The following is a 57,671-nucleotide window of genomic DNA, read 5'->3' as shown; positions in this document are numbered from 1 at the left end:
TACAAAGAAAATAAAAATTCTGAACAGTTTTATATATGGGCGAATGAAACATATAATAAACTTAAGGAAAGTAAACTTACTTTTTGGGATTTAGTTTTTTATTTCTTTGGTAATAATAGTAATGATTTGCAATGGCAACATGTAGAACAAAGAATGTTAGAATTTTTAAATACTCCAAAAGAGCTAGTAGAAATTCCAAGTCTAAATTTGATTCTATCAGCACTAAAGCATAATTCTCGTCGTAAAGCAAATATAAAAACATTATTTTGTTTGCATTTAGCTTTTTATTTATCTGGTGGCGAAAAAATTTACGATCAAGCAGAATTAATGGATTATCTGCATAAAGAATTACGTTCATTTGAAAAAGGTTTTTCAGAATATATAAAATCTGTTGAAAGTGATGAATATAGAAGAAAGGCTTGTTCTCTTTTGTTAAAAATGTCTAACGCTACTTCAGTACCTAAAATCGAAGATGTTGTAGTATTTAGTTTTAATTATACAAACCCTTTCAAGGTTTATAATCAAAAGCTCTCTGTAGTAAATGTTCATGGTACGGTAGAAGATGATAATATAATTTTTGGCATTGATCAGGAAAGAATTGATCCTAATTTAGATATATTTAGATTTACTAAAACATTTAGACAAATGACGGAAACAAAATTGGCTACTAAATATGAACAAGAAATCTTACCTTCCAGAGATGAAGTAACTGAGATTGCTTTTTATGGACATTCTTTAAGTAGTTTAGATTATTCGTACTTTCAAACGATTTTTGATTATTATGATTTATATGGTAGTAAGGTCTTATTAGTTTTTTATTACAAAGTATATAAAGGAACAACTAAAGAAGCTATGGAATTAGATTTAGCAGATAAGATAAGTAATTTGTTATACAGTTATTCTGAAAGTATTGATAATATAAAAAGAGGAAAAAATTTAATGCATAAATTATTACTAGAAAAAAGATTATTTATTAAAGAAATAACTTCTGAAAGGTGATGTTGTATTTATGGAGGTAACATTTATTTATCTAGATACACCTTGTAGAGATTTAAACGAAAGCAATATAACTGATTTATACACGGTAAAAAAAGAGTTAGCTGATGATGACTCTGTTACGGATATGGCCAAGGAGGTAGCCAAGGGTTATATTAACTGTAACCTAGGTCATGTTAGGGAGACAGAAAGAGATATTTCTGTTATTCTTTTTTTTAAGCCAGTAGATGGACAAGATATTTACAGTACTACCCCTGATTATTATTTTAATGAAAGAGATGAAGTAATATTTTTCGATTTTAATGAAAAAATAAAACACAATTGGACACTAAAAGAACTTAAAAAACTGAAATATAAGGAACATATAAAAAATGATATTTCTGTAGTATATGTAGCTATTCCCCAAGGAATTGGGGCAGGTTTTCTTGAAGAACAAATAATATTATCTATAAAATCTTTTATTTTTGAAAGGTTTATGGGGATGCTTGTTTCAGGAGCAAAAAGTACGCTAAAATCACGTATTTCTAAAATAAAAAACAAAGATATTCAAAAAATAGCAGAACAATGGGTAAAAAAACAGGGCTTGCGATCTGCAAGACAATTACGACTGTTTATTGTAAACAAAGGAAATTGGGAACTTAGCGAGTTAGCAATTAATTTGAACATTACTCAGGAACAGGCAATGCTCCTTTTGGAATCTTTAGGATTTGAATTACAAGGTAATCAATATATACCTAGTTATTCTGAAAAAGCGATTCAAAGAAGACTAGAGTGGGAAAAAAGAGAAAATCTACAATTGACAGAATAATTATTGATATTAGAGTTTTAATATTTTTATTGTTACTTATTTCTAATTAAAAAAAGCGGGTCAGAAACTTTTAAGTTTTTGACCTCTTTATTTTTTCGTGCTATACTTGGAATTATCAAGTGTCAAAAACTTATGTTCAGAAAAGGTGAGGAAAAATTGGCCATTTATGGTTATTCAAGGGTAAGTACTAGTAATCAAGATTACAAAACCCAGATTCAAAAACTAGAACAAGCTGGAGCAGAAAAAATCTTCAGTGAAAAATATACGGGAACAAAAAAAGAAGGAAGAAAAGAATTAGAAGAACTACTATCTATTGTAAAACCTGACGATAAAGTTTTAGTGACGAAAATTGATCGGCTGGCTAGAAGTATCGTTGATTTAAATTCGATTATTTCTTCTTTAAACAACTTAGGAGTGACTATCACCTTCTTAGATAATGCTTTAACCTTTGAGCCAAATAAAAGTGATTCTATGCAAACGTTAATGATGAACATGTTAGGTAGTTTTGCACAATTTGAACGAGACTTAATCGTAACGAGAACCCAAGAGGGAAAACAGTGGCACAGAGCAAATAATAAAAACTACCGAGAAGGACGTCCGAAAAGAGTTCTGAATGATAAATATAAACATGCATTAGAGTTAATGGAAACAAATAGCATGAGAGCAGTAGAAAAGAAAACAGGCATTTCTTTGTCTACTCTTAAACGAATTAAAAAACAAGCTAAAGAAGAACAATTACTTAGTGAAAAATAGATAAGGAGTTATTATGGAAAATAGAGAGAAGATTATTCAGTTGTTGGAAAATCCTTTGGTTTCAGGGTATGGAATAGAAAAAATGTCAAATGGTCGACTCTATTCAGCAAATTTTCAAAGATATAAAAAGCGTATAGAAAAAGAAAAAAAGCCAATGGTTATTTTTGATACAATGTCAGTAAAAGTGGAAAAACTATTATTAGAGTTGGCCGAAGAAGTATTGCGAGTTCAGCCTAAAACAAAACAAGAATATAGAGAAATGGTTGCAAGATATAGTTTTAGAAACGGAGAGATTTAAGATGGTTGTTCGAAAAAAATATGATCATTGGGGAATAGAAATTACTACGTGGAATAAGACAAACGTAGTAGCTTATGTTGATTGTGATTGTGGCCAATTGGCTAGAAGAGAGTTGGGAAAATATAATCATTTTAAGTGTAGTAGCTGTAAAAAAGAATATAAATTAAGCAATGGTTCTTATATAGAAATACGTGCAGAAAAGAATTGAAAAAAGTCGTAAAATTGACAAGATAATAGTGTGCAACAACTATATCCTTAATATAATAGTGTCTGTATGTATGCGTAAAGTAATACCTCGAGTTTTTATGGTTGTTGCTTTTTTATTTTAGAGATGTATAAAACACCATAAATTAAGCTAAATAGCGAATTTTATGGTGTTTTAAGTGAAGTAAAATTAACCAAGTGCAAAAAATAGAAATGTAAAATATAAAACTGGATAAATGTTGATAATACCACCTAAGATAAAAGCAATTTTTTGGTAAGTTTTATATCCTTTTTTATAATTGAAAATAGCTAAAATAAAACCAGTAATTCCTAGGATTAGCCCTACTACTGTTTGTTGAGAATGAATATATAGTTGTGGTGTCAGTACTAAAAGGTTTGCGACTACTCCGAAAAAGAGAATGAATATAGATAGATATTTCTTCATATAGTTTCCTCCTTAAGATTAGTTAATATTATAAAGATTTATACCTATAAGATATGATAAAAAAGCATTAGTAAATATTACTTATTTTCAAAACTTGTTAATCTTTTGTTAGCTTATTATATAAGACCATAAGCTATAGCAATTGCAGGGAATAAGTTGTTTAAAAAGTGTATGGATATGCTTACTCTTAAGTCTTTTGTTTTGTAGTAAGAAACTGAAAGGATAATCCCCATGAAGAAATACATTCCAAAGCTGATAAAATTTGTAGGGCCATGAATAATCCCAAATAAAAAAGAACTGATTAATATTGCTAATAGGGCATTATTTTCTACAAGATATCCTATGATACCTCCTCTAAATACAATTTCTTCCATAATTGGTGCAGCAATTCCTAACAATAAAACCACTAAAACAGGAGATACTCCACTAAATAATTTAATAAGAGTCGAATCATTTGCTGTAGTTGTGTGTCCTTGCATATTTAATAACAATGTTCCACCAATAGCTATGCCTCGATCTATTAATGTTGCTACTAAAATAATCAAAATATTTTTTTTAGTAAGAAATGGATGATTTGTTTTTATAATGTTCATTCTTTTAGCTAAGTAGATTAAAAAAAGAATATTAATAACAACAAGTATGACTGTAACAAGTGTCGAGGAAATATTTAAGTTTTTTTCTCCTGCATCTAAAGATAATTGTTTTATTACTCCAAAAGCAGTGATTCCAATTTGACTAATTATAAATAATATGAAAATTGAAAATATTCTTTTTACATAGTTCATATAATCACTCCTATTAAAACCAATGTTCGTTTTTTCTATTGATTCTTAAATTTAACAGCTGTACCATATGCTACAACTGACTGCATGTCATTACTAATAGATCCAGAGTCGAAACGCATAGCAATAATAGCGTCGGCCCCAATATTTTTTACAATATTTTTAGAATGTGTTGTTACACCAAATACTACATCAAGTGTTTCGTATTCTACACCATATAATTTTTCTGAAGTTATTATGAGCATATTAAAAAACCCCTTTCAAAATTTTATATTATAAATATAGCATATGAAAGAGAGGAAAAAAACTTACAATATTGTTATTTTATAACTTAAAGTAACTGACTAAAATTGATTAGATATAATAAATATTGATCTTATCAATAAATATAACTGTTGTTTTTTTATAGAAGAGAATTAATATAGGCATTCTAAGGATATGAAAAGTATTTAAATTTATTGAATTTCTGATAAAATAAATTTTGGTAATAACCACTTTGCCAATAGTAGTAGTGTCATGAATTTAACCCTCGATTTTAAGTGGTTATTGCCTTTATTCTTATAGGGTGAAATTTTTTATAACTTCTTTATTTCTTTTTTAGGCATTGATAAATTCCTACCAAGATAGAGGCTACATAAAAAAGGCAGATACTTAAGAAGAGTATATTCATGATTTCCTCTTAGTTAAATAAAAGTCATGAATGAGTGTACCAAGATTTTTTAGAGAAGTTAAGATTGAAATGGGAAAGTAAATACGATAAAATTTTTATAGACTGTTACGTTGAAATTGTTCTTCAGAAACTATTTCTTCCATACCACCTACTAGCTAGGTGGTTTTAATCATTATTTTCGGAGGTTATGTTTTGGCCAAAAAAAGTAAAGATTTAATAGATATCGGATCCTTTGTGCATTGTCAATCTGTCATGGGACAAACGCTCAAAGGAAAAATTGAAGTGATAAATCAATATACAGTGATTGTTTTTGATGGAGAATTTCGTCATGTGGTCACGAAAAAACAGTTGAAAGAATTAGGCTATTCTTTGCCAAATAAAAGAAAAAAAATAAGCAGAAAGGAATCCCTCTCTGCTTATTTTTTCGTTCGTATAGATTGTTGATCAAAGTCGAAAAACGCTCCTTCACAGTCGAGAGTTACCTTCTTTTTATCTGAAGATATTTCAGAAATTACTCCATGTAACCCTTCAATAGTCACAACAGCGTCTCCTGGTTGTAAATTGTTTAAAAAATCTTGTCGTTCTTTTTGTTGCTTTTTTTGTGTACGAAACAGATAAAAATACATAGCAACAATAACTAGCAGCATGATAAGCATCGGTTTCATTTCTCCTTGTTAATTTGAAAATTTATATATAGACATCAAGGTTATTTTATAAAAAGAAAGTATTGATGGCAATATTTGTTTCGAATGAAATGGTACAATAATCAGGTAAAAAACAATTGAAATTGATAAATACCAACTTACAAAAATGTTAGGGAAATTCCTTTGTTTTAACATTTACAAAACTATACCAATAGTTCTATAATTTCTATATAGAAGACGTTTTCTAATTTTTATTTTTCGAGGTGAACATTCATGAAAAAGAAATTAGTTAAAGGCTTAGTTATTTGTGGGATGATTGGGATTGGTTTTACAGCATTAGGAACAAATGTAGAAGCCGCCACGTATTACGGAAATGGTGTCTATTGTAATAAGCAAAAATGTTGGGTAGATTGGAGTAGAGCACGTTCTGAAATTATAGACAGAGGCGTAAAAGCATACGTCAATGGATTTACGAAAGTGTTAGGTGGTATAGGTGGAAGATAATAAAAATCAAAAGCTATTTACACTGTTATCAAGGGTATATAATACGTACACATTTGATAATAAGGAAGTAAAAGATGGGCTTTTAGAAGCAGCAAAAGTATTGCAACAAGAAGACTATACTAAATCTATTATTATCATTTACAAAAACCTTGCGAAGTTAAAAGCAGAGCAAAGAATAAAAATACCCGAAATTCGTGAGTTAATGGATTTTATAAAAAAGGATTATCAAAATTTAAGTAGAAAAGAATTGAGAGATAATGATATTGGATATGGATTTGAAGCAATACCGTATATTTTTTAATTAAATGTCTACAAAGTTTTATGTAAATAATTTAATTTTAGTGTATACAAAATTTAGACAAACAACGTTATAAATTCTTATTTTCGAGGTGAACACTAATGAAAAAGAAGTTAGTAAAAGCTTTAGTTATTTGTGGGATGATTGGGATTGGTTTTACAGCATTAGGAACAAATGCAGAAGCTGCCACGTATTACGGAAATGGTTTATATTGTAATAAGCAAAAATGTTGGGTAGACTGGAGTAAAGCAATTACTATTATTGGAAATAATGCAGTTGCAAATTTGGCTACCCGTGGACATGCTGGTTGGAATTATTAAGGAGGTAGTAAAATGAAATGGTTTGCTGGAGGTCAGGATAGAGGAAAGCAAGTTTCCGTCTTAATCAATGAACTACTCAACGAGTTAAATGATTCTCGAAATATTCAGTTAAAACATATTTTGATTGACTATAAAGATAAATTAAATAAGCAACAAGCTTCTGTTCCATTTCTATTAAGTCAACTGAATATAGAAATGGCAAAAGCTATTCAGCATGATTCATCTGAATTATCACTTAAACAAAAAGATATAATAAAAAAAATAACAAGTTTATCCAATATTCGATATGGATATTAGAACATATTAATATGTTATTTTTTATATTTAAGTCCCCACCCCACTGTCGACCAAGTCAGTGGGGTTCTTTTTTATGCTACTTTGAGAAATATAATAAAAAATATTACTATTAAAAATGAACATTGTTCGCTTGATTATACGAACTTTAGTTCGTATAATGTTGAGTGGAAAGGTGGTTTTTTTGTATGAAATTTGATTATTCCAAAGAACCTAGACGCGACATTCTGTGTATCGATGTAAAATCATTTTATGCGAGCGTAGAATGTGTAGAACGCGGCTTAGATCCCCTCAAAACAATGCTTATAGTAATGAGTGGGGCTGATAATGCAGGTGGATTAGTACTTGCTGCTTCTCCAATGGCAAAAAAAGTTCTAGGAATTTCTAATGTGACTCGTAAAGACGAAGTCCCTGATCACCCTGATTTATTAGTTGTACCACCAAGAATGAATGTGTATATGAAAAAGAATCAAGAAATCAATAATTTATATAAAAGATTCGTTGCCGACGAAGATCATTCTGTCTTTAGTGTAGATGAAAGTTTTTTAGATATTACTGCTTCTCTCTCCTACTTTAATTGTGATTCAGCATTTAAGTTGGCCAAAATTATACAGCGTGTGATTTATAATCACATGGGATTGTACGTAACTATTGGAATTGGTGATAATCCTTTGCTAGCTAAATTAGCATTAGACAATGAAGCAAAAAATACACCTGGTTTTGTAGCGGAGTGGAGATATGAAGATGTTCAAGAAAAAGTTTGGTCTATCTCCCCTATTACGGAATTTTGTGGGATTGGTAAACGCATGGCTGCTCGATTAAAGATGTCTGGAATTCAATCGATTTACGATTTAGCTCATGCAGATCCTTACATTTTAAAGCAACGTTTTGGTGTCATGGGATTACAGCTGTACGCTCATTCTTGGGGGATTGATCGAAGTTTTTTAGGGGAAAAGAAACAAACTCCCAAAGAAAAATCATTTGGGAATAGTCAAGTATTGCCTAAAGACTATGCACGAAGGGATCAAGTTGAATTAGTACTGAAGGAACTTGCTGACCAGGTAGCAACCAGATTGAGGAATGCAAACTGTCAAACTGAGTGTGTTTCAATTTTTGTAGGCTATTCTAAAGGACAAGTTGACCGACTGGGCAGGATTGGTTGGCGAAAACAGCTTAAAATCGCTCGTAGCAACAACACAAAAGTGTTAACCGAGCATGTTTTAAAGCTTTTTCGAGAAAACTATGTTCCTGGAATAGACATTCGTAATTTAGGCGTTTCCTTTGGAAAGTTGGTTTGGGATACTACCCTTCAGCTAGATCTCTTTTCTGTTCCTGAAGAACAAATTGTAGATACTCAGCTGGATTTTTTGATTGACAAAATACGTCAAAAATTTGGCTTTAAAGCGTTGATACATGCTTCTTCTCTTTTAGATGGAGCAACAGCTGTGAATCGGGCAGGATTGGTTGGCGGTCATGCCGGAGGCAATGTTGGTTTGGGAAGATAAAAAGAGAAAAGCAGAAATAGAGTTTATCGGATTAACAGAAGAAAACAGCGCCATCGATGTTTTTATCGATGAATATTACAGTGACGGAGATTTTTATGAAGACATATGATTACCAAGGCAAACTAATCAAAGAAGATAATAATACAACTAGTATTGCCTATGTGCAGTGTTCGTGTGGCTGCCTTGCAAGTAGAGTTACGAGTGATTCAAACAAGTATAAATGCTCGTTATGTAAACGAGTATACATACTAAAAAAAGAAATCTAAAATTTTTTGTTTTTATATAGATTTTAAGATTATGTTATAATTAGTAAGGCAACTTGCCGCTAAAGGTGGTGTTGTTCGTGTATGAGTTTTTATCATTGGTTATCGCACCTCTTTTTGTTGGCCTAGTTTTAGAACTAGTTTCTCACTGGTTAGAAGAGAAAGACGATAACTAAGCAAGTTGTCTCTAACCCACACGTTCGGAGTCGCAACGAACGAAAAAAAAGCCAATCCCTTTCGTCGCAGGTAGGGATTGGCTTTTGTGCTGTTCGCACGAGTTTTTATCATTTCGCACCTTCAGTATAACATATTATTAAAGTAGGTCAACCAATTTGTACTTTGAAGACTATCAATATTCATAATATTTTTTATTAGAAAAAGTTAGACATAAAAGATTCAAAACATATTTATGTGCATGCTTGCGCGCATGAATATGTGCATACCCAATATAAGCATGACCACAAACACACGCACGCGCATACGCATGTTTATATTTATGCGTATGTTAATCTTTATATGCGGTATATACTTGATCAATGAAATCTCCAACAAGATCTGATTGGGAACGATTAAACATTGCTGAAAGTTCTTCTAAACGTTCTATTTGTGAAGGATACAATGTTAAATTTTTAGGTTTTTTATTCATTCCAACACTACCAGAGACTATATTGAAGGTAGAAACTTTGTTGGTATTTGATTCTACCTCGTTGTTAACAGTTTCAATATTTTCTGAATTTGTATTATCTTTGTCAAAATCTAAACCTTGAAATTTTTTAAAACGATTTGTGTTTGTCATTATTAATACTCTCCTTTTTAGTGATTATCCATAATCATACGCATTTTTTCGTACAATTCAAATGTACGATCAAAAAAAGTCTTATGTTTAGCATAAGTATTTTTGTTTTTAGCAAATTCATTTATTGGTGTCATTTCAATATTGGCTGTGTTTATAAGTTCTTTTTTTTGAAAATATCCAATAAATTTATCATGCTGATTGGCTAATTCTAAGAATTCTTTTGAAGAATTTGTGTTGTGTTCAATTTTATTTCCGACAAATTTAAATTCTGCTTGTAAGTACGATTCTTTCGTCCTAAATTCAACTAATTCTTCTCTTAAAACTTCAATATCGTGTTCTAATTTTTGAACAGCTATAAATGCATCCATAGAGGGATCAGAAACTGCAAATACAACGTCTGAAGCAACCCATGCGTTTTGTGTAATTATACTAGTATCATTATGTGTATCAATTAAGATGTAGTCGTATTTTTCTGCTAGTTTTTCATAATTATCAGCAATCCAAGCTACAATAATTAGTCTATTATTTGGTTTTGTTTGTATTTTTTTTTCTATTTCTGGAAGGTTATTACTACTAACAATTAAGTCTAAATTTGTATGAATATTAATTGGTTCAACATTTCCATGTGTAAATAGATTCCCAATTTTATTTTCAGGTTTAATTAATCCTAAGTCATATTTTTCATTCATTAAATATCTAGAAGATAAATTACCCGATTCGTCTAAATCAATAAGTAGCACACTTTTTTCCTCAGATATTTTTTCTCCTAAATTGAAGATAGTTGAAGATTTACCGGTTCCACCTTTTTGTATATTAATTGAACCGACTGCTAATTCTTTATTGCTCATTGTGTCTCCCCCATTTCTAAAAGATATGTTTCTTAATAATTTTAATTTACCACGTATGCGCATAAATGTCAACATGAATATGCGCATAAATATACGTATAAATGTGTTGGTGTTTATGCGCAATAAAAAAAGCTGTTATTACAGCTTTTTGGTTATCCTTCAAGTAAATCTCCTTGTTTTTTATTGACATAAAATCTAACAGATACAGTTTTTCGCCCTTTTCTCACTGTTTCATAATCAATAGTCATAAAAGTATTTTCGTTTATATTCTTTTTAGCTTTTCTTAAATACGCTTGAACTCTGGACCATTCTAAATTTTCTTTATTAAACAATTCTTTGATTCTTTCAACTGAAAGCTCAATGACTTTATCATCATTGTAAGAGCGTAGTTCTTCATATAATCTTTTGGCAAATAAGCTTTTAAGGTTAACTACGTCAGCAAAATAAAACTGTGTGTAATTTCCAGAGCGTACTAATCCTAGTAAATGAGGAGATAAATCTTTATCTAATTGAAGTCTAGCAAGACCATTTTTTACATAGGCTTTGTCAAGCCAGCGACCGATAGTTTTGGTTCCGTTTGGCATTTCAAACCAAAATCCTTTGTTTGCTAAAGTTAAAAGGGCTTCCATTGTAGAAGAGTATGCAGCACCACCAGCTCCAAATTTACATATTTCATTTAGTTCCTTAATAGACACCTCAATTTCATACAGTTCACTATCATGTTGCTTTACTTGAGAAATGAGATAATCTATTAAAGTTAACTCTTTTGCTGATAAAGAATGTTTAGCCTCTCTGATTAAGCCTGTAGATTTTCTAACAATGTAAGGATCGATATCCTTTTCAGGAAATAATTCTAATTGATTCATATAAGCAACTCCATTCAATTATATTATAGCATACTTTTTTTAAAAAAATAGGATTTTGTATGCTACAAAAAAAGCATGAGCATACGCATTTTTATATTTACGCGCACAAATATAAGTATAAATATACGCATAATTGTGCGTGTTAAATAACATATAAAACTAAGTTGATGGAAAAAAATGTGCTATATGGATATTTTTTTCCATAGAATTAATCAATATGGAAAAAAGTATGCCATATTAAATAAGCTGAAAACACTAGTAAATTAAGGTTTTATGATATGGCACACTTTTTTCCATACAAATTTTTATTTACAAAAATGAAAAGATGGTTTATTCTTCAAATAACAAAACGAAATGTAAAAAAAAGAGACGGTAACAAGTAGACCAGCCAGTCTGACTTGTTACAGAATCCCAAATGAACCACCCATTTCAGATTCTTCTTCGTCCCCGAGAGATAAAACTACTTGAACCTAGCTTTATCCAATATTTAGATCAATTAGAGAGAAGCAACTCTCTATTTCTCTAAAATTATACCATGGGACGACGAATATATCAATGTTTTTAACTGAAAAAATCAACGGATTTTGCTTTTAAAACAATGTTTTGAGAACTGGATGGTGTGCCCGGCAGTTCTCTTTTTTTTGTTTGAAAGTAAGGTGGCAATAAAATGAATGTAGCAGCTATAGTTAAAGACATTTTAAAAGACAGTATTCGAGAGTACAAATTTTTAAATAGCAAAATTAAACCAATCCATTATCAAGCGCATGGAAAAAAAGGTGCCATGTTTGCTTTTCGTTCAAAAAAACAAATGATGCAAGCACGAGGGGTAGTTCTTACTTCTTTAGAAGCATTGAATGAAAATGAAAACAAGTTCACACATTGGACCCCCAACGTTTATAGTTATGGTGCATATGCAGATGAAGCAAGAACAGTGGTGAAAGGGCACAATGAACAGAACTTGCAACAAATTAACACGTTTGTGATTGATTTTGATAAAGTACCTGGAGAAACGTTGGATGCACAACGAATTCTTGATGTGGCGATTGATCTTGAATTGATGCCTACGTTAATCTTAGAAACACCAGGTGGGTTTCAAGCATATTTTATTCTAGAAAATGCCTGGTACATTTCGTCAAAAAATAATTATCAGTCTATTGAAGTAGCTAAACGAGTGTCAGAAAATTTACGCAAAGCTTTTGCAGAAGAACTTTCTTCTGTTGATTTAGGCTGTAACCATTTTGGGATTGCTCGTATTCCACGTAAAGACAATGTAGTCTATTACTATCCTGCATTAAAACATGATATGCAACAGTTGATTCAATGGTCTATGAAATATGAACCAGCGAAAACAGTGAAAAAACCGAATTTATCACTGGTGCAACCAGAATATAAGCAAGTAAAAGAAAAATGGTATCAATTGTTGATTAGTAATCCTAAAATCGTTGGGACTAAAGGAAAATTAGGACGAAATAACGTGATTTTCACGTTGTCTTTGGCAAATTATGCTTCAGGAGTTGAGCTAGAAAATTGCTTAAACGAAATGGATTTGTTTAATAGTGCGCTAGCTGCACCTTTAAAAGACAGTGAACGAGTAAGAATAGTGAAAAGTGCGTACTCAGGGAAATATCATGGAGCAAACAAAGAATATGTTCGTGCTTTAGTTACTGAGTGGGGATTAGAAAGTTGTTCTGAAGCAGGCTTGTTTACGCAACAAAGAACTACCTGGTATAAATTCAAAAAAGAACGACATGAAAGAAAGCAATCCCACCTTTCTGAGTGGAAAGCAGACCTTTTGGCGTATCTTGAAACACAGTGCCATGAAAAACAACCGGAATTACAAGTAACAAAAGCAGAATTACAAACAAATATTGTGTATCAAGGAAAAGAAATTCCAAAAAGATCGTTAGATCGTGCGTTAAAAGAATTACAAGCAGAAGGCAAGATTTATTTGAAAACAAAGTTTGGTCGTGGAGGTGGACTGGTTGTAGCTACGCGTAAAGCGCTTATTCGAACAATCATTATGGTTAATCAACAAACAAAAAGAGCCTATAGAGATTGGCTAAAAGCGTTTGTTGAAGAAGCAGCTATGCTGCAAGCAAAAGTCTTACAGCCGTTTTATGTACCAACTATTACCAGTCCAGAAAGGCAATTAGCATTGTGGGATACTGGTTGAAAATAAAACATGCCAACTGCCAATACATTATTTCTTGAATACTTTCGCCTACTGTCTTTTGAAGATATGTTGTTCTTGGTATTAGAGTATTAGACATATTTTTTGAAAGGATTTGAGGTTTTTTGAAAAATTCAACTATAGTGTTTTTGCTTTTGATTTGTGTGTTTTTTATTAGTGGTTGTAGTGTAAGTACGGAGAAAAATACTGAGCCTGCTAAGCAAGTATTTTCAAGAGTTGAACCTGTTGAGTTAGCAAGTATTGATGTTTCTTTAGCTACAGACGGATATAGTCAAACGGTGTTGTCTAATGTCAATGAAGGGCTGTATCGTGCAGGAAAAGACGAAAAGTTAGAAGATGCTGGTGCTAAAAGTGTGGCTATTTCTGAAGATGGCCTAACGTATACATTTCAGTTAAATAAGCAAGCTCGATGGTCTGATGGAAAGCCTGTTACTGCAAAGGATTATGTGTATTCTTGGCGTCGAACAGTGTCTCCAGATACTGGATCAGAAATTTCTATGTTATTTTCACCTGTTAAAAATGCAACTAAAATTGTTGAAGGGAAGCTTAGTCAAGAAAAATTAGGTGTAAAAGCTGTCAATGATTATGAGTTGGTGGTGAGTTTAGAGAGTCCGACGCCTTATTTTTTGAGTTTGTTAGCTTATCCTACTTTTTTCCCTCAGAGAGAAGATATTGTTGAAAAATATGGAAAAGAGTATGCAATGACAAGTGAAAATACAGTGTACAATGGGCCATTTTGTTTAGAAGATTTTAAAGGTCCAGGAGTTTCTACTTCTTGGGTGTTGAAGAAGAATGAGCAGTATTGGGATAAAAAACATGTGAAGTTGAGTGAAGTTAAAACTCAGGTCGTGAAAGATCAAGGAACAGCTTATAATTTGTATCAAGATGGAAAAGTAGATGAGACGTATGTGACAGGTGAATTTTACTTACAAAATAAAAAGAATCCTGAACTAAGAGAAATTCAGCAAAGTAATTCGTTTTATATTCAAGCAAATGTTGGGAATAAAGAATCAATTGTTGCAAATAAATTGGTGCGTGAAGCGTTATCTTATGCAACAAATCGTGAAGAACTAACAGATAAAGTTTTGAATAACGGTTCTATACCAAGTGATAACTTGAGCCCGAGAGGGATGGCTTTTTCTCCAAAAAATGCAAAAGATTTTGTGGATGAATGTAGTGTGAAAGCAAAATATGATAAAGAGCAAGCTTTGGCCAAGTGGCAAGAAAGTGCATTAGAAAAACAGGGAAAAACTGTAGAACTTTTGGTTTCAGATACAGGTAATTCTAAACAAATCGGCGAATATTTGAAAGCTCAATGGGAAGCGCATTTACCAGGATTAACGGTGAATGTCACGCCATTACCGTTTTCTGCTGTTTTGGAACGGATGCAGAAAAGAAACTATGAATTAGTATTAACAGGTTCAAAACCAGAATATCCAGATCCAACTAGTTTGTTAAATAGCTTGGTAACGGATAATGCACAAAATTATAGTGGGTATTCTAATCAACAAGTGGATCAATTGATGAAAAAAGTTCATGAAGAACTAGGTACGGATATAGAAGCACGTTGGGATACGTTGATTGATGTAAATAATCTTGTGATGGAAGACTTGCCAGTTATTCCATTGTTACAACAAAGAAAAACTTATTTGAGAAATAAGGATATAAAAGGTGTTCAGGAACATACATTAGGTGCAGAATTTGATTATAAACTGGCACAAATTAAATAAAAATTTATTGGAAGGAGCATTTAATTTGGAAAAGAAAGAAATAAATTTTTTACTTAAACAAGTTCGTTTAGATACAGGTTTGAAGCAAAAAGATGCGCGAGCAGGTGTGATGAGTGCGGTTTCTTATTCCAAAATGGAAAATGGGCGTAAATCTCTTGCTTTTGAAGAACTCGTAAGTATTTTAACAAATTTGCAGGTATCACTTGAAGAATTTTTAGTAATGTATGTTCAACCAGTTTTGACAGAGTCTGCGCGATTGAAATTAATAAGATTGGTCGATCAGTTACCTTCTGAAGATGCTTTAAATCAAATTTTTTCTATGTTTAATGAGTATGTAGAACGTTTTCCTGATCTTTCTTCTGATGAAATGGGTGTTTACTTTGACGTAAAAGCATTGTTTCATAGAGAATATCCAGAAAAAGTGCCGCCAGTTGTCCATGCTGAACAAAAGTTGGCAATTGAAAGAATTATGAATAAAGCGCAATACAAATTATTTATGATGGATTATAAGATAGTTGCTCAAATAATTAATGATTTAGATATAACGGAGATGAAAGAGATATTTAAAGTGTTGTTTCCTATATCTCCAGATACGTATTTATCTTCGCGAACCAAACAACACATTGGAAATATATTTTTAAATAGTATTACGCCTATGATGAAAAAGAAAGAGTATGCTTGGGTAAATGAAATGATAGATATTGCTGAAGAACATCGTTTTATTTATGAAGATAGCTTTTTTTACTTGTCACAATTAACTTATTTAAAAAGTGTGTATGAGTTTTTTGCTAAGAAAGATATGTTAGGATTGCAAAAAGCCCATGCCATCATAGAAGCTATTGAAGTGATAGGTGAAGAAGAAACGGCAGTTAAGTTAAGAAATGAATTACAAGACTTATTAGAAGATAAAAAGCTGATGGGATATTCTATGCAAGACGTAGTAATTGGAAAAAGTTAAGATATTCAAAATCAGTACAAATTTTGGCTTAAATTCAAAAAAAATAGGAAAAACTAAAAAAAAGTGCCAAATTAGTATCCAAATCGTTTAAGTCGGTATTTTTTGTCTTGTAAGTAGTTTTTTAGGTGTTTTATAATGTGATTGTGGAGGTGATAAGATGAAAAAAATGCAAAAATACGCTTCTATTGCGACTCTTTGTGTAGTTACTTTATCTATTATGTCATCTGTAATCGCTTAGTGTTAGTAACAAAAAAATAATTTGCATTATTTTAAAGTGTATGCTATTCTTTTTTTGAAATTATTAGAATTAAAGAATACACCTTTAAATAAATGCGATGTTTGTTGAGTTTCCGGCTTAAAAGTAAGCATGAGAAGCTAGCAGGCAACAAAAAAAAGACCGTCTCCATAGGATTGGCTGTCCTAGCGGGAGATTAAGACAATTCAGCTCGCCAAAGCACATGAATTGCATCGGTCCTTTTGTTGCAACCTGCGTTACAACAAACTGTATTATATCAATTTATGCGCAAAAAGAAAAACATTTTTTCTTGATTTTCCTTGAATTCTTTTCCTCTTCTCATTCGAGAAATTGAATTTTGGGACGCTTATTTTGGTATAATCTGTTTTTGCTGTACGTAGGATGTTTCAAAGGGGAGATTGTGCAATTTGGCGCAATCTCCCCTTTTTTTGTTGCGTGCTAACTTTTCATGATGATGCTAAGGAGGAATTTCAGTGATTAAAGTCTTACGTAAAGAGGATATTGGGTATTATGGCGCAAGAGTAACGACATTTTCGTCTAGGGAAAAACGCCAGTTAAGAAATACACGTTCTGAAACGCATAAAAGCAGTAAAAACTATCGGATTGATGGGTTAGAAGCGATTGAAGTAGAACATTATTTCGAAGGAACCAAGAAAAAAGTAAGAGAAAGGGCGAGAATTTTGTTAAAAGATGTCTATCCTGAAATTAAACATGTCTATGACCACAACGGTATTTTGATTGGCCGTAGAATTCAACGTGGCGCTCCCTTAAAACCTACGGGAAAAGGAATGAGCAAATTTTTACGTTATGAAAACTAAATAAAAAACGATTTGTCTTCTTGGACGTGCTTGAAAATGTTATGGAACTTTTGGTTGATTTCTGTGATGTGAAAAAGAGAAATGTTAGACACAAGAAGGTGGCGTGAGCGGTCAGCGGTTAAAGTTAGGGCAAACTATTGCCAGTCCTTTTTTGAATCAACGAAGGTCGTTCTTAGTCTATGTACAACAACGAATTGGTGCATAGAAGTACACGCTTGCGAATAACTTTTGTAAATGAACAAGAATGATAACGATTCTTGGTAAACAATTGGAACACGTAGAAAGAATACAAAGGGAAAGTAACCTATAGCGCCTAGATTTATCAGAGCAGCTACTAAGGGATCTAGGCTTTGACACTTCTTTTGATAAAAAAGAAAAGGCTTCTCGTAATGGGGAAGCGCCTATCTGGAAAAGGTAGGTTGTGTGCTGCACTACATATAGGCACTTGTAATGAAAAACAGGACATTACATTTACCGTTGTCTATTAGGGTTTCTAGTTTCGGACGCCATAAACTAGTCGAAATTAATTTTTAAGTGGGTCCAAGAAGACAAAGCGCAAAATCAGTGCATGTTTTTGTCTGTTTTATGTTTCTTTATGGCTGGGAGGCTAAACCATAGAAGCAGTGCGACAGGGAAGAATAGCAAGAAAACGCCTAAACTGATTTTATGTAATAAAAAGGCAATAGCGAATACTAAAAAAGCAAGAAATAAAATAAAAACAGTTAGTTGCATGGTCGTTCGTCCTTTCGATTTAGTGTTTAGTTTCTAAAATTATTTTAGTAAGGAAATATGATTTTTTCAAAAAAATTGTTTAGAAAAAGGAGAGGAAGTAAATGAAAGTAATTGATAAACAATTTAGCGAGCAAACGAAGAAAGAGGAATTACAGTCACAGCTTAATTCGAATCAGCAGATTTTTCTAAATGATTTGAGGTATGAATATATCGATGGTAATCCATTTCAGGCTCTTTGGTACGCTTTAGAAGATAAGTACTTCACTGGAGGAGTAGTTGAATGGTTGCCAGCTATTGAACAAATCGAAATCTTACAAGTGTTTTGCAAGTGGGCTTTGGAAAGGGAGGAAGAAAATGATTTATATTAAAAATTTTGTACATGATTTTGATTCTTCAACAATTACCTTTGAAGTAGAACGTGAAGGAGTCACGAATCATGTAGAAACTAGAGATACTGGTTATGGAACGACTTCAACAGATATTAATGATTTTACTGAAGATTGGTCAGATTCTGAATACAATCAATTAGAAGAGTTTTTAAACGGTTGTCAAGAAATAGCGCATTCATTTTATCATTAATTTTTATTCTGGAGGAAAATAATGAATTTTATGAAACGAAAAGATCGTTGTGGCGGAAGTAGAGAGACGCCATGAGTGGTGCAATTCCACTCCAGCGATATCGAGGTTGACAATACTGGTCAATCTCAAAAAAACAAATACTAAAAGTCCTCTACTTTTGGTTGCGTTGGCGTGTAGCATCGGGGATGCAAAAAAATCCTTCCTTTCTTTTTAAATGTAGGTTCGACTCCTTCCACGCCAATAAAAAATATTGAATTTGAAAGGATGAAAAATTGTGTTAGATATTCTGATAAGTAAGGAAATATAGAGGAAGTAACTGGTAAAGGTCGTTTATTTAGAGTAAAAATTGAGGAGGGAAAAAATGAAATATAAAATCGCAGTAAACGAAACATTGAGTGCAACACGGTACATTGAGGTTGAATACGACGAAGATATTGATGAATTGCTACATGATGTAGAAAATTCGCCTTATGAACAAGATGTTGCGAGTATTTTGGAAGAATTAGGAGCAACTATTCTAAAAGAAGATCAGCCAATTGTAGGTAAAATAGGCGATTGGGAAACTGAATCATTAGACTATAGTGTAATGGAGGAAAAAAACATGAAATTTTACGAAATGAAAGAACCTTATTTTGCATTAATCGCTGCTGAAGATGAAAAACAATGTTTAAAACTTTATAAGGATATTGTTTGCGGAGTCGAAGACGAAAAAGAGTTTTTCGATGATATGAAAACAATTGATAAATACGAAGCGTTCAAAATGCTTGCTAAAAGTCATATTGAAGATGGTGGAGAATTAGGCGCAGAAGAAGCTTTCAATCAGTTAGAAAATCTTGAACAAAATGGCGAAGTATTGTTAATTGATAGTGGTTTGCTTTAGGAGGATTAATCGTTGCTAACTACTCTAAAAGTTTATAAAGAAGGCTTCAATGAGAGTATAAAAATTGGTGAATCAGTTGATTATGCGGGTGATAAATATATTGTTATCCGCATACTTGAAATAAAAAAACTGTATTTCAGTAAGTCAGTAAGACTAGAACTTAGAATCTTAGTACAAAAAGTAGGAGTAACAACTAATTATAACGGATATAAGAAACAGGTACAGGTAATTGAACGTTACGATCAGAGCAAGGACAACGAAAGAATGAAAAAAGTCGGAGATATTGTAATTTTGAATAAGAAAATTGCTTATGAAGTAATTTCAATTAATAGTATTCACTATGAGTTTGTTGAATTAGTCGTTGAATATACCGTACAAATGATTGTTCCATGGTCTGAACAGGAAATAAATAAAGCGTTATTCGATGAGCGTAAAAGTACATTTAAAGTTTTGGAAGGTGGAAAGTAATCTAGAGTAAAAAATAGTTTGGAGGGAAGAAAATGCTATCTAAACAAGAAAAAAAGCAAATTCGACAAAAAATGTATGCAATTATTGGTAATCGTTTAGTCACGGAATTAAGTCCAGAAGAACTGAAAGAAGTACAAAAATTAGCACAATTGATTGGATCTAACTACATTTTTGATTCTAAACCATTACCAAAAATGACATTGGAAAATTTAACTGCTAAAAAATATCAAGAACTTCGTGAGATAGGTTATCGAATGCTAGACATTCGACGAGCATTAAATATTAGTGATGCAAAATTCAGAGACTGGAGAACAGAACATGGGCTATCAATTTAAATTAGTAAAGGAGAAGAAATGAAGAAAAAAATAGCAATGCTACTAACAGTTTCTGTAGTTTTTATTTTGGCAGGGTGTCAAGATTTGAATATTTTTGTAAAAGGATTCGAACAAAGCTTTAGTGGATTGGAAATGACGATTAATACTTATGATGAAGAAAGTCAGGCAATAGATAAAATAATTGGAAAATCAATCAAAATTGAAAGAGATTCGAAATTTGATACAAATTCTGGGACTAATAATTCATCGGTTATTCAAGTAACTATAGGAGATAAAGAACTCCATCATGTAGGTTCTTCGATGATTGTTGCTGAAAATGGCTTAAACAATGTTTTTGAAAAATATGCAACAAAAGTTGATATTCAAAATATGCAGCAGGGAGTTCCAATTATTAATTCGTTGGTAAATGATTTTAAAAATTCTTTTACAGGAAAAGAAAAATTAGTTCTTATTCGAAGTCAAAATGGAACGCCTTTAGCAACATATGCGGGGAATAATGTTTCTCTATATAGTACAGATGTTCCAAAAAGTACAGGATTATTAGTAGATGGCAAATACTTATTTGTCTACAGATGTGATTATACGATTTATGATTTAGCATTGATTAGTTAAGCAGTAAGAAAACGAAATGTTAATATAAATTTGGAGAGAACAGTATGAAAACTATTCAATTTTATATGTATATACCAATTGTATTGCCAGTGTTTTTATTGGCTGCATTAGTTTTAGAATTTTTAATCGTTTTTCAAAGGTTATTCAAAAAAAGACGTTAGCAACTATATAACTATTTCAATTATACTTAAGATATAATATTGAAGCGGTTTAAAAAAGTTGATATAATAAAAAAGGTTATGTGATAAAAGTAACAAGAGAAGCTCTCTTGTTACTTAACGGGAGTATGCAAGGTATTGTTCATGAATTTTTGCAAGACCAAAAGTATCACCTATTTTCAAATTATTAGGTGTATGTTTGATATTAGGAATTGAAAAAAGATTTTTCGCTCTGTCTGTCACGATAAGTGGAAACTCAATATCATTTTCTTTTTCAGAAGTGATAAAAGCAACGTTTTTCTTTTCAAACAAGACAGTAGTGATTTGAGAAGAACCAAGATCGATTAAATCTTGTCCATATTTTTCTTTTAAGCTGTTTAGTGAAGGATAGACGGAAAGCTCGCTAGAATGGCTTGTAGTAGTTGATTGAACAGTATTTTGTGACTGTGTTTCTGTTTTGTTAGATACAGTAAAAGCAATAATAGTAAGTACAATCAGTAAGATTGAACCAATAGCAACAATGTATTTCTTATTCATAGAACCTCCGTTGTAAAAATTGTTTATTATTGTTTTAGTTGTAAATTCAAGACAGAAAACGACTTATTGCCGTTTCTGTCTTTTTTCTTCGAGCTTTTTTGCGTATTTTTCAATATCGCTTTTCAGATATAGACGAACACTTCCAGTGCCTGAACCGTATTCTAAAAAAGGTTTGATATATTTTAAATTTACGGATTGAGAAAAACTGCTGTAACTTTGTTTAGTTATTTTGGCAGCTTCTTGTCTAGTTAATAAATTTGTTAAACACCAGTCTTGAATATCTTGGTTTGTTTTTAAATCCATCATAAATCTCCTTTCAATGTTGTATAGTAAATTTATTATACTAGAAAATAAAAAAATAGCAAAAATGTGTTTACTTTTTACGATAAGTTTATTATAATAAACTTATCGTAAAGGTTGAAAATATTTAATAAAGAAAGCCTAATGGTAATAAGTCAAGATATAAATTTTAAAATATGAGTTAGATTTTGAAAAATTAGACCGCACTGAACTAGACCCGACTAAAATCAAATTTTTTTCGGGGTAATCACGAAGATTTTCGCAAATAACTTTATGTTATTTTTCTATCACCACCTTCGCCGGCTGATAGAATTGACCGTTGCGTAGTAGCGCATCGATCAAGCGCACAAATTTTCTTCCGGTTAAGACGAGCGCTCGTTTATGTTTGTGTTTAGGTACTTCATTTTTCTTTTTTTGGTAGTACTCTTTAAATTCTGGAAGTGTACTTCTTACTCGATTGGTGGCTTCAATTAAGTAGTAACGAAAATAGCGATTTCCAGAACGATTTAGTGGCGTGTTTTCAGATTGAGAGTTTCCTGATTGATTTTTAGACCAAGTTAACCCGGCATACTTTGCTAACTTGGATTGATCATCAAATCGCTCGATTTGACCAATTTCAGCGATTAAGCCTGCAGTATAAACAGCTCCTAATCCTGGGACACTTAATAAGCATTGGGCTTCTGGAATTGTTTCAAGTAAAGCAGTAATGTTTTTTTCAATTTCTTTAATCTGTTTTTTTAGAAATTTGATTTCGTTGGCGATTATACCTAATACAAGGTCAATGGAATTCTTGGTTACTTTACCTAAACGATAAGAACTACGTACAGCTTTTTGAATACTTTTGACAAGTTGCTCTGGATTTTTGAATCGACCTTTTCCTAGCTTTTGAAGTAATTCAGCGGCTGATTCAAGAGGCATTTCCGAAAATTCATCTAAGGTAATACCTTCTGTAAGTAGATTCATAATTGAAGCTCCGAATATGGAAGTTTTATTGTCTTCATTCGCAAGTTCTTTTGATAAAGTATTACATTTATACGTCAAATTTTCTAAAAAATGTTGTTTTGCTTCTACCATTTGTGTCACTAATTGATAACGAGATCTTGTTAGTCGTTGAAGTCCAACATAAACTTCTTCTTTAATAGGAGACAATGTATGGAGATCTACTCGTAGATAATCAGCTATGATCTGTGCATCAATTTTATCTGTTTTATCCTGATCGAACATTCTTGAATACTGTTTGATTCTATAAGGATTTTCTACAGTAACTTCGACAGGTAACAGCTTTAAATCTTCATCTAAGTAGAAAAACATTGCTGGGTGAAAACTATAAACAGAAGTCGATTCCATACCTATGACAATTCGGCAGAAACCAAAGGTTTCTTGGTAGTCGAGAATTCTTTGTTTGATTTCGCTAGCTCCGATTAAATCGTTGCTAAGTGAACCTTCAAACAAGATCTCTTTGGAGTCTGTTAAAAAGCAAGTATCTAATTTTTGAGAACTAACGTCTAAACCAATAAATAATTTCATGGAAGGTCCTCCTTTCATAAATTTTTTGGAATACTTAGCTATTGAAGTTTATCCCTGAATCTTATTGAATAACCGCAATCTCGCTTAATAGTACTCAATTGTTTACCTCTTAAAAGCCACCCTATTTCCTACTAGAAATAGTTTAAGAAGTGAACGGTACAGCTAATGGGTTTGAGGCATGATAATCAATAAGTCGGGATGCAGGCTTTCTGCTGTAGTCATAGCTACAAAGGAAATTAGCAGTGTTCCGATAGACCGTTTCCATAAGTCTATTATCCAGGAACAAAATTCAATAGCCAAGGTTTAAAAGTTATTTAATAAGGAATAGCCCTAAGGGGTGACTGAAACGATGGAAGTCGTTTCAAAATATATATTACGAGAAGGAATTAAATCATGAAAATTTTGAAGGTATTAGCTATCGGAGTAACAGTGGGTGGAATTGCGTTAGCAATGAATAGTGAAAAAGCTGAAGCAGCAGAATGGACACCACGTACAGCAGAACAGATTAAAGCTGAAATTAAAGGAAATGAATATACTATTGTTTGGGGAGATACACTAAGTGCTATTAGCCAAGCGACAAATATTACAGTGCAAAAATTAGCAGACATGAACAAAATTGCAAATGTAGATTTAATTTATGCAGGAAACAAATTGAGTTTTGATGGCAATGTAGCAAGTGTGCAAAACAGCGCAGGTGAAACAGTGGCTCAAACAGTGATTCAAGATAAAGACAAAGTAAATCCAAGTCAGCCAGTAGGCCAACCTACACAAGAAGCAACAATGAATAATGTAGTAACAGATAACACACAAACTGGAAATGTTGAAGCAGCACCAAGTACACCAGAACAAACGCCAGTTCAACCAGATAATGGCAGCCAAGGCGAACAGACAACGCCTTCTACACCAGAAAATAATGGCGGAACGACAACTCCATCACAACCTAATCAACCAGATAATGGAGGTAATGGTGGAGCAACTACGCCAGAACAACCAAATCAACCTGGTGGAGGGAATACGGAAAATCCTTCTACACCAAGTGACGAATATGATCCAAGTACTCCAATAGGAAGTTTAGGTCTTTTTTCAACGCAAGCTGAAGCTGAAGCTTATGGTTTAGAACAAGCACGTGAATTAGAAATTACAACAGGAAAGCCATATAGAGTACAAACTTGGGAAGTTCGCTATATTGATGGAAGAGTTGCTGGATTTACGGGAGCTTTGGTACCTTTTGAATAAAAAAATATATAATAAAATTAAGAAGCAACAATTGATATTTTTATCAATTGTTGCTTCTTTTTTTGGAGTGAATTTTATGGAACTTTTGAGAGCACCGCCTATATTTAATGCAAGCAATAATTATTTTAGGAGGGAATTTAATGGATAAAAAATTTAAATTGTTCAAAAGTAAAATGTTAACTATTTTAGCAATGCTGACTATTTTAGGAGCAAACGTTATACCTTCAGCAACGGCAGTTGCAGAAAGTATAAATACAATAGAGTCGGTATCTACAGTAGAGAATAAAGATACTGAAACAACTACTACGGAAGAATCCACAACTTCTTCTAGTAAAATTAATGAAGTAACAGATAGTACTCAAAATTCTCAAAACGAGTTAAATAAAACGATTGGGAACAGTATGAATAGTAATGATAGTCCAACTGAAACAGAAAGCAGTTCGTCTCAAGCTTCTAGTGAACAACAAGTACAACACTCAACAGAAGAAGGTAAGAAAATAACACAAGAACGAACAGGTGAAGAATTAGCTAAACGACCAAATCCAACAGATGTACAGGGCTTAACGGATGCTGAAATCGTTTCTTTAGCACAATATCTTTACGGAGACTATGCAAGAAAAGATTCTTCTTTTGGTGTGTCAGTAAAAAATGATGAAGGAAAAGTAATTGAAATTCCTTTTGAAAGAGCTACACGAAAAACACGAGCTGTGGGAACTGAAGGTAATCCTGTTTATGCAAGATATGATGTAAGTAAAGGTGCATGGTCTGCTTGGGGAGAGTTTTATCAACCGTTATACATTGATGGAAAGCTTGCTTATTGTGTACAACCAGGAGTTGTTTTTGTCCCAGGAGCTGGTTTTACTCAACAAAATGAATTTACAGGTATTTCAGAAATAGAAAGAATACAGATCAATGATATAATGAATTTCGGAGCGAAAAAAGGTGATAGTAGTGAGTACATTTTCGCAACTAATATGTATATGTGGGAAAAACTTGGTTGGTCTGTAAGTACAACCCTTTCTAACTATGAGGGATATAAAAATACAATTAAACAAAATATGAAAAATTTTCAAGTAAGACCATCCTTTCATAATAAGGAATATACTATTAAGCAAGGTGAGACACTTAAAATTTCAGATACAAATGGTGTATTAGGAAATTTTGATGTTGTTAATAATTCTGGTTTAACAATTAGAAAGAATGGAAACACATTAGAAGTAACTGCTACTGCTAATTCAAAAACAGGACGTGTAGATTTTAATAGAAAATCATATTATTCTGGTAACCAATATTTTTGGGTTAAACCAGGTTCTCAAGCTGTAACAACGGGGGGAGCTACAGACCCAACAATTGCGTTTTTACGGTTTAATGTCCTTAAAAAAGGTAATGTAAAAATCAAAAAAGTGGACGCAGACACAGGAAAAGCAATTTCTGGTGCGAAATTCAAACTTTCTTATAGTGGCCGAAATGTGGAAGTGGTAACTAACGCTAATGGTGAAGCTGACCTGAAAGACATTCCTCACGGAACAAAAGTAATCCTTGAAGAAATTCAAGCAGCGAACGGTTATGTGCTTAACAAAACACCACAAACAGTTACAATTGAAGCAAATAAAACAATTACAGCTACTTTCAAAAACAAAAAGCAAGTGGGACGCTTAGATCTTATCAAAGAAGATAAGGAAACAGGAAATCAAGCGCAAGGATCTGCTAAGTTGGAAGGAGCTGTGTATGGTTTATTTGAAACAAATGGTCAAAAAGTAAAAGAAGTGACGTTGAAAAAAGCTGGAGACAAGGTCACAGGTTCTTTTGAAAATATCCAAATTATGCATGACTATTATGTTCAAGAAATCAAAGCGCCAGAAGGATATACGTTAGATAAAACAAAATATCCAGTAAATATTGCGTATGCAGGCCAAGATAAAACTGTCGCAGTAAAAACAATGACGCTAAAAGACCAAGTCATCAAAGGTGGCGTGGAAATTGTTAAAATTGGTGACAAACCACTTGTCAAAAAAGTCCTTGATACAATCACAGGAAAAGCAGACAATATCAAGCCTCAATTAGAAGGGGCAGAATTCACTATCACGTCAAAAACAACTGGAAAAGTTGTAAAAGTGATGACAACGGATAAAAATGGTAAAGCAAGTACAGGTAAAACATTGCCTTACGATTCTTATGTCATGGAAGAAACTAAAACGCCAGAAGGATATTTAGCGATTGATCCAATTGAATTTACTATTTCAGAAGAAGACCAAAAATTCTTCTGGGTATTGGAAGATAAAATCATTGAAGCTCGTCTACATTTAGTCAAAGTGGACGCAGAAACAGGAAAAAATATTCCGCTACGCGATACCACGTTCAAAATTTGGGACCGCTGGGCAAATGACGGTAAAGGTGACTATGTTTCTATGCGTGTACCAAACTCATTAGAAATTAGTGACGAATTCAAAACCAATGAAAAAGGGGAATTGGTGACAAGCGATAGCTTACCATTCGGTAAAGATCGTTATGAAATTCGTGAGTTACGTGCGCCGGAAGGCTACTTAATTGCGACTGAACCAGTTGTTTTCTCTGTTACTGAAGCCGATGCAGGCGGTGTAATTACGATTAAATTCGAGAATATGCCACAAAAAGGCCAAGTAAAAATCCATAAGACAGGTGAAAAAGGCATTTCTACTGTTGAAAAAGAATGTGAGTACGGAAAATATGCGGAAATTCAATATGACCAAGTGGATTTAGCAGGTGTGAAATTCAAAATCCGTGCAAGAGAAGATATTACAACACCAGACGGAACAGTTCGTTTGGCCAAAGGTGAATATGTTCAAAAAGACGGCAAAGATTTTGAGTTAGTAACAAATGATTTAGGAATGACTGAATCTGAGCCAAACTTGTATCTAGGTAAATACGAAGCAGTAGAAATCGAAGCACCAAATGGTTTTGTGATGTTAAAAGACCCAATTCCTTTTGAAATCAAATACGAAGGACAACTGGTTGAATTAGCTTCTACAACCGTTAAAGTTGAAAATCAATTGCAAGAAATCAACGTATACGGCTACAAGAAACAAGAAGTTGTAACTGGTTGGGAAGACGGCAAACCAGTGATTGAGCTAGAAAATGCGAAGAATGGCCAAGTCTTTGGCTTATTCGTTGGTGAAGGTGGTATTCAAATTGGTTTTGATATTTTACCTCACGACACAGCATTAGCTTTTGCGAAAGTCAAAGACGGTAAATTAGCTTTTGAAGGCTTAACATTACCAAACGTAGAAAGTAATTTCTACTTGAAGGAAATTGATGCAGGAAATGACCACGTGTTAGACGAAACCAAATATGGATTTAAGTATGTGCCTTCTACAAATGAAAAAGAGCATACGATTCATGTCTTTGCGGACGGATACGCTGAAAACAAAGAAATCTTGACGAAAATGGCTCGAAAAGAAATTGAAAACAAATTGGCGTATACAGACGTAGAGCTAATCAAAACGGACAACTTAGGAAACAAACCACTTGAAGGGGTTGAGTTCCAATTGATCCGTGTAGACGGTAAAAAAGAAACGGTGGTAAATACGTACAAAACAGATAAAGACGGAAAAATCACTGTGAAGAAATTACCAACAGGGAACTACAAATTCAAAGAAACAAAACCATTGAGCTGGTACTATCCAAATACCGACGATTTGAGCTTTGAAGTAACGCCAGAAACAAATGGCCAATTCATTTCACTTAAAGCAGTCAATAAACGTAAACCAATGGAAATTACTACACTTTTAGCGACTGTAGACGGTAAGAAAGAAGCGAATCCAACGATTGACAATACGTTACGTGATGAAGTGAGAATCAAAGGCTCTGAGGCAGGACATACGTACACTATCGTTACTCCATACGTAGATCCAGAAACGAAAAAAGTCATTACCACTGTTGAATCAACGTATACAGCAAAAGCAGAGAATGAAACGATCCATGTGGACATTCCAATTGCGAAAAATACGATGAAAGACGGTCAAAAAGGGGTAGCTACTCACTATATTTATTACGACAAAGAAAAAACAAAACTTGTTGGTAAAGAAGATAACTTGGCCAATAAAGACCAAACAGTTACTTTCAAAACACCAAAAGCATTACCAAAAACAGGAGAAACAGCAAATGTTGCATATGTAGCATTAGGGCTGTTTCTTTTTGTATGCGCAAGTTTTGTTTTGGCTTGTCGTAAAGCCAAAGAATAATGAAGTGAACTAGAGATAGTCAAAAAGGACTATCTCTAGTTTTTCCATATGTTTTTTGTGAAAGAAAGGAAGGCAATGTATGTTTACAAATTACAAAAAATTTTGGCAAAATAGTTTCAATTATACAGGAAGAGTAACCAGAAAAGAGTATTGGCTTGTTGCGTTAATGAATGCTCTCATTGGTGTTGGATACGGCATATTGATTGGATTTGCATGCGCACTAAATGATTCTGGAACAATAATTGTTAGCTTGATTTGCGGATTAGTGGCTTATTGTCTCCTAGTTTTCATTCCGTCTATTTCTATTAGTGTACGACGGTTACGAGATGCAGGACTTCATTGGGCTTTCATTTTTTTTATTTTTGTTCCATATATTGGATCAATTATTGGATCAATTGTGTTAACAGTATTGTATTGTTTACCAACGAAAAAAGAATAATGAATGGAATTAGAGATAGTCAAAAAAGGCTATCTCTAGTTTTGTTATGGTATTTGAAGTGAAATTGGGAGGAATGATAAATGTTAGCTTTTTCGGTTATTCAAGAGAGCATGTTATTGATAATAGATGCTTTGTTAAAGATAGTAAGTCCTTTGAGTTTTTGGCTGTTACTACTATTGGTTTTATATGGGTTAGGCTATGTTTTTTTTGTCTGGTATTTACAAATGAAAAAAAGAAATTTTTTAATAATATTAGGCCTTTTTCTTATTACTATATGTACACCTAACTATTTTTATATTCAGCAAGAGCACGAGTGGAAAGATACGATTCACCAGAGTTTAGAAGAAAAACATTATTTGTTACCAGAAAAAGTAAATGGGAAGTTTGAACCAATTATAAAGATTCAAGATAGGCTAAAAAAAGAAGGACCTTCTTTTACTGTTACTTTTAATATAGAAAACAGGATGAAAAGGGCAATATTTCCAAAATTTTATTTAACAGGAAAGCTTCGAGGAAAAGAAGTAAAAAATATTCAAGTTGTTAATGAGGTCTATCTAAATAAACAAAAACAATTTAAAAAACTTGCAGACAATGCTATTGACTTGTATAAAGTAGACTTTTCGAATTCAGGAGAAATAAGCGGAATTACAACTGATAATCAAGAAGTACGTGTTAATCAAGATGGAACAGAGTTGTTTGTAAATGATAAGAAAATAGAAGGAGACATACACAAATAAGGAGAAGGAGATCAATGCTTTCTAAATTTTTGAACAATTTTAACAAGAAAAAACAAAGTAGAAATAAACAAAGAAATATCCATAAAAATTGGTTTTTAGACGCTAATATCTTGACTGATAATTCCACAAAGCCTGTTAGCCAATCAAAGAAAATGAGAAAAAGTGACTGTTTTATGCAAGCACCTGATCCCAATTTTTTTACTCTACCTGAATCAAGAAATCCCAAATTTGGAAAATGGAATAGGTAATAAAGAGTATCTTATGTAGAAAATTTGTAAAAATAATTAAAAGTATGGTTAGGAGAAAAGGTTGTTTATTTTTATGGTGAGGAGGAATTTATATGGTTTCGACAATATTATCTAAATATGAATTTGCTATTGTTAATTTGTTTCCACTAGTGTTCTTGTGTTTGTTTTTTCTTTTGTTACTTACATGTGCCACTTTTTATTCTAAAATATCAAAAATCAAAAGAAATTGTCTTTTAGCAGGAGTAAGTTTTTTTCTTATTGGTACATGTATAACGGGTTATATTTATAACAAAAAAGAGAACGAGTGGAAAGATACTATTCAACATAATTTGGAAGAAAAACATTATCAATTGCTAGGAATGGAAGGCGAGAAATTTAAACCAATTATACATTTTTGTTCTAATCCTGTTATAAATTTTTATGAATCATTGAAAAAAGAAGGTCCATCTTTTTTTGTTAAATTTAAAACAGAGGATAGGAGAATAAATTCAAAAATTTATTTAACAGGAGAGATTCGAGGAAATAAAGTAACAAATATTCAAATTGTTAATAACAAAAATGTAAAGGAGAAACTTTTACAATGAGTAGCATTCTTTTTGCTTGTGGCTTACTTGTTGGTCTTTTCTTAGGCGTATGCTTAAGTTATCTAGCTTTACACGTTGAGTAACATAGTTTTTTTGACAGTGAAGTTCACTGTTTTTACTTATAATGATTGAGAAAATTTTAGGAGGAACTTTATGGGAAGTATTTTTAAAGCGGAAGGAAAAGCTTTGGCAGTGAGAGAAACAGATGTAAAACTTTATTATGATGAAAATAATTATCTTATTCGGATTTCACTTTTACCGAATAAAGTGTTGGAATTTCAGAAGAACGGCTTGTTGAAGCCAGATCAGTTAAGGGCATACACCCAGATACTTTTGATTCATTCTGGTAAGTGTTTGCCGATACCGATTGTACAAGGAAGTCATGGTGTTTGGAAAGATTTGTTTGGATTTGACGTGCCAAAATCATCCAAAATAAAGAAACGAAAATTAAACAAGTGGCACCTAAAAGCAAAAAATTAAAAAAATTTTTACAGTGTATTAAAAAAGCTTTCACAAACAGATGTATATACTTCTGTTTGGTAAGAAAAAAATGAAATAAATGGAGGAAAAAGCATGAAGAAAACAAGTAAATTATTGTCTGCATTGTTAGTTGTTAGTCAAGTATTTGGCTATACACCAGCAGTTTTTGCAAATGAAGAACCTACGTCGCCAACGCTTTCTTCAGAATCTGCGACGGTTCAAGAAGGAAGTACTGGAGAACAAACAGAAGACACCGTTGATTCTACTCCAGAAACAACGCCAGAAGTACCACCAACAGATTCTTCCACGGAGGAACAACCGACTACGCCTGAACAGCCAGTAGAACCAGAAACGCCTACAGTGCCAGATTCAAGCAAACCAGAAACGACACCCGTAGAACCAGAACAAAAACCAGAAGAAAATCAGCCTGTAGAAGAGTCCAAACCAACGGATTCTTCAACGACACAAACACCACAAAAGCCTACAGAAACGCCGACAAATCAACCGAGTGTGTCCAATCAATCTGGTGTTTCTGCTAATACAGAAACAAGCACCACAAATCAAGAAACAGCAGCACCTGTTGTAGACGAAGTCAAAGAATACCACCAAGCCCCATCAGCGCCTATTCAAGAGTTAGTGCCAGAAAGTACGCTTTCTTCAGATGGAACAATTCACTTTGAAAAAAATGAAAGTGTGGAACAATTTATTCAAAAAATTGGAGAAGCAGCTAGAAAAGTGGGCCAAGAAAATGATTTGTATGCTTCCGTTATGATTGCGCAAGCGATTTTAGAATCTGCTAGTGGTCAAAGTTTACTATCAAAAGCACCAAATTATAATTTATTTGGCATCAAAGGGACACATAACGGAAAAGGGGTCTCTTTTGCGACACAAGAGGATTTAGGCAATGGAACGCTTTATACTACCCAAGCAACCTTTAGACAATATCAGAGCTACGAAGAGAGCCTGAAAGACTATGCGAAACTCTTAAAAGAAGGGTTGGCAGGGAATGCTTCTTTTTATGAAGGCGTCTGGAAAAGTAAAGCGAAAACCTATCAAGAAGCTACTCAGTATTTGACAGGACGTTATGCGACAGATAGTCAGTACAATCAGAAATTAAATGGCTTAATTGAAACCTACGACTTAACCATGTATGATCATCCGAAAGCGACAGTAGAAATGACAGAATCTGATTTTCCAGCGTATAATGGGGAAAACTATGATACGGCAAACAGCTATGCGTGGGGAAATTGTACGCAATATGTCTATAATCGAATCACGCAATTAGGCAGACACATTGATTTAACTATGGGAAATGGAAAAGACTGGGGTGTGACAGGCCAAGCCCGAGGTTATGAAGTGAGTCGCACACCACAAGCTGGAACAGCTGTTTCCTTTCCTGCAGGCGTGTTGAGTGCAGACCCAGTTTATGGTCATGTCGCATTTGTAGAAAAAGTGAATCAAGATGGTTCAATTTACATTTCAGAAATGAATGTACAAGGCTTAAACGTCGTATCTACTCGTACAATTCCAGCAACTCAAACAAGTATGTTGAGTTATATCATGCCCAAATAAAGAAACATAGAAAAGCAGACAATGTGTCTGCTTTTCTTTTGTTTCTACGAGAAAGGATTTTGAAAAAAATGAAAAATGATGCTAAAAAAATGTTCAATGAGTTAAAAAAAGAAATGATAGAAATCAAAAATAAATGTAAAGCAACCCTAACAAGTTCTGCGTTTTATCGCGTACAATTGATGAATCTTATTTATTTTATTAGATACCGTGCGATGATAGTTTGTCTATTGTACTTTTTGAATTTTATTCTACTTTGTTATGAATTAGACAAAAGTCTTGGATTATCTAAACAACAGCTGTTTACTGCTGTAGTCACCACGTTAAGTAGTTTTTTACTTATTTGGTTTTTTGGCCATTTTGTAGGTTTGTTATGGGACATATCTAACTCAGATTATAAAAGAGAGAGATTCTGTCATTTAGTAAAATTTTTTATTAGCTATAGTTGTGTATTGAGAGTTTATTCCGCTTGGCAAAAACAAATTCCGAATATCCAAACATTTGATGATATTCCAAGGGAATTTGATGTTACCTTCCTTTCCAATTTAGTAACGTTTCTTTTAAGTAGCCTTGCAATTTATCTTTTTTGGAAAAGAGCAAGGAACTATTTAGCTGTTATTACAGATTACAGAGAAAAAAGAGACGCTGCTTCTATTCCTAAACGTATTCAAGATCAAGTTATTTTATTTGATTACGCTGGGCAGATTTTTGTTCCAGTTGGTTTTAAAATCGTTGAACATGAGAGCGAAATACAACCTGCCTATATAGAAGGTCAATCTTCTCATATTCATATAGGAAAATATCTAAAAGAAACATTTGTTATTGTGAAATTGAAGTGGTCAATTATCGAACCGAAAAGTTTATCGGTGCAAGAATGTGTGCTTGAAACTGATTCATCAGTCACTTTAGAAGAAGCTAGTGAATGAGAATAAAAAGAAACAGTTGTAAAGTGGAAAGCTAATAGTTTCTAAAACAAGAAGTTTTTGAGTAAAGAAAATAAAAAAGAGAAGCAATCATGACTGATTGCTTCAAGTGCGGTTTAGAAATTTTATTTTAGTTACTTGATTGAGGTAAGTACCTTTTTTATATCATATCTTTTGTTGGAATTCAATAAAAAATACCAGTCCGAGAGACTGGCAATCGTAAATTCGATGCGTTGAATTTACTAAGGATTACAATATATGTTTGAGTTTACTTGCTTAACTATTTTATATCAAAACTTAGTAAAAATTTCAATAAAAAATTCACTGCCTCAATAAATATAGTTGAGACAGTGAAAAATGTGATGGTAGTTAATACAAAGTTAATTATTATTATATAAAAAAAAGAGGAACAGTCAATATAAAAAAAAACCAGCCAATCGACCACTGATTGACAGGGTATTTTTTATAAATAATTAGACTATTAAACCAGAAAGAAACGCCCGCTAGTTTCCGCTAACGGGCGTTCGAGTGTGACAAAGAATCGCCATTCTTTCTTCATTTATACCATAAGTTTGTTTGTTATTTCAAGCAAAAAAAGAAAAATGTCCAGTACCGCAAATACTGGACTTTAAAGGAGTTTGTTTAGTGACAACACCATAAAGACTGGTGATATTTATAACTATTTTATAACATAAAGCGATTTCTTAGGCAAGTAGTTTTTACTTGCTTTTTTTGTTGCTTTGAAAGGGGGTGAGGTGAAAATGAACGAAAAAGAACTAGCTATAAAAAAATGGTTGCTACATTTGTTAGATCAAGTTTATCTTGATGCAGACGCGTACAAAAACTTTTTTATACGTATTTTACCAAAAGAGCGAAAGCGTGTAACAGGCACTTATCATTCAGTTGAACGAGTGATTGAGGTAAGTAACTTGTTACGGCCTCCAGAAGTAATTGCTTTAAGTGTCATAAAGCTTTTAGCTCAACACATTGTTGTGGTCAATCAAGAATTATTTGACACAGAAGAATCAGAAGTAAGTATCTGCAAAGAATTACTAACAGAATTAATCAATCAAGGAAAAATTAGTAAGAAAGAACTAGAAACGATGGTTGATACAGGAATGTTAGATGACGAAATGGCGGTGTATGGAGAAATTTCTACATGGTCAGAAAAAGAGACAGAAGACTTACTTTGTGTGGTGGTTAGAAATAGTTTTTCTCTTAAAGGAGCATTACGAAAACGAGGGTATAAATGGTTGTCAGCTAGAAAAGCATGGATTAAAACTTATTCTTCGTTAGAAACTGCTGAAGAGGAAAAAAGCAGCTTGTGGACATTAAGTAGTGAAATAGACATTGGGCTTGAAACACCGATACAATGTTTATTTCATTTTGATTATTTTCTTGCCATTAAACAACCAGAAGTCAATGGTGACCAAATGGAAGTGCTTGGCTATGTCTATGAAAATTACGGCATTACCAAAAAATTTGTTAAGCGCGTTCCTACTTGTTTATTTTCAAATGAACGAGAACGTTTGGCAAAATTAGAAATTCCATTTGAATTAGTCGTACCGAAAGAACGTCAAGTCGTGTATTAAACACATATAAAAAAATAGGAGGCAAGTATATGGCAGTAAAAATTGATGGAGTCATAAAAAAACGTGCGCAATCGTTAATGGCTCTAAATGGCCAATCTTATGAAGAATGGCTAAATGAACAACATCAGAAATATTTGAATGAACAAGCTGATGTGATTGATCAATTATTGAAAAAAGAATTGGAACGAAAAAAGCGTGAGAATCAGCAAAAACCACATCAAATGTATGGAGGGAATTCTAATGGTGAATAAAGTAAAAGAAAAGTGGACACGTTGGACGAGTGTGTTACAAATGATTTTAGCTTTAGGTTGGATTGAAGTAAATACGATGATGCCTGTTTTTGCGGACGTAGAATCAACATTAAAAGGAGTAGAAACGGGTTTAGGTTCTAATTTTAGAAAATTTGCCAATCCAGCCTTAGGTATTGCAGTTTTAATTTACGGTGGTTGTCGTTTTTTAGGATTAGAACTTTCACAATGGGCCAAAAGATTTGCCTTTGGTGCCTTTCTAGGTGCAGCCATTATTATTAATTTCAGCTGGATTAAAGATACTATCTGGGGCTGGCTAGGAGGGTAAAAGAAATGGCAGTAGAAGTAGAAATTTTAACATCAAATGTTGAAATTCTAGCAAAGCAGCCGCCCTTGGAACTATTGCCTTTTAGTGATTTTTTAGAAATTACCCAGTATATGGAAAAAGGAGAAACTGTGACGTTTCAATTATTGGAAGTAGCTGGAGAGCCGTTTTACAAAGGGACATTTACAAAAATGTCTGAGGAATATGCGTTTGAAGAAGATATTCGTAAAAAGTTGAATCAAGTGATAAAACAAAAGAAAATGTCTGCAGAACAAGCAGAATCATTATTGGAAAAACTTTCTTTTACAACGGTTCATGAGACACCACCGCTTTCTGTGAAACAGAAATTTTTAGAAAAAAAGAAAGAGAAGTCTGAAAAAGTAATGATTCAGAAAGAGAAACCAGAAAGACGTGTTCCACGTCTTTCTAAGGTTTCTCTTCCTTCTTTTTTTGTCTCATGGAAAAAAATAGGCATTGGGTTGCTTATTTTTAGCTGTATAGGATTAAGTGCCTTCTTTTTCTTGAAAAATGATACGAGTGTAGCAAAGAAAGATACTAGTTATGAACAATTATTTCAGGAAGGAAACTATCAACAACTTTTAGAAAAGTATCCTGAAAAAGAACAAACGTTGATTGAGCAGTTGTATCAAGAAGGAAATGAGAAGGGGCTGGAAGAAGTAGCGAAACAAGCCACTGATAATTTGGTTCAATTTTATCTTTCTTTTTATCGAAAAGACTGGGAAAAAGTGACAACTCTTAAAGAGTTACCACAAGAAAAAGACGTTTTGTCAATGAAAGGTTATGCTTTTTTAAAACAAGGCAAGCTAGAAGAAGCTAAATTAATCAATGAAGCAATCAAAAATGAAACGCTCACCCAACAAATTGAAGCATATGAATTAACTCAGGCATATAAGGCTTTGCGTGAAGGAAATGTTTCAACCGCTGAAAAAATCAATAAAGAAATAGCAAATAAACAGCTATCAGACGATATTTCAGTAGTAAAAAGCATATTAAATTTAATGAAAAAATATGCAGAAGATAAAGAAAATAAAAAGTTATCAGAAGCTGAGCGAAATGAAGCGCAACAAAATTATGATGACTGGAAAAAGAATTTACAACAAATAGGGGAAGAGTCAACCTTTGAGTAAAAATGACAGGTATCCTCTATACATATTGTGGAATTCTTTTGAAGCTATTTTCTTTTGTAATAAGAAGAATGTAGAACCCAAAATTCCTTTTTGCTAAAATTGGAGGTGAAAAAAAGTGAAAGGAAGTAGTGTGATGGATTGGGTACAACTGGGTGGAATTTTGTCGGTTATTGCTACTATCGTAGCAACTTTGATAGTAATGGTACGAGATAATAAAAATTTAACAAGGGACCATAAAGACTTATCTAAAGATCATGTAGATTTAAAGCATGGGCAAAAAAGTTTAAGTAAAAAGCTTTCTGTTCATGAAAAAAATAGAGTTTCAGACGTCCATAAGTTAGATAAGACCGTATCAGAAATAATGAAAGAGACAACAAGGGTTTCAACATTTTTATTTAATGAAAAACAAAAAGAGCAACATAAGTTAAGTTTGTTGAGCTATAGTCAACAAGATATTCAAGATTCGTTGGAACATATTCAAGGGATTTTTGAAGTAGTCAAAGAAACGAATCGTTTGAATGCTAAACTTGCTTCTGAACGGGAAGAATTGATACGTAAAAACCAAGAATTGACTGAGAAGAATCAACAGTTGCAACAAAAGAACCATGAGTTAACTAAAAAATTAGATAAAGTAATGAATAAAGGACGTTCTAGAGGCTTAGAACGTTAAAGAATATAAAATACTACGTAAAACGATAATCATTAAATGATTGTCGTTTTTTTATTGGAGGAAAAACTATGTCAAAAGAAGTAAATGTAAACAATGAGAAAAAAATGAAGTATGGAATTGTTAGTGTATGTGCAGTCGCTTTGTTAGGCTGTGGTGCAGCATTTGCTATGTTAAACAATGAACCTGAGCCAGTGCATAAAGCAAATGGCTCAGAAACAATCCAAGAACGCAAAGAAAAACCGTCTGCAGACACGAAAAAAGCGCCTTGGGAAAAACAAGTGGAAAAAAGTCAGAAGAAAGAAGCTTCTAAAAAATCAACCAAAACAGACGATCCACTGGCATTAGTTAAGGATGAAGCTCCGTTGGTAGTAGCTAATCCATTAAAAGCAAAAGTTGAATTACTGAATCAGTTAGAAAAAGCGATTTCTGTACAAAATGAGAAAGAAGCAACCAGGAAAAAAGAACAAGAAGTCGTTCCTTTAGTATTCTCTAAAGAGGAGAAACCAGCTGTTTCTTTAACAGAAAAACCGACTAATAAACCGAATGTAGAAAAGCCTGAAGGCTCCGAAGAATTGGAACAACCAGTATTACCAGAAAAACCAATTTTACCAAATGAACCTGTATTGCCAGATAATCAACCGTCTATACCAACACCGCCTGACCAAAATATTCCAAGTGAACCAGAGCAACCAGTATTACCAGAAGAGCCAACAGGACCTTCTTTAGATGAGTTGGTTTCTTCCGCAAAAGATAAGTTACAAACAGCAAATACGCAAGCTCAAGCAATTAATCAACAGTTACAACAAGTACAAGACAAATTAAACCAATTGAATCAAGTAACAGAAAAAACACAAGCAAATGTAAATGAAGCAACAGAACATTTAGCTGAAGTAAATCGATTAGTAGCAGAATACAATGAATTATCGGCTCAAATTAAACAGTTGTTAAATGAAAATAACGAAATTCCGCCTATTAATCTAACAATCTATCAAGAAACTTATACGAAGTTACAAGCAAAAGTAACTGAAATTCAAGAAGCACAGAAAAAAGCAACACATGCAACAGAAGCTGCACAAACAGTTGTTTCAGAAGCACAAGAAGTAAATCAATCATTAGATACAATGAAACAACAATATGAAGAAACGCATAAACCACAAGCGGAAACAGCTGTTTCTACGATTCAAACAACTGTAAATGAAGTGAAAGAAACACCTGAAGTAGCAGAACAGGTACAACCAGAATTATCTCAAGCACAAGAAACAGCGAATACGGTAGGAACAACAATAGAAAAAGTGGAAGCTGGGTTTGAAGAAGCTAATCAAGCAACAACAGAAGAAAAATTAACGCAAGCCCAAGACTCTGTCAATCAGCTAGTAGAAGAAACAAGCAATCAAAATCAGAAGGTAGAAGAAGTGTTAGCAGACTTTAATCAATTGCCAACCCCTCCAGAAGAGACACCTGAAATACCAGAACAAGAGACACCAGAAGCAGCACCTACCACGAGTGAAGCAAACACACCTGAGCAACCTGTAAGTGCAGATTCTACTATGGCATAAGAGATTGTTTCATTTTTTGAGCAGAGAAAGGCTTATTTTCTCTGCTTTTTTTACTATGAATAGACTTTTTCTGGTAAGAAATATGACGTTTTAGATAGCAAAATTATGATAGAATAGGAGAAAACAAAATGATATTTGTTAAGATAGGAGTAGTTTTGCTAATGCTAAGTGTAGGTGTAGAAGTTGTTAAAAGCATTTTGAAAAATAACTATGGTTCCCAATTTCTTATGCAGTTGGGGGGAATTATTCTTATAATTCTGGGAATTGCTTCAATAGACTTAGTATATTCTTCTTTTTTTACTCAAGGTTGGTTATTTTTTCCTTCGATGATTAATACTTTATTAAAGGGATCAGGAATTTCTCTTGTTTATTCAGATAAACTAAATGTGGTGTTAAACATGATTGGTACAAGTATTATGCTTATCATATTATATATAATTGCACGAAACAAGGGAATCACTACGGACAAAAAACGGATTAAACTTGTTGAGGTGGATAAAAAAGTACCAATTTATGTTGACAAAAAAACGTTTAATTACTCTTTTTTTTGGATTGGATTAACCACGCTTCTTTTATATTTTAGTTACTATTCTTACGTTTTTGATTTAGGACGTACGGATAAACGGACACTAATTCCTCTGATGATTGTTTGTGGAATAGTTGAATTTTTATTAACTGTAACACAATACTTTTTTTTTAAAGAGCTAAATCAAATCAGTTTTATGATTCTCTTGTTTAAAGATAAAGAAAAATATAGAGATATAGTGACAAAAATTGACAAGCTCCTTAATAATTCTACTGTATATGTACAGGGGAAAGAGATTGATAACCTATTAAAAACATGTGTTGATATGAATGTATTTGATGTAATAGGAACAGAAAAAATAAGAGATATTAAGTTGAATGATACTGTTCAGATAAAACTGACAGAATTAGCTAAGAAGCTTTTTTCAAATCAAGAGGAGCTTTTATCAAAAGGAGTCGTTATATGTGAAGAAGGAGTTGATTTATATAGTTTAGAAGAATAAAGAACAAGTACTTTAAGAAGTTTTGCTTATTTGATAAAAATGGATAAAAACAAACACTGATAGAACGGTGTTTGTTTTTTTATTTTATTATAGGAGGTTCCTATGAGAAAAAAAGAAAGAGGAAAATATAAAAAAAGGAATTATGAAAAAGCCACACAAAATCATTTACGATTTCTTGCAGATCGTCGCTTTTTAATTCCTAGTATGACTATTTTCTTTATGGTGGAAATGATTCTTGGAAATTGGTTAATACAAATGGTGGGAAGTATTACCCAACAATCACTGTTTGATTTTCAAGGGGTATCATTAAGACAAGCAGTTTTTTACTATCCGATAGGACAATATCCTCAATGGTATCTTCTATTGTTTCTTTTTTCTTTAGTTGGGGTAGCTGTATCAACGCTTCGATTGTATAGCTCGTTTCGACCATTGGAAGAAGAACACGTTCAAGGAACGATGGATTTTGAGACAGTCGAAGGAATGAATAAGCAATATGAGCTTGTTCCTGTCCATATGTTTACAGACAAAGAAGATTATTTTGATGGGAAACCAGGCTATCCAGTCGGAAGAAAACCACAAACACCTAGTGAAAAAGCCCAAGGGCTTTTTTATTATTATGTTGATACTACAGATTCGAATAGCATTACTTTGGCAGGAACACGCCAAGGGAAAGGTATTTATTTTGTAGATCCATTTATTGATATATTGACACGAGCCCGATTGATTAGCAATCGGGCTTCTTTTGTTATGACAGCTACTAAAGGAGACGAGCCAAGGGTATGGTATGAAACCTTAAAAAAACGCGGCTATCGCATACGAGTGGTTAATACAATGAATCAATATTATTCTGACCCAATACCTGTTTTGGGTGTGTTTAATAACTATTATCGACACTATAAACGATTAAAAGCAGAAAGTACTCAGTTGAAACAAGCTGGCAATAAAAGCGAAGCGTTAAATTTAAATATTCAAGCGGAAAAACAATTGGCCAATGCAGAAAAAATCATTACGCAAGCAGCATTCTCTTATTTTAAAGAAGTGAATGAAGGAAAAGACGGTGGTTTCTGGACTAAGGCTTGTCGTAGTTTATTTATTAGTATCGGTATAGCTTTAGCAGATCAGGAATATGAAAAAGAGGAAAAGAGTAAAGTCAATCCATACACTATTTATACGGTTGCTAATGAAATGCAAAAACGCAGAATCAAAGAAAAATCCCATAATTTCTTACGAAAATACACAGACGATGAGAGTGAATTAAAACGTTTGTTGGCAGAGTATGAAGGGAAATGTGAATTAGACGTTTTCTTTGGTGAATTGCCTCGCACACACCCAGCTACACGACATTATGACGCAATTTTTGCTTCAGCACCAGCTCATGTGACGTTGGGAAATATTATAACGCATTTTAATGGAGACTTAGAGCCGTTCTTAATGACGTTAAATGCCAAAATGACAGCGATTGATGATGGCTTTGATATGGAACTGATTGGTTTTGATAGAGAACAACCAACAGCGGTATTTGTTGTGTTAAGTGATGCAGATACGTCTAACAATGCGTTAGGAGTCATGTATATCGATCAAATTTATCAAGTATTGATTAATCGATGTAATTTAGAGGACGATTCCTGTTGCTATCGAGATGTGCATTTCATTTATGAAGAAGGAGGAAACTTAGGCGTTCCAATCTCAAATCTAGCAAGAAAATGGACAGCTGGACTAAGTAGACGTTTATTTTCTCATTTAGTGTTACAAGATGTGCAACAACTTGCTTCTTTATATGATGAGGATACGAAAGACATCATTTTGGGCAATACAGGGAATTTGGCGTATATTCGTACAGCCTCAGATAAAACGAATAAATATATTTCTGGTCGTTTAGGTGAACGGTCGAACTATTCAAAAACACGACATAAAGATCCGCTGTCTATAAAAGCAACCGAGACAGAAAGCGCAGAAAAAATTGATTTGTTAACTTCGTATGAGTTAGAACGTGTACGTGAAGGGGAATCGATTATTTTGCGTATTAATAAACACCGAGATTTAGAAGGAAACCCTATTTATCAGTATCCGATTTTTAATACGTATGAAAATGATACCAACTTAATCCCTTTTTATAAGTATCGGAAAATGAAAAAAGTTTCATGGGAAGAGATTCCTGTAAATAATCAGTTTATGGAACTAGAGCTGGAAGAGTTGAATTGGTTGTTAGAACCTAAAGAAATAAAACAGACAAGTGCTCCAGAACAGCTTTCACTTCCATTGCTTTCAGAGTATCAAAAGCCAAAACGTAGAAAACAACAAGAAAATAAAGTGCTGTCACTGAAAGAGATTGAACCAGAAGTGCAAGAAAAGCATTTCTTTGAAACAAGCAAATATCAAACGCAGGTTGCGTTGCTAGAAAAATTATATGGTGACCAGCTTGAACAATCAGTAAAAACTACTTTTTCAGAAGAACAACAAAAACGTTTGACCTCGTTGATTCATATTGCAGGTGAAAGGAACAACAAAGCGTTTGCGGAACTTAAAACTATTTCAGATACAGGAAATTTACGGTCGTACTTTAGTTGTATACTCTCTAATTTTGAAGAAAAGGCCGTGAATGTTTTTGTGCAACAATTGAAAGAATGGAGGGGAACGTATGAGTACTAAAGAAATTTTTACAGCATTAGATACGTTTTCGGATTATCTTTCGCTTGCGTCTATGATAAAAGATATTGGGCGTTCCATCTTGTATTTTATTGTGTCAATTCTATTATGGATTGTAGACAACTTAACGAATGTATTAAAAGAAATGTTAAAATTTTTGGGGTTTTACAATGCTGATTCTTTAAAAGGAGAAGGTGGCTTAGTTCAAACGCTTATTAGTTTTAAATCATTTGGGGTAGCTCTTGCTATTTTAATGATTGGGCTAGTTTTACTTTTAGGAAAATCACAACAAACAAGAGATATTCCGATGAATGTCTTGATGTTGTTGCTAATGTCGTTGATGTTGCCTTCTATTATGCGTGATGGGATAAAAATTGTAACGGCCACAGAAACAAGTTTATCTGCGACGCAAGGGGATGTTGGCTTTGCGACAGTAAAAGACAACATAATAGACACGTATATTTTGGCAGAAAAAGGGTGGAAGACCACAGAACCTGACCCTAAAAATCGACTGACGGATTTAGATTGGTTTGATATCAATGAACGAATATCTGATCCAGATGAAATGGAAAATGGGGAAGTATTTAATTATGAACTAAAAAACAAGAAAAATGGAGAAGGAAAAGAAGCGGTCGAATTGGACGACGGTGGAGGAGGAATAAAAGGATGGTTACTGAAAAAATTCTTTACCTCGGCTTATTATCGATGGCGAGCAGATTGGTTGCCAATGATTGTTACATTGGGTGTTCTTGCGTTTTCTTTAATTATTTCACTGCTTCGTGTAGGACGGTTAGGAATTGAGCTTGCTTTTAACAATATTTGGGCTCAATTAACTGTCTTTTTTAGTTTTCGTGATATGAAACGTGCAAAAATGGCGTTTATGGAAATCATCAGTGGGTTTGTCATGTTGCTGTCGATTTTTACGATGTATTATGTGTTTATCTACTACAATAGCTTCGTGTTTTCAAAAGATGTGTCTATGTTGGCTAAATTGTTTGCTGTAGCTGGTGGTGCTTGGTTTGTGTATGACGGACCAGCGATTGTTCAAAAAACATTAGGTATTGATGCAGGACTATCTACTGCAGGTTCTTTTGTTATGGGTATGGGTGCTAAAAGTGCAGCTGATAAAGTTGGTGATGTGGCTAAAACAGCCGCAGGTGCTACGGTTGCAGGAGTTGTTGGCGCTGCAGGTTTTGCTGATGGTTTGATGAGAGGTAAGAAAAATAATGAGGACGCAAATCTTAACAAAACGGACAATGAAAAGAACACAGATGAAACAAATGATGATCTACCACCAGAGGATGAACCAGAAGATTCTAATTTAGAGAAAGAATCAAAAGATACAGAAACAAAAAATGCTTCTGAAAATGAAGGAGAAGATTCTGAAACAGGAGAACCTGATATGGAAGAGTCTGCAGATACAGAAAAATCATCAAATGAACATGAAAATATGGATGACTGGAATCAAGAAGATATGGAAGAGAAAAATTCAGAGGGCAATGATGCTTCCTCTTCTCCTGACGAATTTGATGAAACTGGAGAAGCAGATAAGACAGCAAACGAACAAGATTCTTCTGATTTTTCAGAAGAGACTGGTGAAAAGAATACTACTTCCGACCATGAATCTACAGAATCAGCAAGTAAAAATTCTAGCGATACAAGTGAATCAACAGCCCCTGATGAAAAAGAGAGGAGAAACTCAGACTGCTCTTCTGCTTCAGAAAGAGAAGAAAACACAGCTAATTCTTTAGAAAAAGTAGAAAATCCGTTTAAGAAAAAAGCGAAAGAAATGATTCATACCAATAAGTATCAAAAAAATATGAAAAATCCTATTGGGAATCAAGTAGATCGTTATCAACGGAACAAAGAATTTGGTCAAGAAGTAAATGAGTGGTTAAGTCAAAGAAAAGCATTAAAAGAACAAGCACGTAATGAGCAACGTTCAAAAAATAATGACTAGGCAGGTAAGAGTGTATGCATGAAATACAAGAAGAGATTTTCACACAAGCAAAATTTTTTGGGAAAATCTTAATAAAAGATGCGGTTTGTGTGTTTATTCTGTTTCAGGTAGCCACAGGCTTACAAGAAAAAACCTATAACCCACTAGGCACTGTTGCGTTTCTTTTTGTTATGATTATGGGAATCTATTGGTTATTGCCAACTGTAGGAAATGTACGAGTGAGGAATTATCAGCGATTGTGGCTTATTCTTTCAAAAAATCGTCAAACCTATCATGCGATTGCCCAACAATCTTTTCAAGAGGAAGAAGAAATAGAGTTTCCTATGTTTACGGAAGAAGAGATTTTAGAAGAAGATTCGCAAATTGAAAAAGAAATGAAAGAATATAATGAATAAAAGAAAGCAAAGAAGTTCTCTTTGCTTTCTTTTTATTTCATGGTGTAAGTATTTTAGAACAAGGAAGTGAAATGATTTGATGATTGATACAGATGCATTATTGCAACCAGAAGAGGCGTTACCAGCATTAATTGATACAACGGAAAAGAAAAAAGAAAAAAAGAAGATAAAAAAAGTAGAGAAATCCGTATTAAGTTTTATGGCAGAACGTCGCATTATTTCGGAAGAGTGTATTGCCTTAGAAAAAGGAGTCACAGACTTTTATCGTATTGAAGACTCTTCTGCACGAGAGGGAAGTTTAGAACAACGACAAGCAGCCATCAATGATTTTTTGGTCTTTTTAAAAGCGATTCACAAGGATGTAAAATTCATTTTTACCAGTTTTCCAATTGATATGTCGGAAAATATTGATTATGCCATTCGTCGGTTTAAGATGGGGGCATTAAGTCCAGCAGTAAAACAGGAACAGAAATATACGCTTAAAGTATTAGAGAATTTAGACAACAATCGATTAATTGATACGGTCTATCTTCAAATATTTGCAGATAACGAAGAAGAATTAAAAGAGGTTAGTCGCGAAATACGGGTAGCTCAAAGTGCAGGATTTCGATTGTATCCAATGACCTTAACACAAAAAATCAAATTCTTATTTCGACGATATAATCCAAGTTCTCCTTTACCTGTGGGCATTCCTTATCAAAAAACAGATAAAACAGGAAGAGAAGCTTCTGTACAAAAAATAGTAGATAAAAAAGGATATGATCCGTTATTTATTGGAACTATTCAGCCAATGGGAGGTGTCAAGCCGCATTCTTCAAAAGATTTACAAATTGCGGACGGTTACATACGGGTATTAAACCTTGTTATTTATCGACCGAAGAATAATCCGAATTTTTGGGGTGAAAAAATCTTTTGTATGAAAAACGTTTTAACCACGTTGGATGTTCATACGATTGATATCAATAATCCTCTAGTCGAGCAAAATTTAAATCGTAGTTTAGGAGAATATGAAGATCGTGTGTATTCGTCAAAAGACAAAATTTCACGAAAAAAAGCTCGGAAAGAGTATGAACAACTTGACCGTACCGTAGAAAGTATTTTGGAATCGGTTGAAGTTTTAAAAGAAATTCATGTACGATACATTTTGACTGAATCAAGTATTGAAAAACTCAATGAACGAGAACAAGAAATTCACCGAAAACTACGAAAAAATCAATTTCAAGCAACTTGTTTCTTAGATGAAGCAGAACGGCAATTTAGAGCTTCTTTTGTAAGCTTTAAAGAAGGCATGAAGCTAATTAAACGGAAAGGAAAAGAAATTAAAGGAACGGCATTAGCAGGAAGTTATGCGTTTAATTATGCCAATCACATTGACTATGATGCGCCGTATAGTGGCTATCCGTTATACGGATCAGGTGTTGTTGCGTTATCTACCACACATAAAGATAGTGTGAGAAAATCCTACAGTATTTTTATTATAGGTAGTCAAGGGTTTGGAAAAACAACGGCTGCTAAAAAGCTATTAAAACAGGCAGTAGAATATAACAATATTCATTATGGTTTTTATGTAAGTGATGAAACCAAACGTTTAACAGAAAAATTAGGGGGCAATTATTACGATGCAAGTCTTGTTCGTTTAAATCCTTGCCAAATCTATCGCTCTGATGTAGATGCAAAAACAAAACAGACCAATGAAAAACAATCGTTAAAAACAAATTTAACCAAAATGCGTTTAGTTTTTGGGTTAGCTGAAAACATTGATTTTGGCAGTTCTATTATGACAGAAGCAAAGCAAATTTTTAATGATGGGTATCGGAAATATATGGAGCGTCATCATTTAGAAGAAAGTAAAATTACCCAATATGATCCTGAACAGTATCCAATTTATTCTGATATTTTGGCTTATGCAAAAGAAGAATACAATAGGCGATCTGAAACGTTTGAAAAGCAATCGTTGAGTGAGTTAATAAAAAAACTAGAATCGTTTATTACGGATTCAGGAGACATTTTTAATCAAAAATCAACGTTTGATTTTTACGAGAAGAAATTAGTGACCTTTAATATGGAAAATCTCGTAAAATCAGATATGTTTGCGTATAACGCTCAATACTACAACTTATATACCGCTGCATTTAGCGAAACCGTTCGTGTAGGCCAACGAGAAAAGTATTTGTTTGACCGTAAGAAAAAACGGGTAGACGAACTGATTTATTCCAATATTACTTCAGATGAGTTTCATAACCCTATTCGCACAGAAAATCTTACGTTGTTAAAAGCTTTGGACCGTTATAATCGTGAAGGAAGGAAATTATTGATTGGCCAAACGTATATATTGCATGATATAGCCGACGCATTTCCTGACTATAGCGACAATAAAATGGGGGAAATTTCAAAGATTGTTGTGAACTTGTTTAAATTATCTACGTATCGGTTTTTGTTTAAACAAGATGAATCTTCCGAAGAATTATTAAGAAAAGTCTTTGGGAAACAACTAAGTGTTTATGATATTAAAGACATTATTCAGTTTGAGGAAGGCGATATTTTGTTAAATATTAAGGGAGCGAAAAATATTAAATTCCGTTATGGTTTATCAGCTATGGAGAAAGAAATTTTTGATGGAGGGGTGTAACATGGCTAAAAATGTAGTAGAAAAGCAAAGAAAACTGAAAAAAATAAAACAAAGTGTTCAGCGCATTGTATTTGGAAAAAAGAATCAAACGATTGTAAGTTTTGAAACAAGACGACTATACCTTCTGGTAGTAGTTGTCTTTTTTATTTACCTTTTATGTTCATGGTTAGTTTCTTAAAGGAATAGGAGGGAAACACATGTCAACCATTCCTGTTTTCTCCCAAAAACAGTTAGCAATTGCAAGACGCACGAATATGTTGGCGTATATGCAAGAGCGAGGAGAAACTTTTGAAAAAGTTTCTTCCAAATTTTTAGAACATACACTGCATGATAGTATGCGAGCAAATGCCAAAACAGGTGTCGTAAATTGGTATTCTCAAGGAATCAATTCGTATGATAATGCGATAGATTTTGTTATGTCTTATTATCAAGAGCCTTACGAGCAAGTAGTACGTCAATTGTTAGACTTTCAATTTAATCAGCAGAAACGATACACGACAACGAAAACAGAAAATAAACAACAAGAACCACGACAAGAAGCGTTTCGCTTAGATAAGCTCTCAATCACAGGAAATTATGACACAGGTGTATTAGATGAAAAAGGCTGGGATTATTTAAGAAGTCGCTATTTATCTGATGAAACCATTCAAGAATTTGTAGATAAACAAATGATTAGTTCAGACAATCGCCACAACATTCTTTTTAAATTTTCTGATATTGGAAAAGGTAAAATGGGAACAGTGGTTGGAGCGGACGTGCAAGGAACCTATGCTCGGCCATTGGCAAAGCGAATAAAAAAAACGAAAGAGAATGACCTTAATTTAGAACGTAAATATTTTAAGGGAATTGCTTTAAATAGCCACGGACAACGTGGTTTTTTGTTTGCCAAAAATGTTGATTTTAAAGAACCTATTACGCTTTATGTGACAGAAAGTCCAATAGAATCCTTATCGCTGTATGAGTTAGATAAAGAGTATTTGCCTAAAAATAGCTTTTTCCTTTCGCTATCTGGGTTAAAAGAAGAAACTCTTTGGCGAACGTGTCGTGATTTATCCAATACGATGGATTGTTCTATTGGCAGAATCGTGTTAGCTGTAAATAATGATGAAGCTGGAAAAGAATTAGTAAGTAATGTGCATGCCACTTATAGTAAAAATGCTGAAATGAAAGAAAACACTAAGTTAACTTTATACTTGCCAACAGCGATAGAAAAAGGAGACTACAATGAAGTCTTAGAAATGCAAAAAACAGGGCGTCTTGCCAGTCGTGAACTGAAAGAAAAAGAACAACAGCAAGCGCAACAACTATATAACCAACAAAAGGCTGTACAGTATCAAGAGGTGTCGGTATGAGAGGTTTAAAGGCGAAAATTTTTCTTATCGTTGCTTTATTAGGAAGTATAGCTTTAGTTACAATGTCTGTTGCTCAAGAAATAAATTATATTCTCATGCTTGCAATCGGTACTGAAGAAGAGGAAAAGACCAATCTTTCTCCTGTAGAAAATCAAGGTCTTTCAGCAGAAGTATTAGCGTTAAAACCAATTGTTGAGCGAATTGCCAAAGAGATGGGGGTTTCAGAAGAAGTTCCTTATCTTTTGGCCATTATTATGGTGGAATCAGGAGGAAGAGGTGGCGATCCGTTTCAATCAAGTGAAAGTGCGGGATTGCCGCCCAACTCAATAACTGATCCTGAACAGTCTATTCGGCAAGGAATTATCCATTACAAAAGTGTTTTACAATTAGCAAAACAATATGGCATAGAAGATAGAAAAGCAGCCTTACAAGCATATAACTATGGCGGAGGGTTTCTTAGTTGGTTACATGCTAATAATCGTCCATATACGTTTGATGCAGGCGTAGAATTTGCTAGACAGCAAGCGAATGGCTTGAAGGTTCCATATACGAATCCGATAGCAAGTTCTCATGGAAATTGGCGCTATGCTTATGGAAATATGTTTTATGCAGAATTAGTGTATCAGTACGTGAATAGTATGCAACAAGGCATTGCAAACGGCGGAAATGGGGCTTCTTTAGCGGTTTTAGAATCTGTTTTAGGTCAGGAACTTTACGGCGGAGAGTGCTACATGTTGACCGCTTATTACGTTGAAAAATTAGGAGGCCCACAATTACGAGGAAGTGGCTTTGAGTATGCAGAAAGAATTGGCGAAGATTACGATTGGCCAGCATATGGGTGGTCAGTAATTATTGACCCTAAGCCGTCAGATTTGCGCGCAGGAGACATTGTTAATTGGTACGCAGGAGGAATATTAACTCCTCAAATATGGGGCCATACAGGCGTAATAGCGAGTGTTTCAGACGGTGGACAATCGTTTACTACCTATGAACAAAATTCAGAAAAAGGAAGAATAGTAGCGAAGTATAATCGTACCTATTCGATAACGAAAATCCGTAGTATTGTGCGAAAAAACAAGTAAATAAGTTGTATTTTTCTTTTATAAGAAATTACTATTCATTCTTTTTGACAATTGAATTAAATTGAGTTAAACTTTGTTAAATTAAAGAATGGAGCTGAAAAGAATGGAAACCATCGCAAGAAAAATCGGCAATTCTGTAGGAGCAATTTTCCCAAAAGATATCTCTCCAGAAGTTGGGGAAGCCTTTACTATTTTTAAAGTAGGTGACACGTATATTCTAAAACCTAAAAAAGAAGATATTTTTGAAAAGAAAGAAGTGTGGGAAGGTTTTAGAGAGTCTTTAACAGAAGAAGATAAAGAATGGGACACTATGAAGCTTGAAGGGGAAGAATATTAATGTATACACCAAAACAACGTGACATTATTTGGTTAGATTTTGACCCTTCTAAAGGTAAAGAGATAAAAAAACGAAGACCTGCATTGGTTGTCAGTAAGGATGAATTTAATGAACGGACAGGTTTTTGTTTGGTCTGTCCCATAACGTCTTCAAAAAGAAGCTTTGGGACATATATTTCTATAAAAGACCCACAAAAAATTGCAGGAGACGTTGTTACACATCAATTACGTTCGGTGGATTATACGAATAGAAATGTAGAAAAAATAGAGCAATGCGATGTGTTAACATGGATTGATGTTATTGAGGTCATAGGTATGTTTATTTGAGTACAGAGTTAATAAAATAGGCAGGGAAAAGCAATCTAAGAAAGAATTCTTAGGTTGCTTTTTTTTATAAAAAAATACAAGAATGCGAGGGAAAATAATGAAGGCAATGCCTCAATGGTTAATGATTGGTTGTTGTGGTTTGTTATTAGGGATAGGAGGAACCTTCTTCTATACAAAGAAAATATTGGCACCACAAGAAACAAAAATCATGCAAAACTATGAAGAAAAAAACAAGCAATTAGAAGAAGAATTACAGTCGTTAAAGGAGAAAAAAGCCAACGGAACAGCAGGAGAAGTTCCGATTCCGAAACATACTTATTCACATAGAGAATATAAAAATTTAAAAGCGATTGGAGAACAATTTAGGAAAGCCTATTATGATATTTCTACCGATACGGCAGAAGAAAAATTAAAAAAATTATCGGAAATATGTGAACCAAAACTAGCAAAAACGTTGCGTCCTGCTTGGGTAGATGACTACAAAGATAGCTTCCGAATTGAACAAGAAACAGTAAGTGAACAATACTATGTTCAGCTTGATGGCATTACTGGTAAAGCAAGAATGATTGGTTGTCTGGTTGTTTCAACGAAACACGGAAGTGCGCAAGCATTTGATGTGAAATATATCGATCAATTTACGTTAGAAAAAGACGAAAATAATCATTGGAAAATAAAAAAATTTGAAGAACAAATTGCCTCACGAGACTTTCCAACTAGCTATTTTTCTAAGGAGTGAAACGAATGTTTGACAAGATAAATGAATGGCAAGAACGTATTGAAACATTTCGAGAACAAGTCCAATCAAAGGAAAAAAAGCCTCGTAAAATTCAATCCAAATTCCAAAAACATGCCTCAAAATTTTATATTTTGATGTGTGTTTTTACTATTTGTGGGTATCTATTTTTTAGCTTTTCAAGAAGCATTTTTAAAGATGATAGCCCTATGTTAGATACAGGAATTGGCGTGGCAAGTAAAACAAAAATCGGGTCTAGTGAAGTTGAAATTTTATCACGAAAAGTAAATGAGGATAGTGGGTATGGAGAAGTTCTTTTTTCTATAGAAGATGGGAACGACCAAGTGCATAAAAATTATGTTGCTTTCGCAGGAGAAAGCAAAAGTAAGCAACAAATAAAAACCGATTTACAAGAAATTTCAACAGGTTACTACTTACTGAAATTGAATGGCATACCCAAAGAATGGAAAGAAATTATTATTGATTTTGGGTACAACGAAGAGAAAAAAGCGCCAACTTCTATTGAACAAATTGAAGAGGAAACAGAAGAAAAACAAAAGAATCAATCGCAACAAACAACGTTTTATTGGGACGTTAGAAAAAGTAAAAACAGTCCTGACTTAAAAGAAAAACCAAAAGAAAATTATGAATTAGAGGTCATTAAAATTGAAGAAAAAGAGGTAGGAAAACAACAAAAATTATTAGCGGAAAACAGTAAAAAAATTGATGAAGAAATGAAATTAATTGAAGAAAAAATAGCTACTGAAAAACAAGAATTGTTCTATAAAGTTGGGGAGGAAAAAGAAGATGGAGAAGAAATTGTTAGAGGGTTGGAAAGAGAAAAAGAAACCTATTTAGAAACCAAAAAGAAGATAGCAGAGGAACAAGAATTATTAGCGGAAAAAGCAGATAAATTAGCTGAAAAGCGAAATAAAATAACAGATAGTTAGTCATTTTACACCTATTAAAAACGTAGTATGTGTCTATTAGAAATGTATTATGTATGTAGTATGAATGTAGTATGCGTCTATTAGAAATGTAGTATGTCAAAAGCACAATTGCTGTAAAATCAATAAATACGTATCTATTAGAAATGTAGTATATATGTATTATGAATGTAGCATGTATGTAGTATGAATGTATTATGAGTGGCTATTTTTGGGGCCCACGGGAAAGCCTTGCACTGCAAGGCGGGGCAGCTTGTCTGACCCCCATTTCCCCTTATGCTCTTACAAGAAGAGTGGCGATTAAGCAAACTGCTTAGAACTAGAAAGATAAATAACGGAGGTACAACAAAATAACAAGAAGTGAAAGGAAATAAAAAAGGAAGGAAATGTGGTAAAAGTGACAGAAAAAGTCATTATAAAGATAAGAGATATTGATAGAGAAACGAGCCAACGATTAGTAAAAGTGGCAAAGGAAAAAGGGTACAGTGGACGAGATGAAATGTTGCGTGACATTCTGAAAAAAATTGCCTATGAAGAGTTTCAATTAGAGACAGAAATTCGTTATCAAGCTTTTACAAAAGATGTAGTTGAAACAATGCAACTGGGCATGGAAATTTTAGCAATGAAAATGCTCGAACCAGGAAAAACTTTTGACGAAATGGAGAATGAAAAATGACGAAAAACACTTTAGAAGTAAAGAAATCAACAAGTATTTATATGTCAGCTAAAACGAAAGAGCGATTGGATCAGTTGGCAGACAAATTACATTATAGTTTAGGAGACACGATTGAGTTTCTATTGGATATTTCTGAACAGACAACGATGAATCAATCAGACGAATTATTGGCCACACAAAATCAAACGAAAAAAATGGTTTCGGTGATTGAAGAGCGGACAGAATTATTTATGGTTTTATTCAATGCAATGACAGATTTTATGCAACTAGAAATCAAAGAAGGGGAAGAACATGCAGCGTTTATTGAAGCGAAAGAGCTAGTAAAAAAACGACAAGAAAGTAGAAAAACAGAAGCGATTAATAAAAAGAAATATTCTCAAGTGACGGGAAGAAATGACTAAGAAAACAGCAGGCATTATCTTGACGAGTGCGTTTGTTATGCCTGGTTCCAATACGTATCAAGCTTACTTGGATTATATGGAAAGAAATGAAGCCACTCGTAATGAACAATTCGATCGTTTTAATGCTTTTTCTACACAAAATTTTATGGACAGTATTTCTGCTATTGATGGCGGAGGAGAAGTGATGTTTTCGACTTATAACGATTATATGTCGAATCCAGAAAAAACCTCTGCACTGTTTACAAAAAATTATGATCAAACACCAGAAAACGAAGTTCACCGAATGAAAAAATACTTTAGTGAGGCACAAGAAAATCGCTCACCTTTATGGCAATTAGTCTTTAGTTTTCGTAATGAATGGTTAATTGAAAAAGGTTACTTAGATGAGAAAACCAATCATTTAAAAGCGCAATATATTTACCAAGCTACTCGAAAGGCCGTAGCTGAATTGGAAAAGAAAGAAGTATTGAAAGGTGAATGGACAGCGGCCATTCACTACAACACAGATAACATTCATGTTCACGTAGGTTATGTTGAAAAAGAACCGACAAGAGAATGGATTAATTATATTCACCCAACAGAGCCTCACAAATCAGGTTGGCAATATAAAGGGAAATTTGCGCAAAAAAATATCACAGCGACAAAACGTGCTTTCGTGAATGAATTAATGCAAAATAAAGAACAATTATTGTCATTGCAGACCTACCTAGATTATCAAAAAAGATTAGTAGAATCTTGTCAGGAACAATTTACACAAGGGCAGTATGAACAACGCTTTGTTCAACTCATGGAAAAACTTCCTCGCAATCAATATTTTTGGAAATATGGTTTTGCGGATCGCCACCATTTTAAACCAGAATTGGACCGATTAATTGATTTATTTCTAGAAACTGATGGCAAAGAATTGATGGATAAAATTCTTCCACGTTTAAAACAAATTTCTGATGATTATGAAGAAGTATATGGGAATCCAAGAAATAAACCTACGTATTATGATCAACAACTTTACGGAAAAAATAGTTTGTATTCTCGTATAGGAAACTTAATTTTATCCGAAGCAAAAAAACACCCTGAATTATTCAGAAAAACAGCACGAGCTGCTTCTTTGTCAGCATTAATTGAAGAAGAAAATAGAGGAAGAGATAGTCCAAAGGAACAATTTTTAACAGAACAACAAATAGTAACAGAGGAGGGGTATTTTTCTGAGGGATTTGCGTCGTTAGAGGCTTCTATGCCAAGTGAAGAATCAGAATATGTAATTGACGAACAAAGTGAAAAGTCTCTCTCAGAGTTGTCCACGAATAAAGAGGAGTGGACAGAAGAAGAGCAACGAATGTTTTCATCGTTAGAGGCAGAGCAGCCAATGGATAACGAAGAAGAACAGATAACAGATCAACAAACAGAGGCAAAAAAAGAAGAAACACCATTAACTCAAGCATTAGGCACGTTGAATCGTTTTTTTGAAAACCGTGAAGCTACAAGAGAAGAGCGAAATCAGAATATTATACTTCAAATGGAATTAGAAAAAGAAACCGCTATTAAAGAAAAACGAGGGGTTTATTTCCATAAAGTAAATGATGAGGATTTAGCAGAACCCGTGAGTATATTTGAACATGGAAAATTAAAGAAAAAGATTATCTTACCTAGCAACAATCGTGCGGAATATGTGTCAGTGCATGAAGGGCCTTCTAAGAAGATAAAAAGTAACTTAGAAAATTATTCGAGTACAAACCAACGGTCAATTTTGAGCCAAAAACCAGAAGCAACGTATGTGTTAGGAGAAGAGCGTTGGCAACTGAAGAATCGTCGAATAAAAGAGTCAGAAAAAGACAAGCCTATTTTATTAATTGGCCTAAAAAAGGAAGGAGAAGAGAGTTTTCGTTTTGAAAAAAAGAAGGTTTATGATTATTCTCAGACAGAAGAGATTCCTATAAAAGAACGAAAAAAAGATGAAACGATAGAAAAAGGTGTATTGTCCAAAAAGCAACCTTCGGCATTCCGCTCGACAAATGTAGGATTCAACAAGAATCACTGGAAACAAAGTGATTATGAATTTCGAAAACAGATGTATCATTTACGAAAAGCGTGCCAAAATAGTCTACAAAATTACTTAAATGAAAAGGCGTATCGAGAGTTAGAACATTCTATCGGTACAGAAATGATTTTTTAATAAGCAACCATTGTGTATTAGAAGATAGCTGAAGCTATCTTCTTTTTTTATTTATCAAAAAGAAAAGAGGAAACAATATGCAAAAAGAAGTATCGAATTTTGATTTTTCAGATTTTTACGATGAAGGATTTGAAAAAACAAGCAATATTCGTCAAGCGATTTATGTTTTTCAAGATGGTTCAATGTGGAATGGTTATTCTGAGGGAGGGGGTGGTTATATTAGAGATGTAGATCATGGGTCTATTGAAGCCTTTTTTAAAGATACGTCAATTGATAGATATCACCCTGAATATCATTCGATGGTTTTGAGTGAACTAGTGCAAGTCGTACCAGAAACGCAAACGGTATTAACGTTAGCAGCCAATAATTACTCAGAAGAACAATTAAAAGTGTTACAACAATTTCAACAAGAAGGCTTTTCAATTGAACAATTGGAAAATCATAGTGAAGTTAAACAAATTTATTCAACTGAAGAAATAGAACAAGCTTATATAGAGTTAGAACAAAATCTTATGGAATTGGATGATGAGGAATTTTGGGAGGATTTACAATTAAAATATGACTTAACAAAACTTGAAGACATAGAAAAAGCGCAAGAAGAAATCGAACAACGATTGCTTGAAGAAGAGGAAGAAGCTAAAGAATTAGCTGAAATAGAAAATAAAATGTGGGAGGAATATGAACAACAACAGGAGGAAAATATATATTTACAAGAAGAACTAGGAATTGCAGCAACTGAACAAAAAATGGCTCAGAATGAGATGGAACAAGGCTTATCTTTTTAAAAAAGTATTTTTCGTAGCATAAAATGAAATTTCCCTGCTTGACTAATCATGTGCGTTAATATATGATTTGTGTGAGCGGGAGTAATGAAAGGAAGACTAGATTTGCACCCAACGAAACAAAAAAAGCTATTAAGTTTGTATGATGAAACTTTTTTACAGGTCACTAAAACAGAACAAAACTTTTTTAATTTTTTAAAGCAGAGCAGTTATTTGCATAAGTATTCGATAGATGAACAGCTTTGTATTCATGGGCAAATGCCACAAGCAAAGTATTTAGCTGACTTTGATACCTGGATACGAATAGGACGATTTGTTAAAAGAGGGCAAAAAGCAATATGTGCTTTACGATTCAATGAAGATAGAGTTCAAGGACTTAACTTTTTTGATGTATCTCAAACGTATGGTAAAAAAATAGATTTTCCAGATTATACTTTGTCAGAGCAAGAATATAGTCAGTTATTTACTATCGAACAGGTAAAAAGTAAAATAGCTGAAATTCAGAATTATAGTCATTTGTCGCAAGCTGAGAATCGTTTAGCGGAAGTAATTGGTAAAGAATTAATCCGGTATAAAACAATACAATCTTTTACAAAATCTATTGAATGGAACGTGGATTTACAAGATTTGAATAAATTTGTTCCAATTATGCAAGTTGCGAATGAAATGAATCGTGTCGTAAGTAAAGAAATTTTATTATTAAAACAAGAAGAAAGGATGAATAGCAATGAGTATGACATACAAGGAGAACGAAGCTGGAGTACAGATTCCTCAAGTCACATATCCCGACAACAAACCACTGGGGAGATTCGGGAAAATAGCGGTAGAGAATTTGAAGAATCGAAACAGATCGGAAT

The 57,671-nt window shown here is 33.3% G+C and carries 64 protein-coding genes and 1 pseudogene (1 of these 65 running past the window's edge); 55 read left to right on the top strand and 10 right to left on the bottom strand.

Translation table 11 applies throughout. The features are described from left to right. The 5 genes from IGK86_RS14605 to IGK86_RS14585 all read left to right on the top strand — a co-directional run. Nucleotides 1-999, top strand: the 3' portion of a protein-coding gene (locus IGK86_RS14605) for an AbiH family protein (protein WP_223289754.1). 192 nt of this gene lie to the left of the window's left edge; 999 of the gene's 1,191 nt are visible here — the last part of the coding sequence; its start codon lies beyond the left edge, outside the window; the stop codon is at nt 997-999. Between the two features lie 10 nt (nt 1,000-1,009). Next, nucleotides 1,010-1,804 (top strand): hypothetical protein, encoded by a 795-nt coding sequence (locus IGK86_RS14600; protein WP_057086842.1) that lies wholly within the window; start codon nt 1,010-1,012, stop codon nt 1,802-1,804. Nucleotides 1,805-1,936: 132 nt separating this feature from the next. Then, nucleotides 1,937-2,557, top strand: coding sequence for a recombinase family protein (locus IGK86_RS14595; RefSeq protein WP_164973233.1), 621 nt, complete (start codon nt 1,937-1,939; stop codon nt 2,555-2,557). A gap of 13 nt (nt 2,558-2,570) precedes the next feature. Beyond that, nucleotides 2,571-2,855 carry a hypothetical protein gene (locus IGK86_RS14590; protein WP_438742708.1) on the top strand — a complete coding sequence of 95 codons (285 nt, stop codon included), beginning with the start codon at nt 2,571-2,573 and terminating at the stop codon, nt 2,853-2,855. Nucleotide 2,856: 1 nt separating this feature from the next. Continuing rightward, entirely contained in the window at nt 2,857-3,063 is a 207-nt protein-coding gene (locus IGK86_RS14585; protein ID WP_014862521.1) for a hypothetical protein, read from the top strand. 186 nt (nt 3,064-3,249) lie between these two features. On the opposite strand, the gene IGK86_RS14580 is transcribed toward IGK86_RS14585, so the two are convergent. The 3 genes from IGK86_RS14580 to IGK86_RS14570 all read right to left on the bottom strand — a co-directional run bounded on the left by IGK86_RS14580 (nt 3,250) and on the right by IGK86_RS14570 (nt 4,531). Beyond that, complete coding sequence (locus IGK86_RS14580; RefSeq protein ID WP_438742706.1) at nt 3,250-3,504, bottom strand: hypothetical protein; 255 nt, start codon at nt 3,502-3,504, stop codon at nt 3,250-3,252. Nucleotides 3,505-3,620: 116 nt separating this feature from the next. Further along, nucleotides 3,621-4,289, bottom strand: a complete 669-nt coding sequence (locus IGK86_RS14575; protein ID WP_010709163.1) for a CPBP family intramembrane glutamic endopeptidase — start codon at nt 4,287-4,289, stop codon at nt 3,621-3,623. Nucleotides 4,290-4,324: 35 nt separating this feature from the next. Beyond that, nucleotides 4,325-4,531: a heavy metal-binding domain-containing protein gene (locus tag IGK86_RS14570; protein WP_438742704.1), complete on the bottom strand. Its 207-nt coding sequence runs from the start codon at nt 4,529-4,531 to the stop codon at nt 4,325-4,327. A gap of 617 nt (nt 4,532-5,148) precedes the next feature. Between IGK86_RS14570 and IGK86_RS14565 the strand changes: the two genes are divergently transcribed. Next, on the top strand, nt 5,149-5,400 hold the full coding sequence (locus IGK86_RS14565) for a hypothetical protein (protein ID WP_438742702.1): 252 nt from the start codon (nt 5,149-5,151) through the stop codon (nt 5,398-5,400). Here the strand turns inward: IGK86_RS14565 and yajC are convergent. Then, nucleotides 5,373-5,621, bottom strand: a complete 249-nt coding sequence (yajC, locus tag IGK86_RS14560) for a preprotein translocase subunit YajC (protein ID WP_438742700.1) — start codon at nt 5,619-5,621, stop codon at nt 5,373-5,375. The genes IGK86_RS14565 and yajC overlap by 28 nt on opposite strands. Nucleotides 5,622-5,873: 252 nt before the next feature. Here yajC and IGK86_RS14555 point away from each other — a divergent pair, with 252 nt between their 5' ends. The 8 genes from IGK86_RS14555 to IGK86_RS14520 all read left to right on the top strand — a co-directional run bounded on the left by IGK86_RS14555 (nt 5,874) and on the right by IGK86_RS14520 (nt 8,960). After that, a complete protein-coding gene (locus IGK86_RS14555; RefSeq protein ID WP_010818068.1) occupies nt 5,874-6,104 on the top strand; it encodes a leucocin A/sakacin P family class II bacteriocin in 231 nt (76 codons plus the stop codon). Further along, entirely contained in the window at nt 6,094-6,405 is a 312-nt protein-coding gene (locus IGK86_RS14550; RefSeq protein WP_010818069.1) for a hypothetical protein, read from the top strand. Before IGK86_RS14555 ends, IGK86_RS14550 begins: the two co-directional genes overlap by 11 nt. A gap of 98 nt (nt 6,406-6,503) precedes the next feature. Continuing rightward, nucleotides 6,504-6,722 carry a leucocin A/sakacin P family class II bacteriocin gene (locus IGK86_RS14545; protein ID WP_438742697.1) on the top strand — a complete coding sequence of 73 codons (219 nt, stop codon included), beginning with the start codon at nt 6,504-6,506 and terminating at the stop codon, nt 6,720-6,722. Between the two features lie 12 nt (nt 6,723-6,734). Then, nucleotides 6,735-7,019, top strand: coding sequence for a bacteriocin immunity protein (locus IGK86_RS14540; RefSeq protein ID WP_101731859.1), 285 nt, complete (start codon nt 6,735-6,737; stop codon nt 7,017-7,019). A 185-nt stretch (nt 7,020-7,204) separates the two neighbouring features. Beyond that, a complete protein-coding gene (locus tag IGK86_RS14535) occupies nt 7,205-8,521 on the top strand; it encodes a Y-family DNA polymerase (RefSeq protein ID WP_438742695.1) in 1,317 nt (438 codons plus the stop codon). Further along, entirely contained in the window at nt 8,505-8,630 is a 126-nt protein-coding gene (locus tag IGK86_RS14530) for a hypothetical protein (RefSeq protein ID WP_438709968.1), read from the top strand. The genes IGK86_RS14535 and IGK86_RS14530 overlap by 17 nt, the downstream gene beginning before the upstream one ends. Next, nucleotides 8,578-8,787, top strand: a complete 210-nt coding sequence (locus IGK86_RS14525) for an excinuclease ABC subunit C (RefSeq protein WP_438709946.1) — start codon at nt 8,578-8,580, stop codon at nt 8,785-8,787. Before IGK86_RS14530 ends, IGK86_RS14525 begins: the two co-directional genes overlap by 53 nt. 65 nt (nt 8,788-8,852) lie before the next feature. Continuing rightward, nucleotides 8,853-8,960, top strand: coding sequence for a type I toxin-antitoxin system Fst family toxin (locus tag IGK86_RS14520; protein WP_016618835.1), 108 nt, complete (start codon nt 8,853-8,855; stop codon nt 8,958-8,960). 329 nt (nt 8,961-9,289) lie between these two features. Here the strand turns inward: IGK86_RS14520 and IGK86_RS14515 are convergent, their stop codons facing one another. From IGK86_RS14515 to IGK86_RS14505, 3 genes are all read right to left on the bottom strand, one after another. Further along, entirely contained in the window at nt 9,290-9,580 is a 291-nt protein-coding gene (locus tag IGK86_RS14515) for a hypothetical protein (RefSeq protein ID WP_174115689.1), read from the bottom strand. Nucleotides 9,581-9,597: 17 nt separating this feature from the next. Further along, nucleotides 9,598-10,428: a ParA family protein gene (locus IGK86_RS14510; protein ID WP_174115688.1), complete on the bottom strand. Its 831-nt coding sequence runs from the start codon at nt 10,426-10,428 to the stop codon at nt 9,598-9,600. 152 nt (nt 10,429-10,580) lie between these two features. Continuing rightward, the gene (locus IGK86_RS14505; RefSeq protein ID WP_257877995.1) at nt 10,581-11,294 is read right to left on the bottom strand and encodes a replication initiation protein; all 714 of its coding nucleotides are present in this window, start codon (nt 11,292-11,294) and stop codon (nt 10,581-10,583) included. Nucleotides 11,295-11,961: 667 nt separating this feature from the next. Here IGK86_RS14505 and IGK86_RS14500 point away from each other — a divergent pair. The 10 genes from IGK86_RS14500 (at nt 11,962) to IGK86_RS14455 (ending at nt 20,853) form a co-directional block, all read left to right on the top strand. Next, nucleotides 11,962-13,467, top strand: a complete 1,506-nt coding sequence (locus tag IGK86_RS14500; RefSeq protein ID WP_438742691.1) for a primase C-terminal domain-containing protein — start codon at nt 11,962-11,964, stop codon at nt 13,465-13,467. Between the two features lie 161 nt (nt 13,468-13,628). Continuing rightward, the gene (locus IGK86_RS14495) at nt 13,629-15,215 is read left to right on the top strand and encodes a peptide ABC transporter substrate-binding protein (protein ID WP_438742720.1); all 1,587 of its coding nucleotides are present in this window, start codon (nt 13,629-13,631) and stop codon (nt 15,213-15,215) included. Between the two features lie 25 nt (nt 15,216-15,240). Beyond that, nucleotides 15,241-16,173, top strand: coding sequence for a helix-turn-helix domain-containing protein (locus IGK86_RS14490; RefSeq protein ID WP_226062427.1), 933 nt, complete (start codon nt 15,241-15,243; stop codon nt 16,171-16,173). A gap of 729 nt (nt 16,174-16,902) precedes the next feature. Then, the gene (traE, locus tag IGK86_RS14485) at nt 16,903-17,247 is read left to right on the top strand and encodes a type IV conjugative transfer system protein TraE (protein WP_014862460.1); all 345 of its coding nucleotides are present in this window, start codon (nt 16,903-16,905) and stop codon (nt 17,245-17,247) included. A gap of 833 nt (nt 17,248-18,080) precedes the next feature. Then, nucleotides 18,081-18,347 (top strand): hypothetical protein, encoded by a 267-nt coding sequence (locus IGK86_RS14480; RefSeq protein WP_438742688.1) that lies wholly within the window; start codon nt 18,081-18,083, stop codon nt 18,345-18,347. Then, nucleotides 18,334-18,558, top strand: a complete 225-nt coding sequence (locus tag IGK86_RS14475; RefSeq protein WP_438742686.1) for a hypothetical protein — start codon at nt 18,334-18,336, stop codon at nt 18,556-18,558. Before IGK86_RS14480 ends, IGK86_RS14475 begins: the two co-directional genes overlap by 14 nt. A 361-nt stretch (nt 18,559-18,919) precedes the next feature. Next, nucleotides 18,920-19,438, top strand: coding sequence for a hypothetical protein (locus IGK86_RS14470; protein ID WP_438742684.1), 519 nt, complete (start codon nt 18,920-18,922; stop codon nt 19,436-19,438). A gap of 12 nt (nt 19,439-19,450) precedes the next feature. Continuing rightward, entirely contained in the window at nt 19,451-19,906 is a 456-nt protein-coding gene (locus IGK86_RS14465) for a hypothetical protein (RefSeq protein WP_438742682.1), read from the top strand. A 32-nt stretch (nt 19,907-19,938) separates the two neighbouring features. Next, the gene (locus IGK86_RS14460; RefSeq protein ID WP_438742680.1) at nt 19,939-20,241 is read left to right on the top strand and encodes a hypothetical protein; all 303 of its coding nucleotides are present in this window, start codon (nt 19,939-19,941) and stop codon (nt 20,239-20,241) included. Between the two features lie 18 nt (nt 20,242-20,259). After that, complete coding sequence (locus IGK86_RS14455) at nt 20,260-20,853, top strand: DUF5052 family protein (RefSeq protein WP_438742678.1); 594 nt, start codon at nt 20,260-20,262, stop codon at nt 20,851-20,853. A gap of 275 nt (nt 20,854-21,128) precedes the next feature. Here the strand turns inward: IGK86_RS14455 and IGK86_RS14450 are convergent, their stop codons facing one another. The 3 genes from IGK86_RS14450 to IGK86_RS14440 form a co-directional block, all read right to left on the bottom strand. Continuing rightward, nucleotides 21,129-21,548, bottom strand: a complete 420-nt coding sequence (locus tag IGK86_RS14450; RefSeq protein ID WP_438742676.1) for a hypothetical protein — start codon at nt 21,546-21,548, stop codon at nt 21,129-21,131. Nucleotides 21,549-21,611: 63 nt separating this feature from the next. Continuing rightward, nucleotides 21,612-21,851: a hypothetical protein gene (locus tag IGK86_RS14445; RefSeq protein ID WP_057086813.1), complete on the bottom strand. Its 240-nt coding sequence runs from the start codon at nt 21,849-21,851 to the stop codon at nt 21,612-21,614. Between the two features lie 273 nt (nt 21,852-22,124). Continuing rightward, a complete protein-coding gene (locus IGK86_RS14440; protein WP_438741968.1) occupies nt 22,125-23,375 on the bottom strand; it encodes an IS110 family transposase in 1,251 nt (416 codons plus the stop codon). A gap of 393 nt (nt 23,376-23,768) precedes the next feature. On the opposite strand from IGK86_RS14440, the gene IGK86_RS14435 reads away from it, so the two are divergent. The 31 genes and pseudogenes from IGK86_RS14435 to IGK86_RS14285 all read left to right on the top strand — a co-directional run. Continuing rightward, nucleotides 23,769-24,611, top strand: coding sequence for a LysM peptidoglycan-binding domain-containing protein (locus IGK86_RS14435; protein ID WP_438742674.1), 843 nt, complete (start codon nt 23,769-23,771; stop codon nt 24,609-24,611). A gap of 140 nt (nt 24,612-24,751) precedes the next feature. Further along, entirely contained in the window at nt 24,752-28,831 is a 4,080-nt protein-coding gene (locus tag IGK86_RS14430) for a SpaA isopeptide-forming pilin-related protein (protein ID WP_438742672.1), read from the top strand. A gap of 79 nt (nt 28,832-28,910) precedes the next feature. Beyond that, entirely contained in the window at nt 28,911-29,270 is a 360-nt protein-coding gene (locus tag IGK86_RS14425; RefSeq protein WP_438742670.1) for a DUF805 domain-containing protein, read from the top strand. Nucleotides 29,271-29,350: 80 nt separating this feature from the next. Next, nucleotides 29,351-30,007 carry a hypothetical protein gene (locus IGK86_RS14420; protein ID WP_438742668.1) on the top strand — a complete coding sequence of 219 codons (657 nt, stop codon included), beginning with the start codon at nt 29,351-29,353 and terminating at the stop codon, nt 30,005-30,007. 340 nt (nt 30,008-30,347) lie between these two features. Continuing rightward, entirely contained in the window at nt 30,348-30,839 is a 492-nt protein-coding gene (locus IGK86_RS14415) for a hypothetical protein (RefSeq protein WP_438742666.1), read from the top strand. Between the two features lie 153 nt (nt 30,840-30,992). Then, entirely contained in the window at nt 30,993-31,319 is a 327-nt protein-coding gene (locus IGK86_RS14410) for a hypothetical protein (RefSeq protein WP_016633158.1), read from the top strand. A gap of 93 nt (nt 31,320-31,412) precedes the next feature. Then, a complete protein-coding gene (locus IGK86_RS14405; RefSeq protein ID WP_438742664.1) occupies nt 31,413-32,891 on the top strand; it encodes a glucosaminidase domain-containing protein in 1,479 nt (492 codons plus the stop codon). A gap of 68 nt (nt 32,892-32,959) precedes the next feature. Further along, nucleotides 32,960-33,814 carry a hypothetical protein gene (locus IGK86_RS14400; RefSeq protein ID WP_438742718.1) on the top strand — a complete coding sequence of 285 codons (855 nt, stop codon included), beginning with the start codon at nt 32,960-32,962 and terminating at the stop codon, nt 33,812-33,814. A 758-nt stretch (nt 33,815-34,572) separates the two neighbouring features. Next, nucleotides 34,573-35,403 carry a hypothetical protein gene (locus tag IGK86_RS14395; protein WP_130760278.1) on the top strand — a complete coding sequence of 277 codons (831 nt, stop codon included), beginning with the start codon at nt 34,573-34,575 and terminating at the stop codon, nt 35,401-35,403. A 29-nt stretch (nt 35,404-35,432) separates the two neighbouring features. Then, nucleotides 35,433-35,654, top strand: a complete 222-nt coding sequence (locus tag IGK86_RS14390) for a hypothetical protein (RefSeq protein WP_014862349.1) — start codon at nt 35,433-35,435, stop codon at nt 35,652-35,654. After that, on the top strand, nt 35,644-35,979 hold the full coding sequence (locus IGK86_RS14385; RefSeq protein ID WP_438742661.1) for a hypothetical protein: 336 nt from the start codon (nt 35,644-35,646) through the stop codon (nt 35,977-35,979). Before IGK86_RS14390 ends, IGK86_RS14385 begins: the two co-directional genes overlap by 11 nt. A 5-nt stretch (nt 35,980-35,984) precedes the next feature. After that, a complete protein-coding gene (locus tag IGK86_RS14380; protein WP_438742659.1) occupies nt 35,985-37,124 on the top strand; it encodes a hypothetical protein in 1,140 nt (379 codons plus the stop codon). A gap of 115 nt (nt 37,125-37,239) precedes the next feature. Continuing rightward, nucleotides 37,240-37,794: a hypothetical protein gene (locus IGK86_RS14375; RefSeq protein WP_438742657.1), complete on the top strand. Its 555-nt coding sequence runs from the start codon at nt 37,240-37,242 to the stop codon at nt 37,792-37,794. A gap of 68 nt (nt 37,795-37,862) precedes the next feature. After that, nucleotides 37,863-39,350, top strand: coding sequence for a hypothetical protein (locus IGK86_RS14370; RefSeq protein WP_438742655.1), 1,488 nt, complete (start codon nt 37,863-37,865; stop codon nt 39,348-39,350). A 128-nt stretch (nt 39,351-39,478) separates the two neighbouring features. Next, on the top strand, nt 39,479-40,378 hold the full coding sequence (locus IGK86_RS14365) for a hypothetical protein (protein WP_438742653.1): 900 nt from the start codon (nt 39,479-39,481) through the stop codon (nt 40,376-40,378). A 102-nt stretch (nt 40,379-40,480) separates the two neighbouring features. After that, complete coding sequence (locus IGK86_RS14360) at nt 40,481-43,027, top strand: type IV secretory system conjugative DNA transfer family protein (protein ID WP_263716741.1); 2,547 nt, start codon at nt 40,481-40,483, stop codon at nt 43,025-43,027. Beyond that, a complete protein-coding gene (locus tag IGK86_RS14355; protein ID WP_438742650.1) occupies nt 43,017-44,984 on the top strand; it encodes a pLS20_p028 family conjugation system transmembrane protein in 1,968 nt (655 codons plus the stop codon). Before IGK86_RS14360 ends, IGK86_RS14355 begins: the two co-directional genes overlap by 11 nt. 14 nt (nt 44,985-44,998) lie before the next feature. Next, a complete protein-coding gene (locus IGK86_RS14350) occupies nt 44,999-45,379 on the top strand; it encodes a DUF5592 family protein (protein ID WP_438742648.1) in 381 nt (126 codons plus the stop codon). Between the two features lie 79 nt (nt 45,380-45,458). Next, the gene (locus IGK86_RS14345) at nt 45,459-48,008 is read left to right on the top strand and encodes a hypothetical protein (RefSeq protein ID WP_016622181.1); all 2,550 of its coding nucleotides are present in this window, start codon (nt 45,459-45,461) and stop codon (nt 48,006-48,008) included. 1 nt (nt 48,009) lies between these two features. Continuing rightward, entirely contained in the window at nt 48,010-48,186 is a 177-nt protein-coding gene (locus tag IGK86_RS14340) for a hypothetical protein (RefSeq protein ID WP_165442590.1), read from the top strand. 19 nt (nt 48,187-48,205) lie between these two features. Beyond that, on the top strand, nt 48,206-49,360 hold the full coding sequence (locus IGK86_RS14335; RefSeq protein ID WP_438742646.1) for a DUF3991 domain-containing protein: 1,155 nt from the start codon (nt 48,206-48,208) through the stop codon (nt 49,358-49,360). Then, nucleotides 49,357-50,442, top strand: coding sequence for a lysozyme family protein (locus IGK86_RS14330; RefSeq protein WP_130760268.1), 1,086 nt, complete (start codon nt 49,357-49,359; stop codon nt 50,440-50,442). Before IGK86_RS14335 ends, IGK86_RS14330 begins: the two co-directional genes overlap by 4 nt. Before the next feature lie 103 nt (nt 50,443-50,545). Beyond that, nucleotides 50,546-50,779 (top strand): AbrB/MazE/SpoVT family DNA-binding domain-containing protein, encoded by a 234-nt coding sequence (locus tag IGK86_RS14325; protein WP_172689777.1) that lies wholly within the window; start codon nt 50,546-50,548, stop codon nt 50,777-50,779. After that, a complete protein-coding gene (locus tag IGK86_RS14320; RefSeq protein ID WP_014862335.1) occupies nt 50,779-51,105 on the top strand; it encodes a type II toxin-antitoxin system PemK/MazF family toxin in 327 nt (108 codons plus the stop codon). Before IGK86_RS14325 ends, IGK86_RS14320 begins: the two co-directional genes overlap by 1 nt. 97 nt (nt 51,106-51,202) lie before the next feature. Next, nucleotides 51,203-51,841, top strand: coding sequence for a hypothetical protein (locus IGK86_RS14315; RefSeq protein WP_289853996.1), 639 nt, complete (start codon nt 51,203-51,205; stop codon nt 51,839-51,841). A gap of 5 nt (nt 51,842-51,846) precedes the next feature. Further along, nucleotides 51,847-52,788, top strand: a complete 942-nt coding sequence (locus tag IGK86_RS14310) for a hypothetical protein (RefSeq protein WP_438742643.1) — start codon at nt 51,847-51,849, stop codon at nt 52,786-52,788. Nucleotides 52,789-53,173: 385 nt separating this feature from the next. Continuing rightward, nucleotides 53,174-53,461 carry a hypothetical protein gene (locus IGK86_RS14305; RefSeq protein ID WP_016622189.1) on the top strand — a complete coding sequence of 96 codons (288 nt, stop codon included), beginning with the start codon at nt 53,174-53,176 and terminating at the stop codon, nt 53,459-53,461. Beyond that, the gene (locus tag IGK86_RS14300) at nt 53,458-53,862 is read left to right on the top strand and encodes a hypothetical protein (protein WP_262140974.1); all 405 of its coding nucleotides are present in this window, start codon (nt 53,458-53,460) and stop codon (nt 53,860-53,862) included. Before IGK86_RS14305 ends, IGK86_RS14300 begins: the two co-directional genes overlap by 4 nt. Next, complete coding sequence (gene mobP2, locus IGK86_RS14295) at nt 53,855-56,032, top strand: MobP2 family relaxase (protein ID WP_438742641.1); 2,178 nt, start codon at nt 53,855-53,857, stop codon at nt 56,030-56,032. The genes IGK86_RS14300 and mobP2 overlap by 8 nt, the downstream gene beginning before the upstream one ends. Nucleotides 56,033-56,109: 77 nt before the next feature. Continuing rightward, on the top strand, nt 56,110-56,817 hold the full coding sequence (locus IGK86_RS14290; RefSeq protein WP_438742640.1) for a hypothetical protein: 708 nt from the start codon (nt 56,110-56,112) through the stop codon (nt 56,815-56,817). A gap of 84 nt (nt 56,818-56,901) precedes the next feature. Beyond that, nucleotides 56,902-57,671 (top strand): annotated as a pseudogene (locus IGK86_RS14285) (SNF2-related protein); the annotation flags it as partial.

It is taken from the genome of Enterococcus sp. DIV1206, assembly GCF_051712485.1.
Classification (GTDB): Bacteria; Bacillota; Bacilli; order Lactobacillales; family Enterococcaceae; genus Enterococcus; species Enterococcus faecalis.
The sequence above is the reverse complement of the archived record's forward strand: the minus strand, read 5'-3'. Positions and strand labels throughout refer to the sequence as shown.

Coding starts and splice junctions, on each gene's coding strand:
- IGK86_RS14600 (WP_057086842.1), top strand. CDS start 1,010: ATGGAGGTAACATTTATTTATCTAGATACACCTTGTAGAGATTTAAAC.
- IGK86_RS14595 (WP_164973233.1), top strand. CDS start 1,937: ATGTTCAGAAAAGGTGAGGAAAAATTGGCCATTTATGGTTATTCAAGG.
- IGK86_RS14590 (WP_438742708.1), top strand. CDS start 2,571: ATGGAAAATAGAGAGAAGATTATTCAGTTGTTGGAAAATCCTTTGGTT.
- IGK86_RS14585 (WP_014862521.1), top strand. CDS start 2,857: ATGGTTGTTCGAAAAAAATATGATCATTGGGGAATAGAAATTACTACG.
- IGK86_RS14580 (WP_438742706.1), bottom strand. CDS start 3,504: ATGAAGAAATATCTATCTATATTCATTCTCTTTTTCGGAGTAGTCGCA.
- IGK86_RS14575 (WP_010709163.1), bottom strand. CDS start 4,289: ATGAACTATGTAAAAAGAATATTTTCAATTTTCATATTATTTATAATT.
- IGK86_RS14570 (WP_438742704.1), bottom strand. CDS start 4,531: ATGCTCATAATAACTTCAGAAAAATTATATGGTGTAGAATACGAAACA.
- yajC (WP_438742700.1), bottom strand. CDS start 5,621: ATGAAACCGATGCTTATCATGCTGCTAGTTATTGTTGCTATGTATTTT.
- IGK86_RS14555 (WP_010818068.1), top strand. CDS start 5,874: ATGAAAAAGAAATTAGTTAAAGGCTTAGTTATTTGTGGGATGATTGGG.
- IGK86_RS14545 (WP_438742697.1), top strand. CDS start 6,504: ATGAAAAAGAAGTTAGTAAAAGCTTTAGTTATTTGTGGGATGATTGGG.
- IGK86_RS14540 (WP_101731859.1), top strand. CDS start 6,735: ATGAAATGGTTTGCTGGAGGTCAGGATAGAGGAAAGCAAGTTTCCGTC.
- IGK86_RS14535 (WP_438742695.1), top strand. CDS start 7,205: ATGAAATTTGATTATTCCAAAGAACCTAGACGCGACATTCTGTGTATC.
- IGK86_RS14525 (WP_438709946.1), top strand. CDS start 8,578: ATGTTTTTATCGATGAATATTACAGTGACGGAGATTTTTATGAAGACA.
- IGK86_RS14515 (WP_174115689.1), bottom strand. CDS start 9,580: ATGACAAACACAAATCGTTTTAAAAAATTTCAAGGTTTAGATTTTGAC.
- IGK86_RS14510 (WP_174115688.1), bottom strand. CDS start 10,428: ATGAGCAATAAAGAATTAGCAGTCGGTTCAATTAATATACAAAAAGGT.
- IGK86_RS14505 (WP_257877995.1), bottom strand. CDS start 11,294: ATGAATCAATTAGAATTATTTCCTGAAAAGGATATCGATCCTTACATT.
- IGK86_RS14500 (WP_438742691.1), top strand. CDS start 11,962: ATGAATGTAGCAGCTATAGTTAAAGACATTTTAAAAGACAGTATTCGA.
- IGK86_RS14480 (WP_438742688.1), top strand. CDS start 18,081: ATGAAAGTAATTGATAAACAATTTAGCGAGCAAACGAAGAAAGAGGAA.
- IGK86_RS14475 (WP_438742686.1), top strand. CDS start 18,334: ATGATTTATATTAAAAATTTTGTACATGATTTTGATTCTTCAACAATT.
- IGK86_RS14470 (WP_438742684.1), top strand. CDS start 18,920: ATGAAATATAAAATCGCAGTAAACGAAACATTGAGTGCAACACGGTAC.
- IGK86_RS14460 (WP_438742680.1), top strand. CDS start 19,939: ATGCTATCTAAACAAGAAAAAAAGCAAATTCGACAAAAAATGTATGCA.
- IGK86_RS14455 (WP_438742678.1), top strand. CDS start 20,260: ATGAAGAAAAAAATAGCAATGCTACTAACAGTTTCTGTAGTTTTTATT.
- IGK86_RS14450 (WP_438742676.1), bottom strand. CDS start 21,548: ATGAATAAGAAATACATTGTTGCTATTGGTTCAATCTTACTGATTGTA.
- IGK86_RS14445 (WP_057086813.1), bottom strand. CDS start 21,851: ATGGATTTAAAAACAAACCAAGATATTCAAGACTGGTGTTTAACAAAT.
- IGK86_RS14440 (WP_438741968.1), bottom strand. CDS start 23,375: ATGAAATTATTTATTGGTTTAGACGTTAGTTCTCAAAAATTAGATACT.
- IGK86_RS14435 (WP_438742674.1), top strand. CDS start 23,769: ATGAAAATTTTGAAGGTATTAGCTATCGGAGTAACAGTGGGTGGAATT.
- IGK86_RS14430 (WP_438742672.1), top strand. CDS start 24,752: ATGGATAAAAAATTTAAATTGTTCAAAAGTAAAATGTTAACTATTTTA.
- IGK86_RS14425 (WP_438742670.1), top strand. CDS start 28,911: ATGTTTACAAATTACAAAAAATTTTGGCAAAATAGTTTCAATTATACA.
- IGK86_RS14420 (WP_438742668.1), top strand. CDS start 29,351: ATGTTAGCTTTTTCGGTTATTCAAGAGAGCATGTTATTGATAATAGAT.
- IGK86_RS14415 (WP_438742666.1), top strand. CDS start 30,348: ATGGTTTCGACAATATTATCTAAATATGAATTTGCTATTGTTAATTTG.
- IGK86_RS14410 (WP_016633158.1), top strand. CDS start 30,993: ATGGGAAGTATTTTTAAAGCGGAAGGAAAAGCTTTGGCAGTGAGAGAA.
- IGK86_RS14405 (WP_438742664.1), top strand. CDS start 31,413: ATGAAGAAAACAAGTAAATTATTGTCTGCATTGTTAGTTGTTAGTCAA.
- IGK86_RS14400 (WP_438742718.1), top strand. CDS start 32,960: ATGAAAAATGATGCTAAAAAAATGTTCAATGAGTTAAAAAAAGAAATG.
- IGK86_RS14395 (WP_130760278.1), top strand. CDS start 34,573: ATGAACGAAAAAGAACTAGCTATAAAAAAATGGTTGCTACATTTGTTA.
- IGK86_RS14390 (WP_014862349.1), top strand. CDS start 35,433: ATGGCAGTAAAAATTGATGGAGTCATAAAAAAACGTGCGCAATCGTTA.
- IGK86_RS14385 (WP_438742661.1), top strand. CDS start 35,644: ATGGTGAATAAAGTAAAAGAAAAGTGGACACGTTGGACGAGTGTGTTA.
- IGK86_RS14380 (WP_438742659.1), top strand. CDS start 35,985: ATGGCAGTAGAAGTAGAAATTTTAACATCAAATGTTGAAATTCTAGCA.
- IGK86_RS14370 (WP_438742655.1), top strand. CDS start 37,863: ATGTCAAAAGAAGTAAATGTAAACAATGAGAAAAAAATGAAGTATGGA.
- IGK86_RS14365 (WP_438742653.1), top strand. CDS start 39,479: ATGATATTTGTTAAGATAGGAGTAGTTTTGCTAATGCTAAGTGTAGGT.
- IGK86_RS14360 (WP_263716741.1), top strand. CDS start 40,481: ATGAGAAAAAAAGAAAGAGGAAAATATAAAAAAAGGAATTATGAAAAA.
- IGK86_RS14355 (WP_438742650.1), top strand. CDS start 43,017: ATGAGTACTAAAGAAATTTTTACAGCATTAGATACGTTTTCGGATTAT.
- IGK86_RS14350 (WP_438742648.1), top strand. CDS start 44,999: ATGCATGAAATACAAGAAGAGATTTTCACACAAGCAAAATTTTTTGGG.
- IGK86_RS14345 (WP_016622181.1), top strand. CDS start 45,459: ATGATTGATACAGATGCATTATTGCAACCAGAAGAGGCGTTACCAGCA.
- IGK86_RS14340 (WP_165442590.1), top strand. CDS start 48,010: ATGGCTAAAAATGTAGTAGAAAAGCAAAGAAAACTGAAAAAAATAAAA.
- IGK86_RS14335 (WP_438742646.1), top strand. CDS start 48,206: ATGTCAACCATTCCTGTTTTCTCCCAAAAACAGTTAGCAATTGCAAGA.
- IGK86_RS14330 (WP_130760268.1), top strand. CDS start 49,357: ATGAGAGGTTTAAAGGCGAAAATTTTTCTTATCGTTGCTTTATTAGGA.
- IGK86_RS14325 (WP_172689777.1), top strand. CDS start 50,546: ATGGAAACCATCGCAAGAAAAATCGGCAATTCTGTAGGAGCAATTTTC.
- IGK86_RS14320 (WP_014862335.1), top strand. CDS start 50,779: ATGTATACACCAAAACAACGTGACATTATTTGGTTAGATTTTGACCCT.
- IGK86_RS14315 (WP_289853996.1), top strand. CDS start 51,203: ATGAAGGCAATGCCTCAATGGTTAATGATTGGTTGTTGTGGTTTGTTA.
- IGK86_RS14310 (WP_438742643.1), top strand. CDS start 51,847: ATGTTTGACAAGATAAATGAATGGCAAGAACGTATTGAAACATTTCGA.
- IGK86_RS14300 (WP_262140974.1), top strand. CDS start 53,458: ATGACGAAAAACACTTTAGAAGTAAAGAAATCAACAAGTATTTATATG.
- mobP2 (WP_438742641.1), top strand. CDS start 53,855: ATGACTAAGAAAACAGCAGGCATTATCTTGACGAGTGCGTTTGTTATG.
- IGK86_RS14290 (WP_438742640.1), top strand. CDS start 56,110: ATGCAAAAAGAAGTATCGAATTTTGATTTTTCAGATTTTTACGATGAA.